General features: G+C 64.5%; 49 protein-coding genes and 1 tRNA gene (1 of these 50 only partly in view). 24 read left to right on the plus strand and 26 right to left on the minus strand.

Going from position 1 to position 56,143, the window contains the following annotated elements; translation table 11 throughout:
* From H1B27_RS10770 to H1B27_RS10790, 5 genes are all read right to left on the minus strand, one after another.
* Window positions 1-175, minus strand: the 5' end (the start) of a protein-coding gene (locus H1B27_RS10770) for a homospermidine synthase (protein ID WP_197966035.1). 1,268 nt of this gene lie to the left of the window's left edge; 175 of the gene's 1,443 nt are visible here — the first part of the coding sequence; the start codon lies at window positions 173-175; its stop codon lies off the left edge, out of view.
* Between the two features lie 84 nt (window positions 176-259).
* The gene (locus H1B27_RS10775) at window positions 260-649 is read right to left on the minus strand and encodes a RidA family protein (protein WP_197966036.1); all 390 of its coding nucleotides are present in this window, start codon (window positions 647-649) and stop codon (window positions 260-262) included.
* Between the two features lie 142 nt (window positions 650-791).
* The gene (locus H1B27_RS10780) at window positions 792-1,379 is read right to left on the minus strand and encodes a GNAT family N-acetyltransferase (RefSeq protein WP_197966037.1); all 588 of its coding nucleotides are present in this window, start codon (window positions 1,377-1,379) and stop codon (window positions 792-794) included.
* 132 nt (window positions 1,380-1,511) lie between these two features.
* A complete protein-coding gene (locus H1B27_RS10785; RefSeq protein ID WP_061879223.1) occupies window positions 1,512-2,654 on the minus strand; it encodes a type III PLP-dependent enzyme in 1,143 nt (380 codons plus the stop codon).
* A gap of 683 nt (window positions 2,655-3,337) precedes the next feature.
* A complete protein-coding gene (locus H1B27_RS10790; protein WP_028179193.1) occupies window positions 3,338-3,592 on the minus strand; it encodes a hypothetical protein in 255 nt (84 codons plus the stop codon).
* Between the two features lie 136 nt (window positions 3,593-3,728).
* Between H1B27_RS10790 and H1B27_RS10795 the strand changes: the two genes are divergently transcribed.
* The 4 genes from H1B27_RS10795 to H1B27_RS10810 all read left to right on the plus strand — a co-directional run bounded on the left by H1B27_RS10795 (window position 3,729) and on the right by H1B27_RS10810 (window position 8,242).
* Window positions 3,729-5,810 carry a M3 family metallopeptidase gene (locus H1B27_RS10795; RefSeq protein WP_197966038.1) on the plus strand — a complete coding sequence of 694 codons (2,082 nt, stop codon included), beginning with the start codon at window positions 3,729-3,731 and terminating at the stop codon, window positions 5,808-5,810.
* Window positions 5,810-6,448, plus strand: coding sequence for a DUF1007 family protein (locus H1B27_RS10800; RefSeq protein ID WP_197966039.1), 639 nt, complete (start codon window positions 5,810-5,812; stop codon window positions 6,446-6,448). Before H1B27_RS10795 ends, H1B27_RS10800 begins: the two co-directional genes overlap by 1 nt.
* On the plus strand, window positions 6,445-7,569 hold the full coding sequence (locus tag H1B27_RS10805; RefSeq protein ID WP_197966040.1) for a nickel/cobalt transporter: 1,125 nt from the start codon (window positions 6,445-6,447) through the stop codon (window positions 7,567-7,569). The genes H1B27_RS10800 and H1B27_RS10805 overlap by 4 nt, the downstream gene beginning before the upstream one ends.
* Before the next feature lie 235 nt (window positions 7,570-7,804).
* A complete protein-coding gene (locus H1B27_RS10810; protein ID WP_197966041.1) occupies window positions 7,805-8,242 on the plus strand; it encodes an acyl-CoA thioesterase in 438 nt (145 codons plus the stop codon).
* A gap of 7 nt (window positions 8,243-8,249) precedes the next feature.
* Here the strand turns inward: H1B27_RS10810 and H1B27_RS10815 are convergent, their stop codons facing one another.
* Window positions 8,250-8,648: an MAPEG family protein gene (locus H1B27_RS10815; RefSeq protein ID WP_194391378.1), complete on the minus strand. Its 399-nt coding sequence runs from the start codon at window positions 8,646-8,648 to the stop codon at window positions 8,250-8,252.
* 83 nt (window positions 8,649-8,731) lie between these two features.
* Here H1B27_RS10815 and hemH point away from each other — a divergent pair, with 83 nt between their 5' ends.
* The 4 genes from hemH to H1B27_RS10835 all read left to right on the plus strand — a co-directional run bounded on the left by hemH (window position 8,732) and on the right by H1B27_RS10835 (window position 12,444).
* Entirely contained in the window at window positions 8,732-9,769 is a 1,038-nt protein-coding gene (gene hemH, locus H1B27_RS10820) for a ferrochelatase (RefSeq protein WP_197966042.1), read from the plus strand.
* A gap of 10 nt (window positions 9,770-9,779) precedes the next feature.
* Window positions 9,780-10,757 carry an ABC transporter substrate-binding protein gene (locus H1B27_RS10825; protein ID WP_197966043.1) on the plus strand — a complete coding sequence of 326 codons (978 nt, stop codon included), beginning with the start codon at window positions 9,780-9,782 and terminating at the stop codon, window positions 10,755-10,757.
* A gap of 228 nt (window positions 10,758-10,985) precedes the next feature.
* Window positions 10,986-11,975, plus strand: coding sequence for an SPFH domain-containing protein (locus tag H1B27_RS10830; protein ID WP_124163255.1), 990 nt, complete (start codon window positions 10,986-10,988; stop codon window positions 11,973-11,975).
* Window positions 11,976-12,000: 25 nt separating this feature from the next.
* Window positions 12,001-12,444: an NfeD family protein gene (locus H1B27_RS10835; RefSeq protein WP_197966044.1), complete on the plus strand. Its 444-nt coding sequence runs from the start codon at window positions 12,001-12,003 to the stop codon at window positions 12,442-12,444.
* 90 nt (window positions 12,445-12,534) lie between these two features.
* On the opposite strand, the gene H1B27_RS10840 is transcribed toward H1B27_RS10835, so the two are convergent.
* The gene (locus H1B27_RS10840) at window positions 12,535-12,924 is read right to left on the minus strand and encodes a winged helix-turn-helix transcriptional regulator (RefSeq protein ID WP_197966045.1); all 390 of its coding nucleotides are present in this window, start codon (window positions 12,922-12,924) and stop codon (window positions 12,535-12,537) included.
* A gap of 72 nt (window positions 12,925-12,996) precedes the next feature.
* Here H1B27_RS10840 and H1B27_RS10845 point away from each other — a divergent pair, with 72 nt between their 5' ends.
* Window positions 12,997-13,554 carry a carboxymuconolactone decarboxylase family protein gene (locus H1B27_RS10845; RefSeq protein WP_197966046.1) on the plus strand — a complete coding sequence of 186 codons (558 nt, stop codon included), beginning with the start codon at window positions 12,997-12,999 and terminating at the stop codon, window positions 13,552-13,554.
* 128 nt (window positions 13,555-13,682) lie between these two features.
* Here the strand turns inward: H1B27_RS10845 and H1B27_RS10850 are convergent, their stop codons facing one another.
* A complete protein-coding gene (locus H1B27_RS10850; RefSeq protein WP_197966047.1) occupies window positions 13,683-14,690 on the minus strand; it encodes a KpsF/GutQ family sugar-phosphate isomerase in 1,008 nt (335 codons plus the stop codon).
* A 191-nt stretch (window positions 14,691-14,881) separates the two neighbouring features.
* On the opposite strand from H1B27_RS10850, the gene H1B27_RS10855 reads away from it, so the two are divergent.
* Window positions 14,882-16,624 carry an outer membrane beta-barrel protein gene (locus tag H1B27_RS10855; protein ID WP_197966048.1) on the plus strand — a complete coding sequence of 581 codons (1,743 nt, stop codon included), beginning with the start codon at window positions 14,882-14,884 and terminating at the stop codon, window positions 16,622-16,624.
* A 205-nt stretch (window positions 16,625-16,829) separates the two neighbouring features.
* On the opposite strand, the gene H1B27_RS10860 is transcribed toward H1B27_RS10855, so the two are convergent.
* Window positions 16,830-18,281 carry a glutamate synthase subunit beta gene (locus H1B27_RS10860; protein WP_197966049.1) on the minus strand — a complete coding sequence of 484 codons (1,452 nt, stop codon included), beginning with the start codon at window positions 18,279-18,281 and terminating at the stop codon, window positions 16,830-16,832.
* Window positions 18,282-18,438: 157 nt separating this feature from the next.
* Window positions 18,439-23,172, minus strand: coding sequence for a glutamate synthase large subunit (gltB, locus tag H1B27_RS10865; protein ID WP_197966050.1), 4,734 nt, complete (start codon window positions 23,170-23,172; stop codon window positions 18,439-18,441).
* A gap of 490 nt (window positions 23,173-23,662) precedes the next feature.
* On the opposite strand from gltB, the gene H1B27_RS10870 reads away from it, so the two are divergent.
* The gene (locus tag H1B27_RS10870; protein ID WP_197966051.1) at window positions 23,663-24,418 is read left to right on the plus strand and encodes a hypothetical protein; all 756 of its coding nucleotides are present in this window, start codon (window positions 23,663-23,665) and stop codon (window positions 24,416-24,418) included.
* Window positions 24,419-24,655: 237 nt separating this feature from the next.
* On the opposite strand, the gene H1B27_RS10875 is transcribed toward H1B27_RS10870, so the two are convergent.
* A complete protein-coding gene (locus H1B27_RS10875; protein WP_197966052.1) occupies window positions 24,656-25,426 on the minus strand; it encodes an alpha/beta fold hydrolase in 771 nt (256 codons plus the stop codon).
* Window positions 25,427-25,576: 150 nt separating this feature from the next.
* Window positions 25,577-26,041, minus strand: a complete 465-nt coding sequence (locus H1B27_RS10880; protein ID WP_061879263.1) for an Hsp20 family protein — start codon at window positions 26,039-26,041, stop codon at window positions 25,577-25,579.
* 204 nt (window positions 26,042-26,245) lie between these two features.
* Here H1B27_RS10880 and H1B27_RS10885 point away from each other — a divergent pair, with 204 nt between their 5' ends.
* The gene (locus H1B27_RS10885) at window positions 26,246-27,193 is read left to right on the plus strand and encodes an alpha/beta fold hydrolase (RefSeq protein WP_061879238.1); all 948 of its coding nucleotides are present in this window, start codon (window positions 26,246-26,248) and stop codon (window positions 27,191-27,193) included.
* Window positions 27,194-27,327: 134 nt separating this feature from the next.
* Here H1B27_RS10885 and H1B27_RS10890 read toward each other — a convergent pair whose 3' ends face one another.
* Window positions 27,328-30,138: a di-heme-cytochrome C peroxidase gene (locus H1B27_RS10890; protein ID WP_197966053.1), complete on the minus strand. Its 2,811-nt coding sequence runs from the start codon at window positions 30,136-30,138 to the stop codon at window positions 27,328-27,330.
* Between the two features lie 171 nt (window positions 30,139-30,309).
* Window positions 30,310-32,106: an adenylate/guanylate cyclase domain-containing protein gene (locus H1B27_RS10895; RefSeq protein ID WP_197966054.1), complete on the minus strand. Its 1,797-nt coding sequence runs from the start codon at window positions 32,104-32,106 to the stop codon at window positions 30,310-30,312.
* A 220-nt stretch (window positions 32,107-32,326) separates the two neighbouring features.
* On the opposite strand from H1B27_RS10895, the gene H1B27_RS10900 reads away from it, so the two are divergent.
* Window positions 32,327-32,959, plus strand: a complete 633-nt coding sequence (locus tag H1B27_RS10900) for a LysE family translocator (RefSeq protein WP_197966055.1) — start codon at window positions 32,327-32,329, stop codon at window positions 32,957-32,959.
* Window positions 32,960-32,961: 2 nt separating this feature from the next.
* Here H1B27_RS10900 and H1B27_RS10905 read toward each other — a convergent pair whose 3' ends face one another.
* A complete protein-coding gene (locus tag H1B27_RS10905) occupies window positions 32,962-33,993 on the minus strand; it encodes an alpha/beta fold hydrolase (RefSeq protein ID WP_197966056.1) in 1,032 nt (343 codons plus the stop codon).
* Between the two features lie 208 nt (window positions 33,994-34,201).
* Here H1B27_RS10905 and H1B27_RS10910 point away from each other — a divergent pair, with 208 nt between their 5' ends.
* Window positions 34,202-35,089: a LysR family transcriptional regulator gene (locus H1B27_RS10910; RefSeq protein ID WP_061879243.1), complete on the plus strand. Its 888-nt coding sequence runs from the start codon at window positions 34,202-34,204 to the stop codon at window positions 35,087-35,089.
* Here H1B27_RS10910 and H1B27_RS10915 read toward each other — a convergent pair.
* On the minus strand, window positions 35,086-35,838 hold the full coding sequence (locus H1B27_RS10915) for a sulfite exporter TauE/SafE family protein (RefSeq protein ID WP_061879244.1): 753 nt from the start codon (window positions 35,836-35,838) through the stop codon (window positions 35,086-35,088). The two genes, H1B27_RS10910 and H1B27_RS10915, sit on opposite strands and share 4 nt — an antisense overlap.
* Before the next feature lie 88 nt (window positions 35,839-35,926).
* Between H1B27_RS10915 and H1B27_RS10920 the strand changes: the two genes are divergently transcribed.
* A complete protein-coding gene (locus H1B27_RS10920; protein ID WP_197966057.1) occupies window positions 35,927-36,817 on the plus strand; it encodes a LysR substrate-binding domain-containing protein in 891 nt (296 codons plus the stop codon).
* Between the two features lie 46 nt (window positions 36,818-36,863).
* Here H1B27_RS10920 and hisN read toward each other — a convergent pair whose 3' ends face one another.
* Entirely contained in the window at window positions 36,864-37,646 is a 783-nt protein-coding gene (gene hisN / locus H1B27_RS10925; protein WP_061879246.1) for a histidinol-phosphatase, read from the minus strand.
* 24 nt (window positions 37,647-37,670) lie between these two features.
* Between hisN and H1B27_RS10930 the strand changes: the two genes are divergently transcribed.
* A complete protein-coding gene (locus H1B27_RS10930) occupies window positions 37,671-37,883 on the plus strand; it encodes a hypothetical protein (protein ID WP_156505001.1) in 213 nt (70 codons plus the stop codon).
* A 280-nt stretch (window positions 37,884-38,163) separates the two neighbouring features.
* Here H1B27_RS10930 and H1B27_RS10935 read toward each other — a convergent pair whose 3' ends face one another.
* Window positions 38,164-39,054, minus strand: coding sequence for an N-formylglutamate amidohydrolase (locus H1B27_RS10935; RefSeq protein ID WP_061879247.1), 891 nt, complete (start codon window positions 39,052-39,054; stop codon window positions 38,164-38,166).
* Window positions 39,055-39,402: 348 nt separating this feature from the next.
* Between H1B27_RS10935 and cpdR the strand changes: the two genes are divergently transcribed.
* The 3 genes from cpdR (at window position 39,403) to H1B27_RS10950 (ending at window position 40,379) form a co-directional block, all read left to right on the plus strand.
* Window positions 39,403-39,762, plus strand: a complete 360-nt coding sequence (gene cpdR / locus H1B27_RS10940; RefSeq protein ID WP_028179810.1) for a cell cycle two-component system response regulator CpdR — start codon at window positions 39,403-39,405, stop codon at window positions 39,760-39,762.
* Window positions 39,763-39,834: 72 nt separating this feature from the next.
* Window positions 39,835-39,909 (plus strand) — tRNA-Val (locus tag H1B27_RS10945).
* A 230-nt stretch (window positions 39,910-40,139) separates the two neighbouring features.
* Complete coding sequence (locus H1B27_RS10950) at window positions 40,140-40,379, plus strand: L-2-amino-thiazoline-4-carboxylic acid hydrolase (RefSeq protein ID WP_197966058.1); 240 nt, start codon at window positions 40,140-40,142, stop codon at window positions 40,377-40,379.
* Between the two features lie 328 nt (window positions 40,380-40,707).
* Here the strand turns inward: H1B27_RS10950 and H1B27_RS10955 are convergent, their stop codons facing one another.
* Both H1B27_RS10955 and H1B27_RS10960 read right to left on the minus strand, forming a co-directional pair.
* Window positions 40,708-42,252 carry an ATP-binding protein gene (locus H1B27_RS10955; RefSeq protein WP_197966059.1) on the minus strand — a complete coding sequence of 515 codons (1,545 nt, stop codon included), beginning with the start codon at window positions 42,250-42,252 and terminating at the stop codon, window positions 40,708-40,710.
* Between the two features lie 8 nt (window positions 42,253-42,260).
* Window positions 42,261-42,641: a response regulator transcription factor gene (locus tag H1B27_RS10960; protein ID WP_197966096.1), complete on the minus strand. Its 381-nt coding sequence runs from the start codon at window positions 42,639-42,641 to the stop codon at window positions 42,261-42,263.
* Window positions 42,642-42,878: 237 nt separating this feature from the next.
* Between H1B27_RS10960 and H1B27_RS10965 the strand changes: the two genes are divergently transcribed.
* The 4 genes from H1B27_RS10965 to H1B27_RS10980 all read left to right on the plus strand — a co-directional run bounded on the left by H1B27_RS10965 (window position 42,879) and on the right by H1B27_RS10980 (window position 46,084).
* On the plus strand, window positions 42,879-44,324 hold the full coding sequence (locus H1B27_RS10965) for a sensor histidine kinase (protein WP_210343298.1): 1,446 nt from the start codon (window positions 42,879-42,881) through the stop codon (window positions 44,322-44,324).
* Window positions 44,321-44,971, plus strand: coding sequence for a response regulator transcription factor (locus H1B27_RS10970; protein ID WP_061879068.1), 651 nt, complete (start codon window positions 44,321-44,323; stop codon window positions 44,969-44,971). The genes H1B27_RS10965 and H1B27_RS10970 overlap by 4 nt, the downstream gene beginning before the upstream one ends.
* 388 nt (window positions 44,972-45,359) lie before the next feature.
* Window positions 45,360-45,833: an L-2-amino-thiazoline-4-carboxylic acid hydrolase gene (locus H1B27_RS10975; RefSeq protein ID WP_197966061.1), complete on the plus strand. Its 474-nt coding sequence runs from the start codon at window positions 45,360-45,362 to the stop codon at window positions 45,831-45,833.
* 8 nt (window positions 45,834-45,841) lie between these two features.
* The gene (locus H1B27_RS10980; protein ID WP_197966062.1) at window positions 45,842-46,084 is read left to right on the plus strand and encodes a hypothetical protein; all 243 of its coding nucleotides are present in this window, start codon (window positions 45,842-45,844) and stop codon (window positions 46,082-46,084) included.
* A 157-nt stretch (window positions 46,085-46,241) separates the two neighbouring features.
* Here the strand turns inward: H1B27_RS10980 and H1B27_RS10985 are convergent, their stop codons facing one another.
* Both H1B27_RS10985 and H1B27_RS10990 read right to left on the minus strand, forming a co-directional pair.
* Window positions 46,242-46,715, minus strand: coding sequence for an NUDIX hydrolase (locus H1B27_RS10985; protein ID WP_197966063.1), 474 nt, complete (start codon window positions 46,713-46,715; stop codon window positions 46,242-46,244).
* Window positions 46,716-46,806: 91 nt separating this feature from the next.
* Window positions 46,807-47,898 (minus strand): enolase C-terminal domain-like protein, encoded by a 1,092-nt coding sequence (locus H1B27_RS10990; protein WP_197966064.1) that lies wholly within the window; start codon window positions 47,896-47,898, stop codon window positions 46,807-46,809.
* 191 nt (window positions 47,899-48,089) lie between these two features.
* On the opposite strand from H1B27_RS10990, the gene H1B27_RS10995 reads away from it, so the two are divergent.
* On the plus strand, window positions 48,090-49,652 hold the full coding sequence (locus H1B27_RS10995; protein ID WP_197966065.1) for an adenylate/guanylate cyclase domain-containing protein: 1,563 nt from the start codon (window positions 48,090-48,092) through the stop codon (window positions 49,650-49,652).
* A 274-nt stretch (window positions 49,653-49,926) separates the two neighbouring features.
* On the opposite strand, the gene H1B27_RS11000 is transcribed toward H1B27_RS10995, so the two are convergent.
* The 4 genes from H1B27_RS11000 to H1B27_RS11015 all read right to left on the minus strand — a co-directional run bounded on the left by H1B27_RS11000 (window position 49,927) and on the right by H1B27_RS11015 (window position 55,886).
* Window positions 49,927-51,150, minus strand: coding sequence for an ABC transporter substrate-binding protein (locus H1B27_RS11000; protein ID WP_197966097.1), 1,224 nt, complete (start codon window positions 51,148-51,150; stop codon window positions 49,927-49,929).
* Window positions 51,151-51,315: 165 nt separating this feature from the next.
* On the minus strand, window positions 51,316-51,657 hold the full coding sequence (locus H1B27_RS11005; protein ID WP_246515349.1) for a hypothetical protein: 342 nt from the start codon (window positions 51,655-51,657) through the stop codon (window positions 51,316-51,318).
* 274 nt (window positions 51,658-51,931) lie between these two features.
* Window positions 51,932-54,736, minus strand: a complete 2,805-nt coding sequence (locus H1B27_RS11010) for an N-6 DNA methylase (protein ID WP_197966066.1) — start codon at window positions 54,734-54,736, stop codon at window positions 51,932-51,934.
* 220 nt (window positions 54,737-54,956) lie between these two features.
* Window positions 54,957-55,886, minus strand: a complete 930-nt coding sequence (locus tag H1B27_RS11015; RefSeq protein ID WP_197966067.1) for an alpha/beta hydrolase — start codon at window positions 55,884-55,886, stop codon at window positions 54,957-54,959.
* Window positions 55,887-56,143 lie beyond the last annotated feature (257 nt).

Below are 56,143 nucleotides of genomic sequence, written 5' to 3' on the forward strand. Positions count from 1 at the left end.
GCTTCTCGCAAAGCGCCTTGCGGCCCTCGTCCTTGGGATCGAGCACGGTGATGCGAGACCTGTCATAGTCGAGGTGCCGCTCGATCAGCGGCAACGTGCCTTTGCCGATGGAGCCGAAGCCGACCATGACGATGGGACCGGTGATCTTCGCGTAGATCTGCGAGGCGGGGCTCATGGGATGGTTTCTCCGGAAAGTGCTGGCAGACAAGGGTGGGGGTGGATCAGGCGCTGCGGCGCTTGTCAGATGCTGCGGCGCTTTTTAGACGCCGCGGCGCTTGGCGGTGACTTCGATCTCGACCTTCATCTCGGGCTTGGCGAGGGCGCTGACGACCAGCAAGGTCGCGGCCGGCCTGATCTCGCCGAGGACCTCGCCGCAGACGGCGAAGTGGGCATCGATGGTGCTGGCGTCGGTGACGTAGTAGGTCGCACGAACGATATCGGCCATCTCGAATCCACCCTCCTTCAGGGCGGCTTCGATGGTCTTGAAGCAGTTGCGTGACTGGCTCGTGACATCGGCCGGCATCGTCATCGTCGTGTAGTCATAGCCGGTCGTTCCCGCGACGAAGGCAAACTCGCCGTCGATCACGGCGCGGCTGTAGCCAACGGTCTTCTCGAGCGGAGAGCCGGTGGAGATCAGGCGACGGGGCATGGTGATGGGCCTCGACTGAAGGGGTGGTTTTGCGGGGTTAAAGGGCGTTTTTCGCGCCTGCGCAACCCCAAAGGAAGCCGGCGCAGGCGCGTTTGGGCGCTGCCGCTCGGTACGGTGCGCTCTTCGCTATGAAGGCGATCTCTCAGGCCGCGTGCGCCTCAGGTGCGCGAACCGCCCTCCGTTTGGGTAGGGCCGCGCCGGTCGGGACGATCATCCCTTCGGCGCCATCGAGCGCGCCATCGGTGAATTCGACCGCCAGCAGGTGGTCGCGCTCGAACGGGCCGGGCAGCGAGAGCTCGCCGGTCTTCTCCGCCGAGAACCCGAAGCGGGCGTAATAGGGCGCGTCGCCGAGCAGGATTACGGCGGCATGCCCGCGCGCCCGGGCGGCGGCCAGCGCTTGACGCATCAGCGCGGCGCCAATCCCGAGCTCGCGGCAGGCAGGGTCCACCGCCAGCGGTCCGAGGACCAGAGCGGGCCTGCCTCCGGCGCTGACATGCCACAGCCGCACGGTTCCCACGAGCTTGCCCTCGCGCACGGCGGCCAGCGCGAGGCCGGCGGCAGGTGCGCGCCCGTCGCGCAGGCGCTGGCAGGTGCGGCCGTGGCGGGTCTCGCCAAAGCAGGCATCGAGCAGCGCCTCACGCATCGCGACGTCTCCAGCACGTTCCGCACGGATCACGAACGGAGCGGCTTTCGAGGTGAGGGCGATCTGTGTCTTCCGAGGAGCAGTCATGGCACGTCAGTCCCCGCTCGAATCCGTGCGCCAGGGGCACGCGGATTCGCGCGTCGTCAGAATGGCAATGTCAGGAAAGGAGCCGGCGGACCGGCTCCCGGGTTCGTCAGGCCTCTGGAACAGAGAGGCGGATCAGATGTGATACGTCCTCAGCGGCGGGATACCGTTGAACGCCACCGACGAGTAGGTCGACGTATAGGCCCCGGTGCCTTCGATCAGCACCTTGTCGCCGATCTCGAGCGTGACGGGAAGCGGATACGGGTTCTTCTCGTACAGCACGTCGGCGCTGTCGCAGGTCGGACCTGCGAGCACGCACGGCGTCATGTCCGCGCCGTCGTGACGGGTGCGGATGGCGTAGCGGATCGACTCGTCCATGGTCTCGGCGAGACCGCCGAACTTGCCGATGTCCAGGTAGACCCAGCGGACCTCGTCCTCGTCGCTCTTCTTCGAGATGAGCACGACCTCGGATTCGATGATGCCGGCGTTGCCCACCATGCCGCGTCCCGGCTCGATGATGGTCTCCGGGATCTGGTTGCCGAAGTGCTTGCGCAGCGCGCGGAAGATCGAGCGGCCGTAGGTCACCACCGGCGGCACGTCCTTCAGGTACCTGGTCGGGAAGCCGCCGCCCATGTTGACCATGGACAGGTTGATGCCGCGCTCGGCGCAGTCGCGGAACACCTGCGAGGCCATCGCCAGCGCACGGTCCCACGCCTTCACCTTGCGCTGCTGCGAGCCGACATGGAACGAGATGCCGCACGGCTCCAGCCCCTGGCGCTTGGCGAGGTCGAGCACCTCGACAGCCATCTCCGGGTCGCAGCCGAACTTGCGCGACAGCGGCCACTCGGCGCCGGCGCAGTCATAGAGGATGCGGCAGAACACCTTCGCGCCCGGGGCGGCACGTGCGACCTTCTCGACCTCGGCGGCGCAGTCCACGGCGAACAGCCGGATGCCGAGCGCGAAGGCGCGCGCGATGTCGCGCTCCTTCTTGATCGTGTTGCCGAAGGAGATGCGGTCGGGCGTCGCACCCGCGGCCAGCGCCATCTCGATCTCGGCGACGGTCGCGGTGTCGAAGCAGGAGCCCATGGACGCGAGCAGGGCCAGCACTTCCGGCGCCGGGTTCGCCTTGACGGCGTAGAACACGCGGCTGTCGGGCAGCGCCTTGGCGAAGCTCTGGTAATTGTCGCGCACGACCTCAAGGTCGACGACGAGGCACGGCTCGGTGTCGAGGCCATCCTTGCGGCGGTTGCGCAGGAATTCCTGGATACGTTCGGTCATGGCACTCTCCAAACGGCCCAGCGACGGGCCCGTTCAAAACATGACGTCGGATAGGAGTGCTCTGGCCGGATCGCGCGATGGAGGCGCGACGAAGCCAAAAGACTCAAACCAGACTGTGCTGCCGTGGATTGGTTGGGAGTGTTCCCGCCCGCACACCTGGCAATGAAGGACAAGCCTTTTCAGTAGCCCGCGCCGGCGTTGGACTGCCGGTAGAGACCAAAAAAGCCCGATCCGTCGTTGCTTTAAGTCGCGTCCCCCGTTGAGAGCGGGGTGCGCCGGTTCGCCTCCGGCTGCCAGTCACGGTTGCAAAGAGTAAAGTCACCTTCGACATGGCACCTCTTTGAGAGAGATGCTGGGCACTCCGGGTTTGCTCCGTCGTCTGACCTCGTCTTGCGACGTTGGGTCTTTCGACTTCTGCACTTCCGAAGAGCCCCTCGGCTTCTTCACCCCTTGGCGGCTGTCCGGCCTCTTGTCCGGATACCTACCGACTGACACACGACCACAGGCACGTGCGAAATTGGGCAAATCCGCACATAAGCGTTTTGACTCTGCTTCGCAAGAATTTTTTTAGGCTGGCAACCGAATTGCCTAACATCTGCTTGCGCAGTGTTGCGCGAGCGACGCGGAAGATGAACGCGCGTTAAGCTTCTTCGGGCAGCGCGCGTGTCTGTCGCGCGTGAGCGTCAGCCGCGCTTCGTGAACGGCTCGACGCGCTGCGCTCCGCGGATGAACGCGGTCATCACCAGTACGCCGAGTGCGAACAGCACGGCCTGGAGGATGTGGGCGCCCTGGTCGCCGAGCCCGAACAGGATCGCGAGCGCCCAGCCGCCGGCAAAGGCCGCGCCGAACACCTCGGCGCCGATCAGGATGGCGGCGCTGATGACGGTGATGACGCTCGGCCAGGCGATCTGACGGGAAGATGAGGAAGGCGCGTTCATGAGCTCAGGATCCGTAGCTTCGAAGGGGCGCAATCTCCCCGAAAAGGCGGCCGGGAGCAAGGGTAAATGGCCCAAAAAAGCCCCATCGCGTGCTATAGCTGGCCGCAACAATCGAGCCACGAATTCGGGACTTGTGATGTCAGAAACCCGCCAAACTACGGACGCCGAGACCAACCCGCTGCTGAAGGCCTGGACGACGCCGTTTGCGACCCCGCCCTTCGACGAGATCAAGCCGGAGCACTTCCTCCCGGCGTTCGAGCAGGCCTTCGCCGACCACTCCGCCGAGATCGCGGCGATCATCAACGATCCGGCGGTGCCCGACTTCGCCAACACCATCACGGCGCTGGAGCGCTCGGGCAAGCTGCTGAGCAAGGTCGCGGCGGTCTTCTACGACCTCGTCTCGGCGCATTCCAACCCGGCCATCCTGGAGATCGACAAGGAGGTCTCCTTGCGGATGGCGCGGCACTGGAATCCGATCATGATGAACGCCGTGCTGTTCGGCCGCATTGCCCAGCTGCACGAGAACCGCGCCGATCTTGGGCTCACGCCCGAGCAGCTTCGCCTGCTCGAGCGCACCTACACCCGCTTCCACCGCTCCGGCGCCGGTCTCTCGGAGGAGGCCAAGGCGCGGATGGCCGAGATCAACGAGAGGCTGGCCCAGCTCGGCACCGGCTTCAGCCACCATCTGCTCGGGGACGAGCAGGAGTGGTTCATGGAGTTGGCGGAGGCCGACCGCCAGGGCCTGCCGGAGAGCTTTGTCGCCAGCGCCAAGGCTGCGGCAGAAGAGCGCGGCATGGAAGGCAAGGCCATCGTCACGCTGTCGCGCTCCTCGGTCGAGCAGTTCCTGAAGAGCTCGGCGCGGCGTGACCTCCGCGAGAAGGTCTACAAGGCCTTCATCGCGCGCGGCGACAACGGCAACGCCAACGACAACAACGCGACCATCGTCGAGATCCTGAAGCTGCGTGAGGAGAGCGCCAGGCTCCTGGGCTACCCGACCTATGCCGCCTACCGGCTCGAGGACTCCATGGCCAAGACGCCGGATGCGGTGCGGAGCCTGCTCGAGCGGGTGTGGAAGCCGGCGCGGGCCCGCGCGCTCGCGGACCGCGACGAGATGCAGGCGCTGATCACGGAAGAGGGCGGCAATTTCAAGCTCGCGCCCTGGGACTGGCGCTTCTATGCCGAGAAGCTGCGTCTTCAGCGCGCCAATTTCGACGACGCCGCGATCAAGCCTTATCTTGCGCTCGACAACATGATCGCCGCCGCATTCGACTGCGCCACGCGCCTGTTCGGCGTCACTTTCGAGGAACGCAAGGATGTTCCGGTCTGGCACCCGGACGTCCGGGTCTGGGAGATGAAGGGCAGGGACGGCAAGCACAAGGCGTTGTTCTATGGCGACTACTTCGCCCGGCCCTCGAAGCGCTCCGGCGCCTGGATGACCTCGCTGCGCGACCAGCAGAAGCTCGACGGCGATGTCGCGCCGCTCGTTCTCAACATCTGTAATTTTGCCAAGGGCGCCGGCGGCGAGCCTTCGCTGCTGTCGCCCGACGATGCCCGCACCCTGTTCCACGAGTTCGGCCACGGCCTGCACGGCATGCTCTCCAACGTGACCTACCCCTCGCTGTCGGGCACCTCCGTGTTCACCGACTTCGTCGAGCTGCCCTCCCAGCTCTACGAGCACTGGCAGGAGCGGCCCGAGGTGCTGCAGAAGTTCGCCCGCCATTACCAGACCGGCGAGCCGCTGCCGGACGAGCTGCTGCAACGGTTCCTGGCTGCGCGAAAATTCAATCAGGGCTTTGCCACGGTCGAGTTCGTTTCCTCGGCGCTGGTCGACCTCGAATTCCACACCCAGCCGGCCGCCGCCGCGCAGGATGTCCGCGCCTTCGAGCGGCGCGAGCTGGAGAAGATCGGGATGCCCGAGGAGATCGCGCTGCGGCACCGGCCGACGCAGTTCGGCCATATCTTCACCGGCGATCATTATGCCGCGGGCTATTACAGCTACATGTGGTCGGAGGTGATGGACGCCGATGCCTTCGGCGCCTTCGAGGAGGCCGGGGACATCTTTGACCCCGCCGTCGCTAAGCGCCTGCACGACGACATCTATTCGAGCGGCGGATCGGTCGATCCCGAAGCTGCCTACGAGGCCTTCCGCGGCCGCCCGCCCGAGCCCGACGCGCTGCTGCGCCGCCGCGGCCTGCTCGACGACGCCAAGGCGGCCTGATGAGCATGCGCGCCCTGTTCGGATGCCTGCTCGCCGCCGTCCTATCTCTCGCGGCAGGCACGGCGCAGGCGCATCCGCATGTCTGGATCACCGCGACCAGCGAATTGCTCTATGCTGCCGACGGTAGCATCACCGGCGTGCGCCATGCCTGGACCTTCGACGACATGTTCTCGGCCTATGCGGTGCAGGGGCTCGAGAGCAAGACCAAGGGCGCCTATACGCGCGAGGAGCTGACGCCGCTGGCGCAGACCAATGTCGAGTCGCTGAAGGAATACGCCTACTTCACCTTTGCGCGAGCCGACGGCAAGAAGGAGAGATTCCAGGAGCCGGTCGACTACTTCCTCGACTACAAGGACACAGTGCTGACCCTGCACTTCACGCTGCCGCTGAAGAACCCGGTCAAGCCGAGGCAACTGGTGCTCGAAGTATTCGACCGTTCCTTCTTCATCGACTTCCAGATGGCCAAGGACAATCCGGTCAAGCTGGTCGGCGCGCCCGCGGGCTGCCAGATGAAGCTGGAGCGACCGAACGACGGCACCGCGAGCGCGCAGAAGCTGAACGAGCAGACCTTCCTGAACGGCGAGAACTCGAATTTCGGCATGATGTTCGCCAACAAGATCACGGTGGATTGCCCTTGAAGCCGCAACTCTCTCCGCTCGCGCGCGGGCTGCTCGCCTGCACCGCCGTTCTGCTGGTCGTGGGCATGGCCGATGCCGCGCTCCATGATCTGCTCGCGCAAAATCCGTTCGGCGCGCCGCGACCGGCGCAGGCGGCCGAGCCTGAAGCCGGCGGCGTCATCGGCTGGCTGCTGGCAAAACAGTCGGAGTTCTATCGGCAGATGTCGTCGACCATCCGGGCCGCGAAGTCGGACGGATCGGCGGTATGGACGCTGCTGTTCATCTCGTTTGCCTATGGCATCTTTCACGCCGCCGGTCCCGGCCACGGCAAGGCGGTGATCGCCTCCTACCTGGTCGCCAACCGCGAGACCGCGCGGCGCGGCATTGCGCTGTCCTTCGCCTCCGCCCTGATGCAGTCGCTGGTGGCGATCCTCATCGTCGGCATTTCGGCCTGGATCCTGAATGCGACCGCAAAGACCATGTGCAAGGCGGAAGGGGTGATCGAGATCGCGAGCTACGCCCTGATCGCGCTGTTCGGCCTGCGCCTGGTGTGGGTCAAGGGCGGCACTTTCATCCGCGCGCTTCAGGCCGCCCAGCCGGTGCCGGCGATTGCGGGCGTGCCGCACCATCATGATCACGATCATCACCATCATCGTGAGGCCCATGCTCATCATGACCACGATCACGGGCATGATCACCACCATGGCCACAGCCACGCTGACCATGACTACGGCCATGGTCACGTCCACGACGAGCATTGCGGCCACTCCCACGGCCCCACCCCCGGCGAGCTCGCCGGCCCCGGCGGCTGGCGGCGCGGGTTCGCTGCGATCCTGACCGTCGGCATCCGCCCGTGCTCGGGTGCGATCCTGGTCCTGGTTTTCGCACTGGCCCAGGGCCTGTTCTGGGCCGGCGTCGCCGCAACCTTCCTGATGGGTCTCGGCACCGCGATCACGGTCGCGGCCATCGCGATCGTCGCCGTCTCCGCCAAGGATATCGCCGCCCGCCTCAGCGCCGGGCGCGACGGCGGCGGTGCGCTCTTCATGCGCGGCATCGAATTCGGCGCCGCCGGCCTCGTGCTGCTGTTCGGTGTCGGCCTGCTGTTCGGCTACATCGCCGCCGAACGGACGACGTGTTTTTGAGGACGCGCCTGCGGTTCGCGGCGCTAGCTGGACACGACAGTCGTACACCTTGCTCCGTCATTGCGAGCGTAGCGAAGCAATCCAGAGTGTCTCTGCAGCGGCAGTCTGGATTGCTTCGTCGCAAGGGCTCCTCGCAATGACGAGGATGGACCATCCTGGCCATGGCACCTTTGCGAACTCCCTCCGGTCCGCTATTCACATCATCAAACCAAACAAGAACGTCTCGGGGGATACCATGTCGCGCGAAGATTTCTGGTTCTTCCACCCATTCCGGGTGCGCTATTCCGAGATCGACGGCCAGGGTGTCGTCTTCAACGCGCATTACCTGACCTATTTCGACACCACCATTACCGAATATTTCCGCGCGCTGGGCTATGACCAATATGCTGATGCTCAGGCGAGCGGCATCGATTTTCACGTCGTCAAATCGCTGATCGAGTACAAGGCGCCGGTCCGCTTCGACTGGGAGCTCGACGTCGGCGCGCGCGTGGCGCGGATCGGCAATTCGAGCCTCGTCTTCGAACTCGCCATCTTCCGCAAGAGCGGCGCCGACGCGCTGGTGACCGGCGAGATCGTCTGGGTCTACACGGACCAAAACACCCATCGTCCGGTCACGATCCCGGCATCGATGCGGGCGCTGATCGGGACGCGCGAGCGTCATTTGGCGGTGTGACGCCGCCTCACACCGGCAGGAACCGCTTCAAGGCCGGCATGAAGAAGATCCCGAGGTTGATCGCAAAGCCGATGCTCCAGAGGATCGAGCGCAGGGTCGGGCGGTTGCCGAGATAGGTCAGCACATAGGCGAGGCGCACGATCAGGAACAGCGCCGCGAGCTCGTCGATCAGGCGCTGCGGCGAGTCCCGGTATTCGGCAAGCAGCACCGCGAAGGCGAAGAACGGAAAGGTCTCGATGCCGTTCTGATGCGCCCCGAGTGCGCGCTGCGAGAGGGCGTCCTCATAAAAGGCGGGATCGCGCGGCCGGGAATTGTCGAAGCGGCGAAACCTGATCCATTTGACCGAGGCAATCGTTGCCAGATACAGCAGCAGCGCTCCGAACACGCACCATTCCGCGAGCGTCATCTTGCCTCCCCCCGCTTGGGTGCGACCCTAGCGAACCCCGGCTCATCTTGACAAGTTCGGACCAACGCGCGACCCACAGAGCCATGACCAGTGTCGTCCCCATCGAGACCACGAGACCGGCCACCCGATCCACCTTGCCGCGCGTTGGCGTGCTCCTGGTCAATCTCGGAACGCCTGACACCGCCGATGCACCGGGCGTACGGGTCTACCTCAAGGAGTTCCTCAGTGACGCCCGCGTCATCGAGGACCAGGGCCTGATCTGGAAGCTGGTGCTGAACGGGATCATCCTGCGCAGCCGTCCCCGCACCAAGGCGTTGGACTACCAGAAGATCTGGAACACCGAGCGGAACGAGTCGCCGCTGAAAACCATCACGCGCTCGCAAAGCGACAAGCTCGCAGCAGCCTTGTCGGATCGCGGCCACGTCGTTGTCGACTGGGCGATGCGCTACGGCAATCCCTCGATCAAAGCGGGCATCGACACGCTGATCGCGAAGGGGTGCGAGCGCATTCTGGCCGTGCCGCTCTATCCGCAATATTCCGCCTCGACCTCGGCGACCGTCTGCGACGAAGTGTTCCGCGTGCTGGCCCGCTTGCGCAACCAGCCGACGCTGCGGGTGACGCCGCCCTACTATGAAGATGCGGCCTATATCGAGGCGCTCGCGACCTCGATCGAGGCGCATCTGGCGACGCTGTCCTTCAAGCCGGAGCTGATCGTGGCGTCCTTCCACGGCATGCCGAAATCCTATGTCGAGAAGGGCGATCCCTACCAGCAGCACTGCATTGCCACGACAGAGGCGCTGCGCCGCCGGCTCGGCATGGACGAGACGAAGCTGCTGCTGACCTTCCAGTCGCGCTTCGGCAATGACGAGTGGCTCCAGCCCTACACCGACAAGACCATGGAGCGGCTCGCGAAGGAAGGCGTGCGCCGCATCGCGGTGGTGACGCCGGGATTTTCCGCCGACTGCCTGGAGACGCTGGAGGAGATCGCGCAGGAGAACGCCGAGATCTTCAAGCACAATGGCGGCGAGCAGTTTTCCGCGATCCCCTGTCTCAACGATAGCGTGTCAGGCATGAACGTGATCCGCACCCTGGTGCTGCGCGAGCTTCAGGGCTGGATCTGATGGGCGCCCCATGAACCGCCGTGAGTTCCTGGCGCTTCTCGGGATGATCGTGGCGCTGCCGGCCCCGGCACTGGCGCAGCCGCCGAACGCGGCGCGGCGGCTCGGCGTGCTCTCGGTCACGGCCGCCGATGACGCGATCGGGCGGGCGCGCAGCACGATCCTGGTCGAGGCGCTCGCCGGCCTTGGCTGGAAGGAGCGCGACAACCTCAAGATCGACTGGCGCAGCGGCGGCGGCGACCGCGCGCGCATCGCGCAGCTTGCGGACGAGCTGATCGCGCTCAAGCCCGACATCCTGCTCGCGATTGGCACGCCCTCGGTGGAGGAGCTGCGCCGGCGCACAACGACGATCCCGATCGTGTTCGCCGTCGTCACCGATCCCGTCAGCCAGGGCTTTGTCGAAAATCTCGCCCATCCCGGCGGCAACATCACCGGCTTCACCGATTATGACGGTCCGCTCGCCGGCAAATGGCTGGAGATGCTGACCCAGGTCACGCCACCCGTCCGCCGCGTGCTCGTCGTCTACAATCCCGCCACCGCGCCGTTCGCGCCCCTGATGCTCCGCACCATCGAGGATGCCGCACGGACGTTGCACGTGACGGTCGAGCCCGCGCCGGTCCATGACGCCGCCTCGATCGGGGCGCTGGCTTCGCGGAAGGACGGCGCCATCCTGGTCCTGCCGGATTTCTTCACCATGGCCAACCGCGCGCAGCTGCTCTCGGTGATCGCACAGGCGCGCGTGCCTGCGGTATTCTGGAGCCGGACCTTCGTCGGCGAGGGCGGGCTGATGTCCTACAGCACCGACAGCGCCGAGCAGCTCCGGCGTGCGGCGGACTACATCGACCGCATCTTCAGGGGTGCGCAGGCGGCCGACCTCCCGGTCCAGAACCCCACCAAGTTCGAACTGGCGATCAACCTAAAGACGGCCAAAGAGCTTGGCGTGACGCTTTCCGAAGGCCTCCTGGCAATCGCGAACGACGTCATCGAATGACGCCGCCCGCTGCGGACGGCATGGCCGGATGTGTTGATATGTGTCGGTGGGTGGGCGCCGCTCGCTTTCAAGAGCCTGTCGCAAATACATATCGCGAGCATTCCCTCTCCGCGCCACTTGTGCAGAATCGCACCGATATCGACGTTACGCGCGACCGCTGAACCGGTAGGATCGTGATGCCGACCAATGACAGCGCCGGAAAGGGCTTTTTCCCGGCTTGGAGGAGATATGAGCGGTTTCGACATTTTCGCTATTGTTCTGGTGTTGCTCGTCATCGTCACGCTGGTGGCCGGCGTGAAGACGGTGCCGCAGGGCTATGACTGGACCATCGAGCGGTTCGGCAAATACACGCAGACGTTGAGCCCCGGCCTCAATCTGATCGTGCCCTATTTCGATCGCGTCGGGCGCAAGATCAACATGATGGAGCAGGTGATCGACATTCCCGAGCAGGAGGTGATCACCAAGGACAACGCCACCGTGACGGTGGACGGCGTCGCCTTCTACCAGGTGTTCGATGCCGCAAAGGCGAGCTACGAGGTCGCCAATCTCAACCAGGGGATCACGGTCCTCACCATGACCAACATCCGGTCGGTGATGGGCTCGATGGACCTCGACCAGGTGCTGTCGCATCGCGACGAGATCAACGAGCGCCTCTTGCGCGTCGTCGACGCCGCAGTCTCGCCCTGGGGCGTCAAGGTCAACCGCATCGAGATCAAGGACATCGTGCCTCCTGCTGACCTGGTCGAGGCCATGGGCCGGCAAATGAAGGCCGAGCGGGTCAAGCGCGCCGACATCCTCGCCGCCGAAGGCCAGCGCCAGTCCGAGATCCTGCGCGCCGAGGGCGCCAAGCAGGGCCAGATCCTCCAGGCGGAAGGCCGCAAGGAAGCGGCTTTCCGCGACGCCGAGGCGCGCGAGCGGTCGGCGGAGGCCGAGGCGAAGGCAACCCAGATGGTCAGCGAGGCGATTTCCAAGGGCGACGTCGCCGCATTGAACTATTTCATCGCCGACAAATATATCAAGGCGTTCGGGCAACTCGCGGACTCGCCGAACCAGAAGGTCATCATGCTTCCGGTCGAAGCGATGAGCATGCTGGGCTCGCTCGCCGGCATCGGCGAGATCGCCAAGGCGACGTTCGGCGAAGGCGCGGTGTCCGCGGCCGCCCGCCGTGGCTCGGTGCCGTCGTCCCGTCCGACGCCGCCGACCGTGCCGCCGCAGTGACGGGATCACCCACAGAGGCCGTATCATGACCGACATGTTCGTATCGCTCGGCACCTGGAACTGGCTGATCTTCGGCTTCGTCCTGATGGCGCTGGAGGTGCTGGCGCCGGGCATCTTCCTGTTCTGGCTCGGACTGGCTGCGCTGCTGGTTGGGCTGATCTCGTTCGCGGTCGGCATCTCCTGGCAGATTCAGCTCGTGATGTTTGCGATCTTCGCCGCCGCCGCGGTGCCGGTGTGGCGCCGCCTTGCCAGGCCGAAGCCGGATGCGAGCGCGAGCCCCTTCCTCAACAAGCGCAGCGAAGCGCTGCTCGGGCGCGAGTTCACGCTGGAGAAGCCGATCGTCGACGGCAGCGGCACCATGCGTATCGGTGACACGGTGTGGCGCGTTGCCGGTCCGGATACGCCGGCCGGAACGCGGGTCAAGGTGGTGCAGGTCGACGGTGCGAACCTGACGGTGGCCGCGGCGTGAGGATTCTTCGCCTCTCCCCGCGCGCGGGGAGAGGCCGGATTGCATCGCAGATGCAATCCGGGTGAGGGGGACTCTCCGCGAGTCCATCTTTCACCGTCTGCGCGGAGGCTCCCCCTCACCCCGACCCTCTCCCCGCAAGCGGGGAGAGGGGGAAGAGTTCTTCCACCGCTCCGCAAACCTGTGCAGCGGCATGAATGTCTCGCACAAGTCCCGCCCCAGCGGCGTCAGCCCGTAACCGCCGCCGTCACCCAGCTCCACGAACCCAGCCTCGCGCAGCTCCGTCAGCCGCGCTTGCAGCACCGTCGGCGAAGCCTCGTCGCAGGCGCTGCGCAGCGCGCGCGAGCTGAGGGGCTGTTCCCGCAACTCCCACAATATCCGCAAGGTCCAGCGCCGGCCGAGCAGGTCGAGCAGCGCCATGATCGGCCGCCCGGTGCGCGAGCCGCGGACGCTGCGGGTCTTCGAGCCAGCCTGTTTCGCCATCGTCGCCTCTTGCGTCGTGCTACAAATAATGTAGCGTATTGCTACGATAAATGTAGCACAGGAACCGGGCCCATGTCAGAAGCCGCACCGCGCGTCGCCCCGCTCGCGCCACCTTATCCCCCGGAGATCCAGGCGCAGTTCGACCACATCATGCGCGGCGCGCCGCCGCTGGTGCTGTTCCGGGTGATGGCGGGTCACAGCCGCGCCTGGGACAAGTTTCGCGCCGGCGGCCTGCTTGATCCCGGCCCGCTGTCCTTGCGCCAACGCGAGATCGTCATCGACCGCACCTGCGCGCTGAACGGATGCGAATACGAATGGGGCGTGCATGTCGCGATCTTTGCCGGGTCGGCAAGGCTCACCGCCGATGAAGTGCGTGCGACGGTGCAGGGCGATGCGACGTCGTCGTGCTGGTCGCCTGCCGAGCAGGCGCTGATCGTGGCCGTGGACGCGCTGCATCACCGCGCGACGTTGAGTGACGCCGAGTTCACCGCGCTGTCGGTGCACTACGACGAGGCGCAGATCCTGGAGATCATGCTCCTGTGCGGCTTCTATCGCACCGTGTCGTATCTGGCGAACGGGCTGCGACTGCCCCTGGAGGAGAACGCGGCGCGGTTTCCCGCTGCGCTCTAACCGTCGTCATTGCGAGCCACATCCTCGCTGTCATTCCGGGGCGCGCGAAGCGTGAACCCGGAATCTCGAGATTCCGGGTTCGATGCTTTGCATCGCCCCGGAATGACTCCGTGGAGAGTGCGCGCGCCTTAAGCCACCCCCGCGCGCAGCAGGTCGTGCAGATGCACGATGCCGACCACCTTGCCCGCCTCCGTCACCAGCAGCGTCGTGATCTTGCGGGTGTTCAGCACCTCGATCATCTCGGTTGCGAGCATCGAGGGCGGCACGGATTTGGGCTGCTTCGTCATGATCTCATCGACCGTCACCGTCAAAAGGTCGGGCCGCATGTGGCGGCGCAGATCGCCGTCGGTGATGATGCCGACGGCCTCGCCCGCAGCGTTGACGATGCAGACGCAACCGAGCCCCTTGGCCGACATCTCGACCACAGCCTCCGACATCTTGGTGCCTTCGGGCTTGACCGGAATCTCCGCGCCGGTGCGCATGTAGTCGCGAACGAATTTCAGCATCGCGCCCAGCTTGCCGCCGGGGTGGAAATGCGCGAATTCCAGCGCGGTGAAGCCGCGGCCTTCGAGCAGCGCAATCGCGATCGCGTCGCCGATCGCGGCCTGCATCAGCGTCGAAGTGGTCGGCGCCAGATTGTGCGGGCAGGCCTCGCGCGCCTTCGGCAGCTCGATCACGAGATCGGCAGCCTGGCCGAGCGACGACGACGCGTTCGACGTCACCGCGATCATGGGAATCGCAAAGCGCGCCGAATAGTTCACGAGGTTCTTCATCTCCGGCTGCTCGCCGGACCAGGACAGCGCCATGATGACGTCGTCGGTGGTGATCATGCCGAGGTCGCCATGGCCGGCTTCGGCGGCGTGCACGAAGAAGGCGGGCGTGCCGGTCGAGGCCAGCGTCGCCGCGATCTTGCGGCCCATGTGTCCGGACTTGCCGAGCCCGGTGACGATGACGCGGCCCTTGGCGTTGCGGATCAGGTCGACGACCTTCGCGAAGGTCGCGCCCAGTGGGCCGCGCAGGGCTGCGGCGAGCGCGTTGATGCCGCCGCTCTCGGTCTCCAGCGTGCGGAGCGCGGATTCGACGCTGTCGGGGATGGGGCCGGATGATGCGGTCATCAGCGGTTTCGAACTCGGCATAGTCTGGTCCAGGGAGGAGGGGCGTTCGCCCGTGGGCGCCTGCTTAGCACGCCCCGACAAGCGAGGCGACGACCGCTCCGACACCCTCAACGGGTCATTAACCATAATTGTTTTAACTCCATTAACGATGGTTCCTGCCGGCCGGCCGGGGCGATCGTGGAAGTATTTGATTTCGTTGAGGTTGTTCTATCGTGGGGTCGTCTCCAGGCACTGGCCGGAGCAAACGCGCGCATTTCCTGCGCGCGACTTTGCCATGCCTTGCGCTGACGGCCCTCGGAAGCGCCCCGGCGGCCGCCCAGAGCCTCACGCCCGACCTGTTCAATCCCAACCGCGGCGGCTTTGCCTCGCCCGACACGTTGCCGACGCGCCGTACGGCGGGCGTGCCGCAGGCGCCATCGGATGCATTGCCGACGCTGCCCGATCCCAATGCCGATCCGCGCAAGGCCCGCGAGACGCCGGCGACCTCGCGTATCGGTCAGGTCCCGACCTACGGCCTGCCCGCCGCCGGCGGCGCGAGCAGCTCCGGCTACGATTCGCTGAACCGCAAGCGGCAGCAGCCAAAGCTCTATCCTGGCCAACCGAAGCCGAAGCGCCCTGTCGGTCCAGGCTCACCGGTGCCACCAGCCACGCCGGTCGCGACGTTGGGACCACCGCGTATCGCGCCGCCGCCGTCCGAGACCGCGCACAAGGTCCCGGTGCCGCCGGCGATGGCGGGCAACGTGCCCGGGCAGCCGTTGCGGCGCCGCCTCAGGGCCGATGAGGATCCGTTCGGTGCCGTCGGCGATTATGCCGGCAGTTTCCTGATCAAGGGCGGGCTCGAGCTCTCCGCCGGCTACGACACCAATCCGACGCGCCTCAACAAGCCTGTCGGTTCGCCGGCCTATGTGATCGCGCCCGATCTGCTCGTGGTGTCCGATTGGGAGCGCCATGCGCTGGTCGCCGATCTGCGCGGCTCGTTCTCGGGCTACACCAACGACATGCCGGCGACGATCAACGGCCTCGCCTCGCCGTCGCCGGTCGAGGCCAACCGTCCCGACTTCACCGGCCATGTCGATGGACGGCTCGATGTCACCCGCGACTTCAAGCTTCTCTCGCAGCTGCGCCTGCGGCTCGCCACTGACAATCCCGGCAGCCCGAACGTGCAGGCCGGCCTGCAGAAATACCCGGTCTATGCCACTTACGGCACCACCATCGGCTTCGACCAGACCTTCAATCGCTTCCAGGTCGCCGCCGGCGCCACGATCGATCGCACGGCATACACGGATTCGAAACTCACCGATGGCTCGGTCTTCCCCAACACCGACCGCGACTTCAACCAGTATGGCGGCGTCGGACGCTTCTCCTATGATCTCAAGCCCGGCCTGAAGCCGTTCGTCGAAATCGAGGGCGACACCCGCGTCCATGACCAGGCCGCCGACCGCAACGGCTACTTCCGAGACTCGAACGGCGGCTATGCCAAGGTCGGCTCGTCGTTCGAGTTCTCGCGCATCCTTACCGGCGAGATCTCGGTCGGCTATTCCGCGCGCAACTACACCGACCCGCGCCTCAGCCAGCTCGCGGGCTTCCTCACCACGGGCTCACTGATCTGGAACGCCAGCGGCCTCACCACGGTGAAATTCTTCACCGACACGCAGATCAACGAGACCACGATCCCCGGGTCCTCCGGCGTCCTGGTGCGCACCTACGCCGCCGAAGTCGACCACGACTTCCGCCGCTGGCTCACGGCGGTCGGCAAGTTCACCTACGGCACCTACGACTACCAGGGCCAGAATCGCAACGACAAGACCTACTCGCTCGAAGGCAATTTGATCTACAAGCTCAACCGCAACATCTGGATCAAGGGCACGCTGCGCCACGACATCCTGGATTCGAACCAGGCCGGGTCGAGCTCGCAGGGGACGGTGATGCTGGTCGGGGTGAGGCTGCAGAACTAGGGGCGGATCGCGTTCGAGTGGATGCGGGTTTAGTTGATGGCGCTCTCACCATCACTCCGTCGTCATGCCCGCGAAAGCGGGCATCCAGTACGCTGCAGCGGATGTGGTGAGTGTGTGCTCTCGAACGCGGGTTTGTGGAATACTGGATCGTCCGCCTTCGCGGACGATGACAGCATCGTTTGAAGCCGGCAGCCGAGCGCAGCAGCTAACGCGGCAGATCCGTCTTCCCCATCAAAAACGTATCGATCGAGCGCGCGCACAGCCGGCCCTCGCGAATCGCCCAGACGACCAGCGACTGGCCGCGCCGCATGTCGCCGGCGGTGAACACGTTCGGGCGCGAGGTCTGGTAGTCGAGCGTGTTGGCCTTGACGTTGCCGCGCGGGTCGAGGTCGACCGCGAGCAGCTTGAGCAGGCCTTCGTGCACGGGGTGGACGAAGCCCATGGCGAGCAGGACGAGATCGGCATCGAGCTCGAACTCGGTGCCGGGAAGCGGCTTGAACTTGTCGTCGACGCGCACGCAATGCAGCTTCTTGACCTGGCCGTTCTCGCCCGAGAACTTCTGGGTCAGCACGGCGTATTCGCGGATCGCACCCTCGGCCTGGCTGGAGGAGGTGCGCATCTTCAGTGGCCAGTTCGGCCAGGTCAGGCCCTTGTTCTCGCGCTCGGGCGGCGCGGGCATGATCTCAAGCTGGGTCACCGACAGCGCGCCCTGGCGCAGCGAGGTGCCGATGCAGTCGCTGCCGGTGTCGCCGCCGCCGATGACGACGACATGCTTGCCGCCGGCCAGGATCTCCTGGACGCCGCCGAGCGGCTCCTCGGAGACGCGGCGGTTCTGCTGCGGCAGGAAGTCCATGGCGTAGTGGATGCCTGACAGCTCGCGGCCGGGGATCGGCAGGTCGCGCGGGGCTTCCGCGCCGCCGGTCAGCGCCACCGCGTCGTACTCGTTGAGCATCTCGCGCGGATCGACATTGCCCTCGGCGCCGACATGGCTGTTGTAGCGGAAGGTGACGCCTTCGGCTTCCATCTGCGCCACACGGCGGTCGATGACGCTCTTCTCCATCTTGAAGTCGGGGATGCCGTAACGCAGCAGGCCGCCGGCCTTGGCGTACTTCTCGAACAGATGCACGTCATGGCCGGCGCGCGCCAGCTGCTGCGCACAGGCCATGCCGGCCGGACCCGAGCCGATCACCGCGACCTTCTTGCCGGTCTTCTCCGCGGCGACTTCAGGCTTGAGCCAGCCATTGTCCCAGGCGCGGTCGACGATCGCGCATTCGATGGTCTTGATGGTGACGGGGTTGTCGTCGATGTTGAGCGTGCAGGACGCCTCGCACGGCGCAGGACAAATGCGCCCCGTGAACTCCGGGAAATTGTTGGTGGAGTGCAGGTTGCGCGAGGCCTCTTCCCAATTGCCCTGATAGACGAGGTCGTTCCAGTCCGGGATCTGGTTGTTCACCGGGCAGCCGGGCGTGCCGGGCGCCACCGAGCCGGTGCCGTGGCAATAGGGGATGCCGCAGTTCATGCAGCGCGCGGCCTGGTCGCGCAGCTCCTTCTCGGACAGCGGAACGACGAATTCCTTGTAATGCTTCACGCGCTCGGCGACCGGAGTGTACTTGCGGTCGTGCCGTTCGATTTCCAGAAAACCCGTGATCTTGCCCATTAAACCCGAAGTCCCTGCCGCTTAAATTCGTTTGTTCTCTCATTCCTCATCCTGAGGAGCGGCGCTCTTTCGCGCCGCGTCTCGAAGGATGGAGGCCCACATGGTGACCTCATGGTGCGAGACGCAGCTATCGCGCTCCTCACCATGAGGGCTTTTGTTACGCCCCGATCGCGATTTTCGGCTCGGCGTCCGCGTTGGCGGCCATCTCGCGCAGCGCGCGCCGGTATTCGACCGGCATCACCTTGCGGAATTTGGGCAGCCATTCCTTCCAGTTGGCAAGGATGTCGGCGGCGCGCTTGGAACCGGTCGCCTTGGCATGGCGCGAGATCAGCACGTGCAGGCGCTCGACGTCGGAGGCGAGCAGGTTCCTGAACACGTCGACCCGGCCGTGCGCCTCGAGGTCACCCGCGGCGTGATAGGTGTCGGCGTTGATCATCTCCTCCGACAGCACCGGCTCGAGCTCGACCATCGCCATGTTGCACAGCTGGTCGAAGTCGCCGCTCTCGTCCAGCACGTACGCAATGCCGCCGGACATGCCGGCTGCGAAGTTGCGCCCGGTCTTGCCGAGCACGACCACGATGCCGCCGGTCATGTATTCGCAGCAATGATCGCCCGCGCCTTCGACCACCGCGACCGCGCCCGAGTTACGCACGGCAAAACGTTCGCCGGCGATGCCGCGGAAGTAGCATTCGCCCTCGATCGCGCCGTACATCACGGTGTTGCCGACGATGATGCTCTCTTCCGGCACGATCGCGGAGTTCTTCGGCGGCTTGACGATGATCTTGCCGCCCGAGAGGCCCTTGCCGACATAGTCGTTGCCTTCACCCTCGAGCTCGAAGGTGACGCCGTGGGCGAGCCACGCGCCGAAGGCCTGTCCGGCGGTGCCCTTGAGGCTGACATGGATCGTGTCGTGCGGCAGGCCGGCATGGCCGTAGATCTTGGCCACCGCGCCCGACAGCATGGCGCCGGCGGAGCGGTTGGTGCTGTTGATCGCAGCCTCGATCTTCACCGGCGCGCCGCGGTCGAGCGCGGGCTGTGCCCGCTCGATCAGCGTGCGGTCGAGCACCGCCTCCAGATGATGGTTCTGGCGCTCGGAGTGATAGATCTTCTGGCCCTTCTCTTCCTTCTGCTTGACGAAGAGCTTGGAGAAATCGAGGCCCTTGGCCTTCCAATGCGCGACCAGCTTGGTCTGGTCGAGCAGCTGCACCTGGCCGACCATCTCGTTGAAGGTGCGGAAGCCGAGGCTTGCCATGATCTCGCGGACTTCCTCGGCAACGAAGAAGAAGTAGTTGATCACGTGCTCGGGCTGGCCGGTGAAGCGCTTGCGCAGGACGGGGTCCTGCGTCGCGACGCCGACCGGGCAGGTGTTGAGATGGCACTTGCGCATCATGATGCAGCCGGCCGCGATCAAGGGCGCAGTGGCAAAGCCGAACTCGTCGGCGCCCAGCAGCGCGCCGATCACGACGTCACGGCCGGTGCGGAAGCCGCCGTCGACCTGGACCACGATGCGGCTGCGCAGCCGTTCGCGCACCAGCGTCTGATGGGTTTCGGCGAGGCCGATCTCCCACGGCGATCCGGCGTGCTTAATCGAGGTCAGCGGCGAAGCGCCGGTGCCGCCCTCGAAGCCCGCGATGGTGACATGGTCGGCGCGCGCCTTGGCAACGCCCGCGGCCACCGTTCCGACGCCGATCTCGGAGACGAGCTTGACCGAGACGTCGCCCGTCGGGTTGACGTTCTTGAGGTCGTAGATGAGCTGCGCCAGGTCCTCGATCGAGTAGATGTCGTGATGCGGCGGCGGCGAGATCAGGCCGACGCCCGGCGTCGAATGCCGGACCCTGGCGATGGTTGCGTCGACCTTGTGGCCGGGCAGCTGGCCGCCTTCGCCGGGCTTGGCGCCTTGCGCCATCTTGATCTGCATCATGTCGGAGTTGACCAGATACTCCGTGGTGACGCCGAAGCGGCCGGAGGCGACCTGCTTGATCGCCGAGCGCATGGAATCGCCGTTCGGCATCGGCTTGAAGCGGTCGGCTTCCTCGCCGCCTTCGCCGGTGTTCGACTTGCCGCCGATCCGGTTCATGGCGATGGCGAGCGTGGTGTGCGCCTCGCGCGAGATCGACCCGAAGCTCATCGCACCGGTGGCGAAACGCTTGACGATGTCCTTGGCCGGCTCGACCTGGTCGAGCGGCACCGGCTTGCGCTTCTCTTCCTCCGCGTTCTTGATCCGGAACAGGCCGCGCAGCGTCAGCAGCCGCTCCGACTGCTCGTTGAGGATCTTGGCGAAGGCGCGATAGCGCTCCTGCGAATTGCCGCGCGCGGCGTGCTGGAGCAGCGACACCGACTCGGCGGTCCAGGCATGGTCCTCGCCGCGGCTGCGATAGGCGTATTCGCCGCCGACATCGAGCGCGCTCTTGTAGACGAGCGCCTCGCCGAACGCGTCGGCATGGCGGCGCACCGCCTCTTCCGCGATTTCGGCCAGACCCACGCCCTCGACGCGGGTATGCGTGCCGGCGAAGAACTTGCCGACGAAGTCGGCCTTGAGACCGACCGCGTCGAAGATCTGCGCCCCGCAATAGGACTGGTAGGTCGAGATGCCCATCTTGGACATCACCTTGAGCAGGCCCTTGCCGATCGACTTGATGTAGCGCTTGACGATCTCATAGTCGTCGAGCGAGCCGGGCAGGCGGTCCTTCATCGCGATGATGGTCTCGAACGCGAGATAGGGATTGATCGCTTCGGCGCCGTAGCCTGCGAGGCACGCAAAGTGATGCACTTCGCGCGGCTCGCCGGATTCGACGACGAGGCCGACCGAGGTGCGCAGTCCGACGCGGATCAGGTGATGATGCACGGCGGCGCAGGCCAGCAGTGCCGGGATCGGCACCCGGTCGGTGCCGACCATGCGGTCGGACAGGATGATGATGTTCACGCCCTCGCGCACGGCGCTTTCCGCCCGTGCGCAGAGTTCGTCGAGCACCTGGTCCATGCCGGCCGCGCCGAGCCCGGCGTGGAAGGTGGTGTCCAGCGTGCGCGACTTGAAATGCGACTCGGCCACTTCCGAGATCGAGCGGATCTTTTCCAGATCCGCATCGGTCAGGATCGGCTGGCGCACTTCGAGGCGCTTGGTCGTGGCCATGCCCTGGAGGTCGAACAGGTTCGGCCGCGGTCCGATGATCGAGACGAGGCTCATCACCAGCTCCTCGCGGATCGGGTCGATCGGCGGGTTGGTGACCTGCGCGAAGTTCTGCTTGAAATAGGTGAACAGCGGCTTGGCCTTGTCCGACAGCGCCGAGATCGGCGTGTCGTTGCCCATCGAGCCCGCGGCTTCCTCGCCGGTGGCGGCCATCGGCGTCATCAGGATGGTGATGTCTTCCTGGCTGTAGCCGAACGCCTGCTGGCGATCGAGCAGGGACAGGTTGGAGCGCACGCCGGTGGTCGCAACCTTCGGCAGCTCCTCCAGCACGATCTGGGTCCGCTCAAGCCACTCCTTGTAGGGATGGCTCCTGGCGAGCTCGGCCTTGATCTCGTCGTCGGGTATGAGGCGGCCCTGTTCGAGGTCGACCAGCAGCATCTTGCCCGGCTGCAGGCGCCACTTGGTGATGATCTGGTCCTCGGGGATCGTCAGCACGCCCATCTCGGACGCCATCACGATGCGGTCGTCCTTGGTGACGAGATAGCGCGCGGGCCTCAGGCCATTGCGGTCGAGCGTGGCGCCGATCTGGCGGCCGTCGGTGAAGGCGATCGCGGCGGGGCCGTCCCACGGCTCCATCAGCGCGGCATGATATTCGTAGAAGGCGCGGCGCTTCTCATCCATGAGCGGATTGCCGGCCCACGCCTCCGGAATCATCATCATCACTGCGTGCGGCAGCGAGTAGCCGCCCTGCACCAGGAATTCGAGCGCGTTGTCGAAGCAGGCGGTGTCGGACTGGCCTTCGTAAGAGATGGGCCAGAGCCGGTTGATGTCCTTGCCGTACAGCTCGGAGCTGACCGAGGCCTGCCGCGCTGCCATCCAGTTGACGTTGCCGCGCAGCGTGTTGATCTCGCCGTTATGCGCGATCATGCGGTAGGGATGCGCCAGCGACCAGGCCGGGAAGGTGTTGGTCGAGAAGCGCTGGTGCACCAGCGCCAGCGCGCTCTCGAAATCCTGCTCGTGCAGGTCGGGATAGTACTTGCCGAGCTGGTCGGCGAGGAACATGCCCTTGTAGATCACGGTGCGGCAGGACATCGAGCAGGGATAATAGCCCGCAAGGCCGCGGTCGCGGCGCTGGTAGATTGCCTGCGAGATTGACTTGCGCAGGATGTAGAGCCGGCGCTCGAACTCGTCCTCGGTCTTGGCGGTGCCGTTGCGGCCGATGAACACCTGCATGCAGGCGGGCTCGGTCGGCTTCACGGTGACGCCGAGCGAGGAATTGTCGGTCGGCACGTCGCGCCAGCCGAGCAGGGTCAGGCCCTCTTCCCTGATCTGGTCGGCGATGATGCTCTTGATGACATTGCGCCAGGCGGTGTCGCGCGGCATGAACAGCGCGCCGATGGCATATTCGCCGGGACCCGGCAGCGCAAAGCCGAGCTCCTTGGCCTTGCGGCTGAAGAAGGCGTGCGGGATCTGCACCAGGATGCCGGCGCCGTCGCCGGCGCGCGGGTCGGCACCGACGGCGCCGCGATGCTCGAGATTGCAGAGGATGCTCAGCGCGTCCGAGACGATCTCGTGCGACTTCTTGCCCTTGATGTTGGCGATGAAGCCGACACCGCAGGAATCCTTCTCAAGGCTCGGATCGTAGAGCCCCTCGGCTTTTGGACGCGAATTGTGTTCCTGAATCGGGTCGGTCGTTTTCGAGGCGACCGTCGCCGACAGCTCTTCTGCCACGATGTTTGCGCGCTCGAATTGCGACCCGTTCATTGCTCTGTCCTCTCCATGCGGCAAGCTGCCTCACCGCCAACTTCGGCGCACCTTGGGTGTCCCGCGGCACCCGCTCCTGGGCCACCGCTCGTCCGCTGCGAGCCGCATTTTCTTAAATTCAGGCCTAGGCGCTCTTCGTCCCCGAGAACGGCTTTGCCTGGTACCTTGCCGACGCTCGAGAGCACCGGTTTTCGCTGCAATCCCTGTGCCGGAACCGCACGCAAAATTGAGACAGTCTTCCTGTCCTAAACATCACCTTGCCAAATTTTTGTCTAGCACACAAGCGCGCGAAAGTCCCGATTCCCGATATGTCAATCAATCGCTTTCCAAAAGTTGCGCGGCCCCGGTTTTGAAGCAAACGCGCCCTGATCCGGCCCCGTGCGCGCCGAAATCCCCGATGAAGCTTCGGATCAACCCTTCGGAAGGCGCGCCACACCGCGAGAAGCGAAAGAGGGCGGCCATCGGGGGGCCTGACAGGAGCGTCTCGACCATGAAGTTTTTCACAGGATGTGTGGCCGCCGCCGCGCTGGCGTTGGCTGCAAGTGCGGGCCACGCCCAGGTTCCCGCCGGCGGTATCGCGAGCGGAGCCATCGTCGCGGTGTCGGATTTCGACGGACCCTACGCGCCGGAGGCCGCCCCGCCGCCACCGCGTTACGGTTACGGCTATGGCTACGAGGAACGCGGTCCGGCGCCGGTATTGTTGCCGTCAACCGAGGTTTACGCGGTGCTGCGCGAAAACGGTTTCTTGCCGCTCGGCATCCCGCGCCTGCGCGGCAGCGTCTACACCATCGCGGTGATCGACCGCCGCGGCGACGATGGCCGGCTGGTGATCGACGCCCGCGACGGGCGGATCATCCGCTTCATGCCCGCCGCCGACGCCTACGGCATGGCGCCCGCCTATGACGAACGCGCGGTCGCGCCTTACGGACCGCAAAGCGCGCTGCCGCCGCCGACCGTGATCCGCGGCGGCCCGCCGCGGCCGCCGGCTCCGATCCCGCATGTGGCAAGCCGCGCCGTGCCGCTGCCCAAGGCCGCCCCGCGGCGCGCCGAGACGCCGGTCGCTGCCGCGAAGCCGACTGATCCGGTCGCGCAGCAGGCTCAAGCACCGCAGGCCCAGCCTCCGCAGCAAGCGGCCGCCGCGCAGGCCAAGCCCGCCGATGCAGCCGCGCCAACCGTCGGCCAGGCCAAGCCTGCCCCGACCATCCTGCCGACGCAGGAGATGCCGGCCGTGCAGGGGCTGGATTAGCGCTGCGAGCTTGGCGCGGTGGCGACAGCCACACCAATGGTGTCGTCCCTGCGAAGGCAGGGACCCATACCGCGCGATCTATCGGGGGGATGAGGTGCGAGTCCCAGACGAGCAGTCTCCGTCAAATTGCTCCCTGGGGTTATGGGTCCCTGCGTCCGCGGGGACGACAATGGAGAGAGATCCGAGCACAACAAAAGCGCCCGAACAGCCGGGCGCTTTTGCATTCACGCTATCACCTCAGCTTCGCGGATAACCCGCCGCGTCCAGGATCAGATTCGCGACCTCCTTCGGATGCGATACCAACGAGAGGTGGCCGGCATCGAGCTCGATCGTGGTCGCGTTCATGCGCTTGGCGAGGAAACGCTCGAAATCGGGATTGATGGTGTAGTCGTTCTTCGACACCGCGTACCAGCTCGGCTTGGAGTGCCACGCCGCCTCCGTGGTGCGGCCGGCGAAGATCGAGGCCGCCGTCGGCCATTGCACGGCGTAGAGTTCCCTGGCCTGCTCCGGCTTCACGCCATTGGCGAAGTATTTCAGGAAGGCCTCTTCCGAGAGCTTGGTGGTGCCGTCGCGCTCGACGATGCCGGCGCGTGCGGGCCCGGTCGGAAACTGCTTCGACAGCGCCACGAAATCCTCGTTCGCATCGGGCGCGCGGGCGGCGACGTAGACGAGCCCGGTGACCTTCGGGTCGGTGCCGATCTGGCTGATCACAGTGCCGCCCCAGGAATGCGCGACCAGCACGGTCGGCCCGTCCTGCTCGGCCAGCGCCCGCTGCGTCGCCTCGACGGAGTCCGCAAGCGACGACAGCGGATTTTGCACGGCCGTCACGTGCAGGCCTGCAGCCTGGAGGATCGGGATCACCTCCGACCAGCTCGACCCGTCGGCCCAGGCGCCGTGCACCAGCACGACGTTCTTCGCCTTGACCGTCGCAGGTGTCTGCGCATGAGCAAGGCCGAGGGGAGCCGCCAGAAGGCTCGCGGCGACGAAAAGGCTGCGCCAGAGTGACATGATCTTCTCCATCTTGTTTGAGCTCGATGCCCAAGGGACGGAGGGAGCGATGGCGGCGTTACACGGCTTCACCGCTCTGTGATGCAATGCACAACGAAAAAGCGCCCCGGGGCACCGGGGCGCTTTCGCAACGTGGAAGTCGCGTTCTGTTTAGGCGGCTTGCGCGGCCGAGTTCTCGATCACCTGCGCCTTGGCGCCGGCGTTGATCGCGATCTGGCGCGGCTTCTTCGCCTCCGGAATCTCGCGTACGAGGTCGACGTGAAGCAGCCCGTTCTCGAGCGAGGCGTCCTTCACCTGCACGAAGTCGGCAAGCTGGAAAGCGCGCTCGAAGGCACGCGCGGCGATGCCGCGGTAGAGCACTTCGGATTTCGAGTTCTCGTTCGCGACCTTCTCGCCCTTGATCGTCAGCGTGTTTTCCTTCGCGACGATGGAGAGCTCATCCTTGGCGAAGCCGGAGACCGCAACGGTGATGCGATAGGCGTTCTCGCCGGTACGCTCGATGTTGTACGGGGGGTAACCGGGGCTGCCGTCCGAACCGGCCTGGTCGAGCAGGTTGAAGAGGCGGTCGAAGCCGACGGTGGAACGATAGAACGGGGTGAGATCGTAGGTACGCATGGTCAAGTCCTCCATTGAGCGACTGTTAGGCAACCCGCCCGCCATCGGGCCGGGCTTTCGTCTGTGTGCAGCCTGATGTTCCGGTTCCGAAACACTGGTAGCGGCCTGCACGAAAATGATATGGGTGGAACGAGACGGCGTTCAAGAGGGCGGCATTTGCGCCTTTTCGGCGCTTTAGCCCCTTGATTGCAGTACTTCCCGCCTATGACGCTGGTCTCGATCCCGTCCAATCCGGTTCCCGAAAACGTCGTCAGCGGCACCATCAGGACCCCCGATGGCGCCGAGTTGCGCTTTGCGCGCTGGGCGCCGCCGGCGAACCGCAAGGGCACCGTCTGCGTCTTCACCGGGCGCAGCGAGCAGATCGAGAAATATTTCGAGACGGTGCGCGATTTGCGCGACCGCGGCTTTGCCGTGGCGATGATCGACTGGCGCGGGCAGGGCCATTCCTCGCGCCGCCTGCGCGATCCGCGCAAGGGCTATGTGCGCGACTTCTCCGATTTCGAGATCGACGTCGAGACCTTCGTGCAGCAGGTGGTGCTGCCGGATTGCCCGCCGCCGTTCTTCGCGCTCGCCCATTCCATGGGCGGCACGGTGCTGCTGCGGGTTGCGCATGCCGGCAAGCGCTGGTTCGACCGCATGGTGCTGTCGGCGCCGATGATCGACCTGCCGGGGCGTACCACCTCATTGCCCGTGCGTGCGCTGCTCAAGACGATGCGCCTGCTCGGGCAGGGCGGCCGTTACGTTCCCGGCGGCAGCGACCGCCTCACCGGGCTCGAACCCTTCATCAACAATCCCCTCACCAGCGACCCCGTGCGCTATGCGCGCAACGCCGCGATCCTGGAGGAGGATCCGACGCTCGGACTGGCGTCACCGACGGTCGCCTGGGCCGATACGGCCTTCCGCGCGATGCACACCTTCAAGCGCGTGAACTACCCCTCCCAGATCCGCCAGCCGATCCTGATGCTGGCGGCCTCCAATGACACCGTGGTCTCGACCGCGGCGATCGAGGAGTTTGCCTATCACCTGCGCGCCGGCGCCCATCTCGTGATCGCCGGCTCCAAGCACGAGATCCTGCAGGAGCAGGACCGCTACCGTTCCCAGTTCTGGGCCGCCTTCGACGCCTTCGTCCCGGGCACGCCGCTGTTCAAGTGAGCGCTTGAGCGAGGGATCGTGCCACGAACTCGTCATGCCCGGGCTCGTCCCGGGCATCCACGTTCTTGAGGCAGGGGGAAGTTCGTGGATGGCCGGGACAAGCCCGGCCATGACGACGACGAACTCTGGTCGCGTTAAAGCGTCTTCAAATACTCGATCAAATCGTAGCGCTCCTGCTCCTTGAGCGGGCGGCCGATGGTGCCGTCCTTGCCGGGGCCTGGCGTGCCGTCGAACGAATGGCCGAGATTGCTGTTGCCGAACAGGTCAGTGCCATCAGACGCTCGCGTCGAGAAGCGCGTCTGCCCGGTCTTGCAGCTCTCGCCGTCAGCGACGGCGAAGCCGACCTGCTTCGGATCATAGTCGCGGCCGCCACCCATGCAGAACGATTTGGGGCGCTCGGCCGCGGGGCTCAGCATCCAGTAGAGCGAGGGTACCGATCCGTTGTGCAGGTAAGGCGCGGTGGCCCAGACACCGTTGAGCGGGCGCGCGCGATACCAGGGCCCTGGCTCGTTCTTGTCGGCCGGCTGCGGACCGGGATTCGGGCAGTTCTTGCGCTTGCCCCACCAGGCATCCTGAACCTTCGGGTCGATCTTCGCATCGTCCATCGCCTTGCGGCTGACGATGTCGACGAGCACCATCAGGCCAAGCGAGTACGGCATGTCGGTCGACGAAATATCCGGCAGATTGCAGTTCCACCAGGCGTTGAGATTCTGCGTGGGGTCGAGCTTGAGGAAGCCCGGCACCTGAACCGTTCGCGTCGCCAGCACGCCCGCCTGAGCGGGGTCGGTGCCCATCCCTTTGACGCTCTTCTGAACCTCGTTGAGGAACTTGTCGTTGCCGATGGTCTCCCAGCGTGGCGAGGACCAGATGCTCTGGGCCGGAAACTCGGCGTCGAACGCCTTGTCGTCGACCGGACCGAGATGGCATTCGGCGCAGAGCTCCGCATAGAGCTTACGGCCGCGCTTGACGCGCTCGTCATCGATCTTCCAGGCAGCATCGCCAAAGATGTCCGACGGCCATTTCGGCGATGTCAGTCCGGATAGCTGCTTTTTTGGATAGGGCGGCGACCCCTTCAGCAGATCCTCGATCCAGATCAGATTCTTGATATCCATCGAGGAGCGAAGCAGCCTGTCCTTGGGGGTATTGTCGGACAGATTGAGCAGCGCGGTCACGCCCAGCGCTTCGCCGGCATTGCGGATCAGCGGCTGTTCGATCGAAGCGTCATATTGCGCGTATTTGAGCCAGGGCACGGTCCAGATCGGGGGGAAGCTGACCGGCGCGTCCTGGGCATGCAGGTTCTTTTCGAAGCCGCTGAGGCCGCTGATCGCCATGTCCTGGGCGAAGACCTGATTGCCGATGCGGTTGAGCGCGTCGAGACGACCATATCCCTCCTCGGTGTTCTCTTGCGGCTCTTCCCGCTTTGTCTTCGGGTTGAGCCTCGTCTTGCCGGCGATGGTTTTCGCGTAGGTCTTCTCCCAGTCGACCAGGAATGTGCTGATCGTGCGCAGCTTCTGCTTCAGTGCATCGCGATCCTCAGCGCTGGCGGAGGTGCCGAGCACACGATCGGCGAAGCGCGTGAAGCGACCTGGCACGAGCAGCGTGTAGGCGATCGACAGACCGGTCGTGACCTCGAGCTTCCTCAGGTCGGTCATGGCCGGGCCGCCGTCGAAGCGGATGGCGATGCCCTTGTATTGGATCTGGCCGGTGTGGCAGGCGGCGCAGGTCAGGCCGATCCGGTCCTCGCCGATCTGGCCGGTCGCGGGATCGGCGACGCCGGTCATGCGCGCAAAGCCGACGGGCAGGCCGTCGACGTTTTCGGCCTGGGGACCCCAGTTGACCGGCGGATCCCAGAGCCGCGCCGGCACCGGCTCCGTCTTGTCGTAGACGTTGGCATAGCCGAACCGGCGCAGCGTGGCATCGTCGGTGTTGATCGTCTGCGGGCTCGGGATGAACCCGAAGCGCTGAAGATGGTCGCTGTCATGCAGCATCCCGGGCTTTGCGAAGAAATGAAGCCGCGGCTGCTCGAGCGCCATGAACCAGCGATAGGGCACCGGGAAAGTCGCGGTGCCCTGGCTGGCGTGATGAAACCAGTGCCGGTCCTCCAGCGCCCAGTTCTGCTCGAGCCAGTACGCGGCCCGGGGTTCGACGTGCGCGGGCAAGGGCGGGGCCACGAGGTCCCCGAGGATGCCGGGCAGCATCGGCTGGAATTGATCCGGAAAGCGCAGCGCCACGATGCCGAAGATGAGGAGCGCGGCGGCAAGTCCGCCGGCAGCGCGCAAGATCAGCGAGGGTGGGGTGACCGGCTGGTTGGCGACCCGCTGGGTGATCCTGTCCGGGAATTTGCGCTCGTTGAACAATGTCCTCACCTCGGCCACGCTGAGATAGCGGTCGTCGCCCTGACCCTTGCCCATGATCTTGAGCAGGATCGGCCATTCGAACTTCATGAGGATCGGGTAGTACCAGCGCGCTTGATTGCCGGCGCGCTTGAGGTTGTCCTTCATGAAGGTCTGGATTTGCGAGGCGTTGAGCCCGGTCTCGGTGCCGCCGCCATCGGGATCGGCGTAGGTGCCGCCGAAGCCGGCAAGCCGTGCAATCTCGTCCTCGTTGACGCGACCGTCGACGCCGAGGATGCGCGAGCCGGCACCGAGCTTGTCGAGCGGGCCGCCGCGCAGCGTGTTGAGCTGCGCGCCCCAGAAGATGCTTTGCAGAATATGACAGGCGCCGTTGGCGATCAGTGCGACGCCGCGGACCTGGATGCGGGCCGAGGTCTTCTTCAGCCCGGTCTCGCCGCTTGCATTTGCGATGGTCTGCGACAGCGTCCGGAGTGGGACGGTGCCGTCATCGACGAAACCTTCGCCGACGAGACCGCGCAGGAAGGGGCAGGGATTGTTCGGCGAGACCTGGATCGAGGGATCGAAGGGCGGCTTAGAAGCGCGGTCATGCATGGCCCAAATCCTGAAAATGGCGAATCGCAAATAAGGACGCGCCGATCAAGCGCGGAAAATCCTAACAAAACGACAGCAGGATATACTACTTCAGCGTGCAACGAAGTGTGGCTGAATTCACTGTCCTGTCAATAAAAGCCGGTGCCGGACGGCACTGGCGCGGGCAGTTTCTCAGGATTCGGCGGCGCGTTTGACGCCGCTCTGAACCAGGGTCAGCTTGCCGAGCGGCACGCCGGCCTTCAGCAGCCCCTCGCGATAATGGGCGATGTCCTCGGGCCGCTTCCAGTGGAAGTTGCGCAAGTGACGATCGACATTGAGGGTCGGGTAGTTGCCCATGAGCACGACGGCGGCCTCGCTCGCCTCGTCGGTCCGGCCCAGTTGCGCCAGCGCCGCGGCGCGGATCGCCAACGCCTGCATGTGGTTCGGATTGATGTAGAGCTGCTCGCGGGCCCAGGACAGGGTCGCGTCATATTGGCGCAACAGATAATGGCTGAACGCGTTCAGCGCGGCCCATTGGTAGCGCGGGTCGCTGTTGTCGCGTTGCGCGGCCATCGAGAACAACTCGATCGCTTCGCGGTGCTCGCCGATCATGAAATGGCAGATGCCGAGCACGCCGCGCGCGCCATTGTCGTAAGGGTTGAGCGCGACCGCGCGCTTGGCGGCGTCCATTGCCGCCTCGTGATGACCCTCCAACGCGTGCGCCCAGGTCAGGATCGAGAACGCGAAGGAGGAGCGCGGATCGAGCCGGACGCTGGTTTCGGCGAGGCTCATCGCCTCGGCCCACATCTCGCGCGTGCCCTTGACCCAGCCGAACTGAATGCTCTGGATCTGGATCGTGGCGAGATAGGCATGTGCGATCGACAGCTTGGGATCGAGCCGGATGGCCTCGCGGAACAGGTCGACGGCGACTGCCAGATCCTCCTTGGTCTGCCGGTAGTAATGCGACAGCCCCTTGAGGAAGCGATCCCAGGCGCTCACGTCGGTCGAGAGCCGCGCCGGCGCCGAGGCCTCGGCACGGACGATCTCGGTGGCGATCGCAGCGGACAGGCTGGTCGTGATCTCGTCCTGCATCGCGAAGAGGTCGCCGATGTCGCGGTCGTAGCGGCCGGTCCAGAGCTGCTCGCCGGTCTCCGGCGCGATCAGCTCGGCGGTGACGCGGATCTTGGCGCCGGCGCGCCGCACCGAGCCCTGGATCAGGTAGGTGGCGTCGATCTCGCGCGCGATCAGGCGGGTGCTCGTGTTCTTGCCCTTGAAGGCGAAGGTCGAATTGCGGCTCAGCACCCGATAGAAGGATTGCAGCGACAGCGCATGGATCAGGTCCTCGGTGAGGCCGTCTGAGAAATATTCGTCCTGGGCGTCGCTGAGATTGGCGAAGGGCAGCACGCCGACGATCGCGGTGCGGTACTGCTGCGACAGCGCCGAAGCCTCCCGGAGCTCGGGGGCAAGCGCCGGCGCGCCGTCGGGCGTCCAGGTCCAGACCCCGATCGCATCCTTGATGTTCTTGAAGCGATGGTTGCCGGCATCGGTTAGCGGCACGGTGAGATGCTTGCTCGCCTCCCGGTGGGCCTTGGCCGAGATCGCGAAGCCGCCGGGGCTTGCCACCGATTCCAGGCGGACGGCGATGTTGACATCGTCGCCGAAAACCTCGTCCTCGTCGGCGATGACGTCGCCCATGTGGATGCCGAGCCGGAACTGCATGGCGCGGTCGGCCGGCAGGTGGCGGTTGCGCTCCGCCATCAGCGTCTGCATCGCGATCGCGGCTTCGGTGGCTCCGACGATCGAGGCGAACTCGAGCAGGAAGCCGTCGCCGGTGTTCTTCACGACGCGGCCGCCGTGATTGAGGATGATGGGATGGATCGCCGCGCGATGGGCTTTGAACGCGGCATGGGTGCCGGCCTCATCGCTGCCCATCATGCGCGAATAGCCGGCGACATCGGCACAGACGATGGCGGCCAGACGTCTTTCCATATCCGCGAAGCTCCAAGGGAGAGGGGACCGGCCACGGCGTGGCAGTCGCCTCGAGTCCCGCATTTCGAGAACCCTCCCTTTATAAAGCAGATGAGGCCGAGCGGAAGCCTGATCCGCATTGCAAATTCGAGGCAAATCCTAAGCGATTCCGGCGGTGGACGGGGATGGGCGAACCGACTATGCGGAACCAATACGCCCGGACGGGCGGCGGGGACCTTGCATGTTGGGCATTCACGAGATCGGCCTTTTCATCCTGTCGGGCGTGCTGCTCAACATCACGCCGGGGCCGGATTCGGTCTATGTGATCGGCCGCAGCATGCAAATGGGCTGGCGGGGCGGCGCCGCTGCCGCCTTGGGCATCAGTTGCGGCTGTTTTGTCCATGTCGCGGGCGCGGCGATTGGACTTTCGGCGCTGCTGATGGCCTCGTCGACCGCCTTCTCGATCCTGAAGCTGGTCGGCGCGGCCTATCTCGTCGTGACCGGGCTCCAGATGCTGTTGTCGCGCCCGGTGCCGGCGTCGGCGATCGACGAGCCGGTGCGGAGCTCATTGCGGCGGGTCTTCCTCCAGGGCGTCTTCACCAACGCGCTCAATCCCAAGGTCGCGCTGTTCTTCCTGGCCTTCCTGCCGCAATTCGTCGCAGCCGACGCGCAGCACAAGCCGCTCGCCTTCCTGACGCTCGGCCTCATCTTCATTTCGACGGGGACGTTGTGGTGCCTGGTGCTGGCCGCGTTCGCGGCCAAGGCCGCGCACCGGCTGCGGCAATCCGAGGGCGCCATCGCCTGGGTCAATCGCGCGCTTGGCGGCCTCTTCATCTATCTCGGCGTCCGCGTCGCCATGCTGGAGACGCGGTAAGCCTATCGGTCACCTGAGGGCACGTCCGTCCCGTCCATGAACGACACGATCTCCTCGATCAAACGGCGGCGGCCGCGTGCGGGCCGATCGTCGAATACGTAATGTGTGGCGCCGACCAGCGTGACGAATCGCTTGCGGGCTGCGCCGGTCAGCTCGCGCTCCAGCGCGGCACTGTCCGCGGGGCGTGACCAGAAATCGAGCTCGCTGCGAATGACGAGCACGGCGGCGCGCAGGTCGGCAGCGTCCCAGTACCTGCGACCATGCGCCATTTCGAAGGCTTCGCGCCGGTACGCCGTCGGAATGCGAACGCTCCGCGGCTCGCGGCTCCCGCTTGTTGGATCGCTGGCGATCGTCTCGTTGACATAGGCCTCGGCGACGGCGGGATCGCGCCATTCGGTCTTGTCCGGCGTCGGGATGCTCGTGTCCCAGCGGGCAAGCAGTCTGCTCGCATCGGCGAGCGCATAAGCTCCGCTCGCGCGGAAGCGGACGGGAAATTTGGGGTCTGCGAATACTTCGCCAAACGGCCAGGGCGCATCGACGCCATAGATGGTGTTGAGAAGGACGAGGTGACTCACCTTGTCCGGGTGTCGCGCCGCGTAGAACGCACTCCAGTGGCCGCCGCTCGCCCAGCCGAAGAGTGCAACGCGCGAAGTATGTGTCCTCATCCTGATCGCGTCCACGACTGCTGCAATGTCCGTCGCGGCAGCATCGACAGCGACGGCAGGCGGATTCGCGTCGGCAGGCTGCTGCAATTCCGCCGGGCGCGTCGACCGGCCCCAGCCGCGAACATCCATGATGTACACCGTACGGCCAGCTCCCGCTGTCGCGAGGCTCTCCGCAAAGGAATATCCCGGCACGGGAAGATCGAAGGAGCCGATGCCGCCAGGCCCGCCGCCGTGGACCAGCAGCAGTGGTGAGGCGGCGGTGCCAGGTGCCTTGGCGCGGATTTCGCGCACGAAGATGGAAATGCCTGGGGCGCTTTCGACCTGGAAGTCTTCCCGTTCGACCGTGCTGGCCGCAACTGCGCATGTCATGAGCTGGCCCCATACAAGGAAGATTGGCGCAAGGAGATGAGCTGCTCGAGCTATCACCGCATGCCCTGGACGGCTCTGCCCGACACCTCGCTTGGCAAAGATTATGGGTTTGGACACCGCTTCTCTCCGGTTCGTCACACGCCGGAAACTAGGCATCTCGTTCGACGTCGTCTAATATGAATGGCGACAATTTTCATATTGTGGTGATATGGATCTGCACCATCTCCGCCATGCGATTGCACTTGCCGACGAGCGCAATTTCAGCCGGGCGGCTGCCCGGCTTGGCATGGCGCAAGCGCCGCTGTCGCAATCAATCCAACGGCTGGAGAACTCGCTGGGCGTGAGGTTGTTCGAGCGTGGCCGCGGCGGCACACGCCTCACGGCGGCCGGCGAGGCCTTCGTCGGTGAGGCCCGGGTCGCCGTGGCAGCTGCGGACCGCGCCAAGAATCTCGCCCAGGCCGCAGCCGAACGCCGCGCGGTGGTGCGCATCGGTCTCGTCTCCCTCGCGCTGTGGGGACCGATTCCCTCACTGCTGAAGACGGCAAACGAAGCGGGCATTGCGATCCGTCTCGTTGAATTGGGCACCGACGATCAGCTGGCGCTTCTCGCCAAGGGCGAACTGGATGTCGCACTGGTCTCGCCGCCGTTTGCCGCGCCGCCGCGCCTGCGGACATTCGAGCTTGCCGCGGAAGAGCTCATGGCCGCGCTTCCCGCCAGCGATGTCGGTGACGACAAGCCGATCGGGATCGCGCAGCTTGCGCCGCGGCTGATATTGTTTCCGAGATCGCAGGGGCCCGTTCTTTACGATGCGATCCTTGCGCTGTTTCACTCCCGCGGGTTGTCACCAAGCGTCGTTCACGAGGCGTCACGGATGCCGACGATCCTGACCCTTGTTGCGGCGGGTCTGGGCGCTGCGCTTGTACCGGCCGGCGTGTCCCGTCACATGCCCGTTCCCGGCGTCGCGTTTCGTCGGCTCGCCGAGGCACGCGCGGCGCCGAATTGGCCTCTGGCGCTCGTTCACCTGCCGCTGCCGTCCAAAGGCGATGCAGCTGAATTGATACGACGCTGGCGTCGGCGCCCGCCAGGAATCGGCTAGACCAATTCCTTCGCCAGCGCGCTGCCGGCGAGATAGAGGCCGAGCAGGATCATCGCGATCAGGAACCAGCGGCGAAACGCTTCCGCGGGCATCCGCGCCCGCACCGATTGGCCGATGAACATGCCGGCAAAGGCCATGGCGAGGCCCACGGCGCCGGGCACGACATTCGCGGGCGTCAACAATCCGACGGCGGTCAGGTTGAAGGCGAGCGCCAGCGTCGCCGTCGTGAAGAACACGCCGAGCGCCTGCACCAGCTCGTCCTTTTCCATGCCGATCGCCTGCATGAATGGCATCGAGGGGATCACCTGCACGCCGGTCGAGGCCGAGATCACGCCGGTGACGATTCCGACCACGCCGCCGACCCACTTCTCGTTCCCGCGTGAAACGCGGAAGTGGAATTTGTTCAGGCCGATCACGGCGTAGATGACGAGCAGGGCGCCGAGCACGATCGTGCCGTAGCGCGCATGCGGCCCGGTCAGCGCGCCGGCATTGAGCCAGCATCCGACCACGGTGCCGATCATCAGCGGCCACAGCCGCCTCAGGATGTCGCGCAGATGGGGGCCGACGAAGGTCTGCCAGATGTTGGTGATGATGGCGGGCACGATGACGATGGCGATGGCGCGGCTCGGCGCCATGCTCACCGCCAGCAGGCCCATGGACACCGTCGGCAGGCCGAGCCCGACCACGCCCTTGACGAATCCGGCGAGCAGGAAGACGGCGGCGATCACGATGAGAAACGGGTCGATCATGTCGGCACATTGACCGAAGCCGCGATCCGGCACAATCTGGAGGTTACGGAGAGAGCCTTCGTCTGGAACGAAGGCTGGAGACACCGGCATGCGCTTCGATCTCGTCGACCTCCAGCTCTTCATCGCGGTCGCCGACCAGCGCAGCATCACGGGCGGTGCCGAGCGCTCGCACCTGGCGCTGGCCTCCGCCAGCGCGCGCATCAAGGGGCTCGAGGATGCGCTCGGCGTCGCACTGCTCAAGCGCGGACGCCGCGGCATCGAGCTGACCGCGGCCGGCGAGAGCCTGCTCGATCATGCCAGGCTGGTCATCCACCAGATCGACGCCATGCGCGGCGATCTTGCCGGCTTTGCCAGTGGTTTGCGCGCCAGCGTGCATTTCCTCGCCAACACGTCGGGCCTGTCGGAACATCTGCCGAAAGCGCTCGCCGGCTTCCTGCGCGCGCATCGCGACGTCGCCGTCGACATCGAGGAGCGCGAGAGCACCGATATCGCGGCGGCCATCACCGCAGGCGCCGCCGATCTCGGCTTCGCCGCCGAGCACGCGCTGCCCGAGCATATCGAGCGCTTCGTCTTCAGCGAGGACCGCCTGACACTGGTGACGTCGAAACGCGGCCCGTTCGCCGGCCGGCGCCAGATCGACTTTCAGGAGGCCGGGGCCTGCGACTTCGTCGGCCTGACCAGCGCCACCGCGCTGCAGGTGCACATTTCCAGGCACGCCGCGCGGCTCGGCCTGCGCCCGCATTTCCGCGCGCGCCTGCGTGATTTCGACGCGATCTGCCAGATGGTCGCCGCCGATGTCGGGGTTGCGCTCGTGCCCGAAGCGGCCGCGCGGCGCTGCGCCAGGACCATGCCGCTCGCCATGGTCCGCCTGCGCGATGCCTGGGCCAACCGCCGCCTCGTGATCTGCGCGCGCAGCTTCAAGGCGCTGCCGCGGCCGGCCAAGATGCTGGTCGAGCATTTGCGAGCAGAGGCGGCGTGAGGCAACTCAACTCCGCTGCATCCGTGGTGCGCACCTCTCCCGCTTGCTACTGGTTCAAAAGCTTCAACGCCTCCTCGTGAACCCGCGCGTCGCCGGCCGCGATGATGCGGCCGCCGCCCTGGGCCGGCTTGCCTTCCCAGGTGGTGACGACGCCGCCGGCGCCGGTCACGATCGGGATCAGCGCTGCGATGTCGTAGGGCTTCAGCTCGGTCTCGACCACGAGGTCGACGTGGCCGGCCGCCAGCATGCAGTAGGAATAGCAGTCGCCGCCATAGCGCGACAGCCGCGCGCCTTGTTCGATGCGGCCGAAGATGGCGCGGTCGCTCTCGTTCATCAGCAGGGGACTGGTGGTGTAGGTCGTGGCTTCCGACAGCGAGGCGCAGCGGCGGACCTGGAGCCGGCGCTCGCCGGAGGGCCCTTTATAATTGGCCGAACCGTTGTCGCCGGAGAAGCGCTCGCCGATGAAGGGCTGGTGCATCATGCCGTAGACCGGTGCGCCCTTGTGCAGCAGCGCGATCAGCGTACCCCAGATCGGAAAGCCGCCGATGAAGGATTTGGTGCCGTCGATGGGGTCGAGCACCCAGACATAGTCGGCATTGTCCTGCTCATTGCCGAATTCCTCGCCGACGATGCCGTGCTGAGGGAAATTGGCCCTGATCAGCCGCCGCATCACCGCCTCCGCGGCGCGGTCGGCCTCCGTCACGGGGTCGAAATCCTTGGTCTTGCTCTTGTCGTCGATCGACAAGGAGGTGCGGAAGAACGGCAGGATGGTTTCGCCGGAGGCGGTGGCGAGCCGTCCGATGAAGGCGGAAAAGTCGATCACCGTCACGGGAATCCTCGAAGCGAAGGTTGGATGAAGCTGGGCTCCTGCCTAGCTCAATTCCTCCCCCGCGTGCAGCGCTGTCTTGATTTGCTCCCTGGTATTTTGGATGCCGAGGCGCGCTGCCTCATCCCAGTCATCTGCTGGCCAAATATCGATCACGGAGTTGAAAACTTCGTTCCGAAGTTGCCTCGTTGGTATGCAAATGATTATCAACCCATTGAATTTCCTTATCAAAGAAACTGAATCTGGGTTTCTCTGGAAGCAACTGAGCCATGTGCGAATTGCATGGGAAATGGCTCAAAAGGCCTTGCACTTTGTGCGGCGCGGTCGCATATTGTTGCGGTGCGGTAGCGCTTGGCGTTACCGCTGCCCTCCTTGGGCGTTTCCTCCCTAGACTTGGGCCGCTTCTTCATCAGAAGCGGCCCTTTTTTCTGTGCGCCTCTTTTTGCTTCAAGGTGCGTAGCGAAGCGAGCGCGCTTTCGCCTCCAATCGCAGACGACATGATCGTGCGAAGAACGCCGGCCTATTCCGCCGCGGCCTGGAACGGGCCGAGATCGGCGAACGGAATCGTGCTGGCCAGCACGTCGGCGAGAACGCCGAAGTCGGAGGCCACTTGCGCAAAGCGTGCGCTCCGCTCCCGCCGCCGCTCGTCCATGTAGATCGCGCGGTTGAGCTCGAGCTGTACCGCGTGCAGGCCGCTTGCGGGATTGCCGTAATGTTCGGTGATGAAGCCGCCGGCATAGGGCTTGTTGCGGCCGATCGAATAGCCGAGGCCGGTCATCGTCTCCTCGACGCGATCTGAAAGCAGCGGCGTGCAGCTCGTGCCGTAGCGGTCGCCGATCACGACGTCGGGCCGTCGCGGCTCGTCCCTGCTGACACCGACCGAAGGCATCGAGTGGCAATCGACCAGCACCACGGTGCCGAACATCTGGTGCACCTTGTTGATCAGCCGGCGCAGCGCGCGGTGGTAGGGCTTGTACAGCGTCTCGATCCGGCCCAGCGCGTCGTCGACCAGGATACGCTCGCGGTAGATTTCCTGGCCGTCGCCGACCACGCGCGGAATGGTGCCGAGGCCGCCGGCGACGCGCATCGAGCGGGTGTTGGCAAAGCTCGGCAGCCGTCCGCTGAACATGCGGGGGTCGAGCTCATACGGCTCGCGATTGACGTCGACATAGGAGCGGGGAAAGTTGACCCTGACCGTCGGGAAGCCACGGTCGCTCAGATGGCCGATCAGCTCGTCCATGAACGAGTCTTCCGACCGCCGCAGCGTCGGCAGGTCGATCCGCGATGCCGCCAGGAATTCGTCCGGATAGGTCGAGCCCGAATGGGGCGAGTTGAAGATGACAGGCGCGCGCCATTCGGCGGGCTCGAAGATCTCAAAGGCTGGCGACATGTCGCCGTCAAACCGGGTCATCTTCTCAAGCTTCGTCCCTTACTCAGGCTTCGCCCCCTTGGCGCCGCACGATCCGGAAAAGCTCCGGTCCAATGATTCGGCCGGTCAACGGCTCTTATGTGTCGTCATTGTCCGGAATCGCAACCATTCTGCCAAGCGAAAAGATGTGATGGACGCTGGAACATGTCTTAACCGTGCGGGCATCGTGGCGGGGACCAGCCGATTCGGCTCGATTGATTCGGAGCCCGTTCCGGTTCACAAGGGCCGGCAGCGCAGCCGGCCCAAGGTAAAGATTTTCACCCCAAATTTACCCTCTGTCGGGCTTAGTGACCTCTGCTGATATCCTCTGGGGATTCGACGTTTCCTGCCATGGCAAAAATCCTGCTCGCCGAAGACGACAACGACATGCGCCGTTTCCTGGTCAAGGCGCTGGAAAACGCCGGTTTCCAGGTCTCGTCCCATGACAACGGCATGGCCGCCTATCAGCGGCTGCGGGAAGAGCCGTTCGAGATGCTGCTCACCGACATCGTGATGCCGGAGATGGACGGCATCGAGCTCGCCCGCCGCGCCTCGGAACTCGATCCCGACATCAAGATCATGTTCATCACCGGCTTTGCCGCGGTCGCCCTGAACTCGGATTCGGACGCCCCCAAGAACGCCAAGGTGCTGTCCAAGCCTGTGCACCTGCGCGAATTGGTCAGCGAAGTGAACAAGATGCTGGCGGCCTAAATCGGCGCCGTTCCGTCCTTGCGCCGGGTCCCCTGAGCCGTTATAGGGACCCCACCGATGAAATGACCTCTAGGGCACGTAGCTCAGCGGGAGAGCACTACCTTGACATGGTAGGGGTCACAGGTTCGATCCCTGTCGTGCCCACCATCCTTCGCTCGCGAAGCGAGTGAAGGATGCCGCGCCGAAGCCCAACGGGCGAAGGCGGGCTGGTCGCCGCGAGCTTCGGCTCGGCAAGCCCAAACAATTTAGCACTGCTAAGTGCCTACCCGGATCGAGCGAAACGCAATCCAGGGTGTATCCTTTCAGACGCCGTGCCGGATTACGCTTGCGCTCCAATCGGGCTACGCTCCGCATCGTCCCAGGCGCGAAGGTCGCCCATGACAGTATCCGTCATCGAACAGGCAAAGATCCAGGCGCAGGTGCTGGTGCCGCTGGTCAAGGCCTTGCAGGCCGAGATCGGCGAGGCGGAGCTCGGCTTCCTCCTGATCTGCACTGCGGACTTTGCGACCGCGGAAGGGTTTGGTCCCGACATCAAACTCACGCGCACGCAGACGATCATGCAGGGCGCCTCTCATTGCGACTTCCGCTACAAGCGCGATGCGGGCGGATCGCGATGAAGGAATGCGAGCGATGCGGGCGATCTGTGTTGCGATGGCGATGCTGGCGCTGATCGCGTCGTGCGCTGACGCCGCCGTCCACTGGCAAGCCGAACTACAGCGCTGCCGGAGCTTGCGCGAAAACGTGGTGCCGCTGCTTCAGGCCGGGGCCATGATCTCTTCTGCGTCATCCTTGCGAAATCATCGATCTCGTCCCCGACTTCGCAGCACGAAGGGATGATGACCGGAGGCATCGGCAAGCGCGCCAACGCACGACCTGCGCGCACTTTCAGCGGCGCGAACTCTATTCAAATTTCTTTGGAACGTTGGTCAACGACGAGATCGAGCGCTACTTGTTCGGCGACATGGATGCCAAGGGCGCCCAGGATGTTCGGCGCGGTTCCTTCAAGCTCACGGCTGTGTCGCGTCTTTCAAGCGCATAGCTTCGGATCGAGTTGAGCAATCGATATCGCGCGAGACCCTCGCCGGCTTCGATCAATGACTTCGTGACCAACTTGTCGATGACAAGCAGATCATCGAAGGGAGTCAGCAAGACCTGACGAGCGGCCTCGCAGGCTGCATCGAGCGTAAAGGACTCCCTGTAAGCGGACAGATGGTGCAGCACTGCCTTCTCGTCTTCGTCAAGCAGGTTGTAGCTCCAGTCGATCGATGCAGCCATCGTCTGGTGACGCGGCAACGCCGTTCGGTGACCCTGCCAGAACAGCCAGGTATTCGTCTCAAGAGAACCGACGATCTGCGAGAGGCCAAGCGTCGGCACGCGCGTTGCCGCCAGGTTGATGGCAAGTGCCAGTCCGTCCAGTCTGCGGCAAATCTTCGCGACGATCTGTGCGTCGGATTCCGTCAACTCAAATTGGTGTCCGCTCGCTGCGACCTTGTTGATGAACAGGTTGAGTGCTGGATGGGAAAAAAGCCGCTCGGCCGATTGTTCATCTTCGATCGATGGACACTCAAGACCCGAAAGCCGGTACACGTGCTCGCCGTCGGCCTGGAGTGTCTCCCTGCTCGTCGCAAGGACACGTATCTCGGGGGCTTCGCGTAGAATTTTCTCAATTAACGCTGCGGCAGCATCGATCAAATGTTCGCAGCTATCGAAGATCAGCAGCATGCGTCGATCGCGTACAAATTCGAGCATGGCTGCATTCGGATCGCTCGACGGGGCGGTTAGTCCGAAAGAAGATGCCAGCGCGACCGGCAGAAGATGCGGCTCGGTGATCTTTGCAAGATCGAGAAAATGAATGTCGCCCTGGAAGGATGCAAGCTGGTCGTGAGCGACAGCAATGGCGGCTGTTGTCTTTCCGACACCTCCCGGTCCGTGAACGGTGACGAATCGCGTCGTTCTCAGCAGGTCCGAGACCTTGCGCACGTCGTTGTCGCGGCCGACCATTCGGGCCAGCGGCATCGGAAGCCGTTGTGCCTGACCCCGCTCCGTGCCCCGCGCGAGCGCGCCAGTGGATTCGAAGTGGCCGGTGGTCGCGACAAGGCAATAACCCCGGCCGGCTACTGTCTTGATGTAGCGCGCACCGCCAATTCCGTCGCCCAGCGCCTTGCGCAGCCCGACGACCTGCACCCTTAATCCGCCTTCCTCGATGTTGATGCCGGGCCAGACGCGGGCAATGAGCTCGTTCTTGCCGACGACCTCACCCTGTCGTTCCGCCAGCAGGATCAGGATTTCGAGCGAGCGGTTGCCGATTGGGAGCGCGTTGCCGTCCTTGAGCAGGAGCCGCTGACGGGGAAAAAGCCGGTACGGACCAAAAGCGAAGAAGCCCTCTGCGGCGCTGCCTTGTGCCGGCGCATTCGCCTGGGTCGCCCGCGGCAACGTATTGGGAGGGCCTACCGCCGAAACCTCCTGGGTTATGACGGTGTCCGCGGTCATGGCATGCCCTACATGGTCTGCTTGCCGAGGGCGGATTCGATACAACCGAGCAGATCGTCTCGTCCGAATGGCTTGGACAGGAAACAAACTCCGCCGGCGCGTAGGGCTCTATCGCGAACGCGCTTGTCCGGAAAGGCCGTCACGAAAATGGTCGGAATCCTGCGGCCGGAGGCAGTCAGCTTGCCGTGCAGTTCAAGTCCGCTCATATCGGGCATCTGGACATCCAGGATCAGGCAGGAAGTATCGGGCAGCTTGTCGGATTTCAGAAAGTCGTCGGCCGATTCAAACGTGACAGGCGTGTATCCGAACGATTCAACCATGCCGCCCATGGCGACCCGCACCGATTCGTCATCGTCCACGATTGCGATCAAGGGTTCATCGTTCAAGATGCTCTCCTATCGTCCCAGATTGACGGGAAACGGAAGGGGTGACCATTGGCGGAGGCGGCACTCTAGGTGCCGAATTCGTTGCCCGAATTAACCAAGGAGTCGCGGATACTATCGTTTCGTTTAGGTGCGTTGCCGCATTTCACGGCTTTTGCTAGTAAAGTGAGGCGGGCATAGGACGCCTGAAATCGGAGAGCGCCACCTAGGCTCCGATCGCCTTCAAATGGTCAGCGCGGATCGATGAACCAGCCCGTTTCCAGACATGACCGCGTCCTCCCCACAATCGGTATCATGGCTCTCGCGGCTGGCATTTTCGCCGTCGACGTTCTTACGCCGCTCGAAGTGTCGGTCAGCATCCTCTACGTGTTTGTCGTGCTTGTCGTCTCGTCCATCTACGGCCGGACCGGCATCTTGGTCGCCGGGCTGGCTTGCGAGGCATTGACTCTGATCGCGCATCCGTTTTCGCCGGGCGATCCCTGGTCGCATTGGCCGCTGATCGACCGCGTCATCGGTGCTGTCGGCATTGCCATGTCGACCTTGCTGGTGATGCGCAACCAGTCCACGATGGACGCGCTTCAAAGGAGCGAAGCCTTCCTCGCGGAAGCGCAGCAATTGGGCCGCACAGGCAGCGTCGGCTGGCGCGATCCTCGGGGCGAACAGTACTGGTCGCGGGAGACATGGCGCATCTATCGATATGAACCGGGCCAAACGGCGCCCACTCTCGCTGCCATGCTTGCGCGCACGCATCCGGACGACCAAAGGCTGCTTGAGCAGACCATCGAAAAGGCTTTCCGGGAGCAGACAGACTTTGCACTTGAGCATCGGCTGTCGATGCCCGACGGTGAAACTCGCTATGTCCGGATTGTCACCCGCATTGCCAGGGAGTGGGCGGGCGAGGCGGGTTTCGTCGGCGCGGTCATGGATATCACCGCTGCCAGGCGCGCTGCCGACGAACTACAGCGCGCCCAGTCCGACCTCGCCCGCGTAACGCGGGCCACGACCATGGGTCAGCTCGCGGCATCGATCGCACACGAGATCAATCAGCCGCTCACCGGCGTCGTCACCAACGGGCACACCGTGTTGCACTGGCTCAATGAGAGGACGCTGAACCTGGACAAGGCCCGCACGACGGCGGAACGCGTGTTGCGGGATGGTGAGCGCGCGAGCGGTGTCATCCGGCGCATCCAGGGGCTGTTGATGAAGGCGCCGCCGCAGGCCACCGACGTCGACCTCAACGAGTTGATTGGCGGCGTCCTCGACCTGCTGCAAACCGAACTGCGGCTGCGCGATGTGGCGGTGCAGACCCAGCTTGCGCCGGCGCTACCGGCCTTTCTCGGCGATTCCGTCCAGCTTCAGCAGGTTGTCCTCAATCTCGTCATCAATGGAGCGGACGCCATGTCGGAGGTGACCGGCCGACCAAAGGTGCTGGTCGTCGGTTCGCGCGAAGGGGCCGATGGCGAGGGGGTGGTGTTCGTGCGTGACAGCGGCATTGGTCTCGACCGGGAGACGGTGGACAAGATCTTCAGTCCCTTCTTCACGACCAAGGCCAAGGGGATGGGAATGGGATTGACGATTTGCCGCTCCATCATCGAAGCGCATGGTGGACGGCTATGGGCTTCACCCGCGGAACCACACGGCGCGCTATTCCAGTTCATCCTGCCGAACAAGGCGCAGGTCGACCTATGAACGAGGAATCCCCTATCGTCGCGGTCATTGATGACGACGTGTCGGTGCGTGAGTCCATCGAGGGACTGCTGGAGACGGCTGCGCTTCGCGTCGAGCTGTACGCCTCGCCGCGCGAATATCTGCAGGCCAAGCGCAAGGACAATCCGAGCTGCATCATTCTTGACGTCCGCCTGCCCGGTTCGAGCGGATTAGATTTTCAGCGCGAGATGACCGCGGCCGGTATCCGGGCGCCGATCATCTTCGTTACGGGCTATGCCGACGTCCATATGTCCGTCCAGGCCATGAAGGCGGGCGCGGTCGAGTTTCTCACCAAACCCTATCGCGATCAGGATCTGCTGGAAGCGGTGCTGTCGGCCATCGACAAGGACCGGCAGCGTCGGGCGAACGACCGCACTCTGACCGATATCAGGCAGCGCTTCGAAGCGCTGACATCCCGAGAACGCCAGGTGATGGCGCTGACGATCTCCGGCCTGCAGACCAAGCAGATCGCTGGCGCTGCCGGCATACGCGAGGTCACGGTACGGGTGCATCGGCGCGAAATCATGCGGAAGATGAATGCGCGATCTCTGGCTGATCTTGTGAAAATGGGGGAGGCACTCCGGAGCAGGGGTGTCACGCTTGACCCTCATGCGCCGCCCGATGACTAACGCCGTCCAGCTTGTGCACGGAAGCGATCCGAGCAGCCTTGTTCTGTGGGAAGTCATATGAGAGGGCCGATGATCGAGACGGTCCCGAAATCGCGGCAATGCCGGCGACACCTTCGTTGACATGGTAGGGGCACAGGTTCGATCCCTGTCGTGCCCACCACGCTTCGCCTTCGGCTTTGCGTGGCACAGCCTGAATGATTGCGGCGAAGCGTGTCCGGCGTAGCCTAGAGAGCGAAGACGGACTGGTGCGGCCTGCTCGGTATCCATAGGAACGTCCCGTAGCCTGGATGGAGCGCAGCGCAACCCGCGGTTTGCTCCCTGCCGTTTTCCCGGTTTACGCTGTGCATTCGATCCTGGCTAAGATGCAGCCTTCCACGCGAGGCCGCCCATGACCGTGTCCGTCATCGAACAGGCTAAGATCCAGGCGCAGGTGCTGGTGCCGCTGGTCAAGGCATTGCAGGCCGAGCTCGGCGAGCTGCGCGCCAACGCGCTGGTGCGCAAGGCGCTCGGCGATCTCTATCGCCGCTTCGGCGAGGAATTCTGGAAGGCCAAGAACGAGAGCGATCTCGGCAAGGCCGTGTCGTCGGCCTTCCGCACCTATGCCCGCGACGATGCGCTCGCCTATGACGTCATCGAGCATACGCATGACGCGTTCGCTTTCGACGTGACGCGCTGCGCCTATGCCGAATTCTACAAGGCGCTGGGCGAGCCGGAGCTCGGTTTCCTCCTGATCTGCACCGCGGACTTTGCCGCCGCGGAAGGTTTTGGTCCCGACATCAAGCTCACGCGCACGCAGACGATCATGCAAGGCGCCTCCCATTGCGACTTCCGCTACAAGCGCGGCGGAGGCCGATCGCAGTGAGAGAAACGATGCGGGCGAGCTGTCTCGGCGTGGCAATGCTGACGCTGATGGCATCGCGCGCCGACGCCGCGATCGTGGACTGGCAGGCCGAGCTCCAGCGCTGCCGCAGCTTGCGCCAGAACGTGGCGCCGCTGCTTCAGGCCGGCGAGGGGATCTCCGCCATCGGCCGCTCCAAGAGATCCATCCGCCGTTGCATCTGGATCCAACGGTTGGCGGTGCGGAAGAAAATTCCCGGCGCGGAGGTGTGGTAGCCTTGCGGACCATGCTGTTGCCCCACATTCGTACGGACCGTCACCCTGAGGTGGCCGCTTCTTCAGCGGCCCTCGAAGGGCGACGGCCCGGCTGCATCCGGGCCGTTCATCCTTCGAGGCTCCCGGCGCGATGCTTTCGCATCGCGCCACTCGGGCCTCAAGATGACGGAACGTCGAGTTTGCTCCCGCGCAGCAAGTCCTTCAGCCCGGTCGGATAGAGCTCCGGTCCGCCGTCCAGGTCGAGATCGGCAAGATCGAACCAGCGCGCGACGATTTGTTCTCCGTTGTCCTCGCGGAAGTCGATGCGCTCCTGGCCGGCGAATGCGCCATCCGGAAACGCGACATCCGCGATGAACATCACCTCGTGCCCGGTCGATTCCTCGTGCACAAAGATGTTCTCCATCACCAGTGGTTCGCCCATGATGGTGACGTCGATGCGGAGCTCTTCGCTGAATTCCCGTACCAGCGCCGCCCGCCAGCTCTTGCCGAACTCGATCTCGCCGCCGAGCGGGCGCACGCCTTTCACCCGGCCGGCATCGTCGCGCACCTCGGCCGCCAGCAGCCGCCCGCCGCGCCAGTGCAGGCCGATCGCGACGACGCGGATGTGGGGGTGGGGGCGCCAAGTGGTCATAGCGGATCGTTAGTCCGTGTCGCACGCTTTCGCAACGAGGGAGGAGATCGTGTGCTTGCAATGGCGATATGAGAGACCCGGCACCTCGCGATCACCCCACCAGATATTTCTTCACCGCGGCCTCGTCCCACGCAATCCCATTCCCCGGCTCTTCGCCCGGCAGTGCGAAGCCATCCTTGATCGTCAGCCGCGTCGCCAGCACCGCGTCGGCCCAGTCGACATATTCCAGCCAGTGCGCGGTCGGCGTCACGCAGAGCAGATGCGCGCTCACTTCCGAGAACAAGTGCGTCGACATCTCGATGCCGGCGGCGTGCGCCAGCGCGGCGGCGCGGAGCCAGCCGGTGACGCCGCCGATGCGCTGCACGTCGGGCATCACGTAGTCGCAGGCTTCCGCCGAGAGCGCCGCCTGCATCGAGAAGGCGCTGTCGAAATTCTCGCCGATCTGGACCGGCGTATGCAGCGCGTCGGCAATGCGGGCGCAGCCGGGATAATCGTCGTGGCGGATCGGCTCCTCGATCCAGGTGAGGCCCTCGTCGTCGAGCATCTCGCCGCGGCGGATCGCCTCCGTCACCGTCAGCGCCTGGTTGTAGTCGCACATCAGCGTGATCTCGTCGCCGACCGCCTTGCGCACCGCGCGGACGACGGCGAGGTCCTCCCGCGCATCGGGCCGGCCGAAGCGGATCTTCGCCGCCCGAAAGCCCTCGGCCAGCAGCTTGTGGGCTTCCTCGACCGCGGCGCCGGCGGGCATGATGCCGAGCCCCTTCGAATTGTAGGCCCTGACCGGTTCAGGCGCGCCGCCGAGCAGCCGGGCCAGCGGCATGCCGCGTGTGCGGGCCAGCGCGTCCCAGGCCGCCATGTCGATGCCGGATTGGGCCAGCCGTTGCAGACCGGCGAGGCCCAGCAGCGTGAAGCGCTGGGTCAGCTTGCGCTCGATCTCGACCGGCAGCAGTTCGTCGCCGGCGAGCAGGTCTGACATTTCCGTGACCATCGCCGTCAGCGGCTTCAAGGCCGAGGGCGTGATCGAGAACAGATAGGCGTGGCCCACCGCGCCCTGGTCAGTCTCGCAGTCGATCAGCAGCAGCGGCGCCCTGGCGATTGCTCCGGTCGAGGTCTGGAGCGGCAGGTTCATCGGCACGATCACGGGGCGCGCGTGGAAGCGCTTGATGCGAATGGTCTCGGTCATGGGCTTCTCCCGGCGGGGCGGATGCAGACGCGGCCGATCTTAAGCATCCGTGATGAAACGAAAAGGGCGCCTGGCCCGACCACCATAAAATGGGGTTGCGCGGGCCCGCAATTGTTGGCTCTGTGCTGCCGCATTCTTTGCCGCAGATTCCGACGGGTTTGCGACAAAATCGCACACAGCGGAGCCACAGAGTGAAACAAGAGATCGCCGAAGATCAGCGCAAGAGCGGCATTCTCACGGGCGCCGTGATCGCCTTCCTGCTGCTCGCCCTGCCGCTCGCGGTGTGGCTGGACCTGACCGAGCTGAGCAAGGCGGCGCTGCGCCGGCAGGCCATCGATCTCAACTCGGTGATCACGAGCGTGCGCAGCTACTACGCGACCAACGTGGTCGGGCGGGTGCTGGCCAATCCCAACGGCACGACGCGGGTGGTGCACAATTACGAATCCATCCCCGGCGCGATCCCGATTCCGGCAACGCTGTCGCTCGAGCTCGGCCGGGTGATCGGCGCGCAGCAGGAGAATATCACCTACCGCTTCGTCTCCGACTTCCCGTTCCAGAACCGTGCCCCGCACCAGCTCGACAAGTTCGAGAAGGACGCGCTCGATGCGCTGCGGAAGGATCCCGAGCAGAAGATCGTCGAGACCGAGACCTCGCTGTTCAACGACAAGGTCCGCCTGGTCGCCCCCGTCACCATGGGGCCGGCCTGCGTGAGCTGCCACAACAGCCACCCCGAAAGCCCGAAGACGGACTGGAAGGTGGGCGATGTCCGCGGCATCCAGGAGGTGATCATCGCCCAGCCGATCGCCGCCAACATCTTCTCGTTCAAGTTCCTGCTGGCCTATTTCGTGATCGCCGCCGCCAGCGGCCTGTCGTTCCTCTCGCTGCAGCGCCGCCAGGCGCGCCGCATCAAGGGCATGAACAAGGAGCTCGAATCCGCCAACGACTTCCTCGCCTCGCTCTCGATGAAGATCTCGCGCTACATCCCGCCGCAGGTCTACAAGTCTATTTTCAGCGGCCAGAAGGACGTCACCATCCATACCGAGCGCAAGAAGCTCACCATCTTCTTCTCCGACATCCAGAATTTCACGGCGACCGCCGAGCGGCTGCAGCCGGAGCAACTGACGCAGCTCCTCAACGAATATTTCACGGAAATGTCGGCGATCGCCCACGAATATGGCGGCACCATCGACAAGTTCATCGGCGACGCCATGCTGATCTTCTTCGGCGATCCCGAGACCAGGGGCGACCGCGCCGATGCGCAGGCCTGCCTGCAGATGGCCTGGCGCATGCAGCAGCGCCTCGCCGAGCTCAATGCGAAATGGCGCGCCTCCGGCATCGAGCAGCCGTTCCGCTCGCGCATGGGCATCAACTCGGGCTATTGCAATGTCGGCAATTTCGGCAGCGCCGACCGCATGGACTACACCATCATCGGTGCGGAGGCGAACCTCGCCGCGCGCCTGCAATCGATCGCCGAACCCGGCGGCATCGTGCTGAGCTACGAGACCTTCGCCCTCGTCAGCGACATCGTCCGCGCGCACGCGCTGCCGGCGATCACGATGAAGGGTATCAGCCGCGAGGTCATTCCCTATTCGGTGGACGCGCTGAGCGACGCGGCGGCGGAGAACAGCGGTATCATCACCGAGCGCGCCCCGGGCCTCGAACTCTATCTCGACCCCGCCGTGGTGAAGTCAGGCGACGCGGCCCGCGTGCGCTCGCTGCTGGAAAACGCGCTGGCCTCGCTCAAGCCGGCGTGAAGGCGGCGGCGGCGCGTAACGTTCGTTTCGATCGCGAGAGTCCCCGTGCGGCACCCCTCTCCCTAACCCTCCCCCGCAAGGGGGGAGGGAACATACCTTTGTTGTGGCGCGAGCTCGTTCTCATCATTGCCATGGCGCAGCGAGGTACAGTGTAACGGCGCATCCTGTTGCGCTCCCTCCCCCCTTGCGGGGGAGGGCGGGGGAGAGGGGTGGCCCAGCAAATGGTAGGAGCCGTCGTCGCGCTGCTGTCCGCAACGGCGCGCTGACGTGAAGCTCACCTTGCCGCGCCTTCCGTGAAGGCCGTCTCGATCACCTCGCCGAACGGCTGCCACGAGCGTCCGTCGAACTGGACCAGCCGCATCTGCCTGATCGGCAGGTAGTTGTTGGGCGAAGTATTCATCCGGATGTTGGGCAGCGCCACGGACGGATGATAGTCCCTGAGCGAAGCCGCCTGACGCATGATGTTCTCGCGCGAAAAATCGTCGCCGCATTGCTTCAGCACCTGCGTCAGCGCCTCGGCCGCGGCGTAGCCATAGAGTGCGGCGCTGTTGTTGGTGCTTTCGACCCGATGGTACTTGTCCATGAAGGCGAACCAATCCTTCATGGCGGGATCGTCCTTCCAGGCGGGATCGCTCGGATCCTTCAGAAAAGCCGCCGAGATCACACCGGCCGAGTTCTCGAGGCCCGCGGGCGCCATCGCATTGGCGATCGAGGCGGAGGCATCGTTGACGATGAAGACCGGATGCCAGTTGAAGGACGCCGCCAGCTTGATCACCTTGGATGCCGTCGACGGCACGCCGAGAAAGACGAAGATGTCGGCGCCCGCGCGTTTGAGGATCGAGACGTGCCCGTCGAGATGCTCGTCGGCAATGTCGAAGGCGATGTCGACGAGGACGTGACGGTTGAGATCGCCGAGGCCTTCCTGGATGCCCTTGTAGAGCATGCGCCCGAACTGGTCGTTCTGCCAGAGCACCACGATCTTCTTCCTGGGGTAGTAGGCCTGGATGTAGTTGGCGTAGATGCGCCCCTCGGACCTGAACGACGGCTGCCAACCCATGGTCCAGGGAAACGCCTTGGCCTTGCTCAGCTCCTCGTCGCCGGAGGCGACGAAAAGCTGCGGGATCTTCCTCTCATTCAGGTACCAGCGCGTGGCGAGATTGCCGGGTGTGCCGAACGAGCCGAACATCAGGTGCACATCCTCGGTCTCGACCAGATTGCGCGTCAGCTCCAGCGCAGTCGCCGGATCGGAATTGTCGTCGCGCGTGATGAAGCGGATCCTGCGGCCGTTGATCCCGCCACGCGCGTTGATCATGTCGAAATAGGCGGCTTCCGCCTGGCCGATAGCGCCGAACTCCGAGAGCGGTCCCGAATACGGCATGACATTGCCGACGCGGATTTCCTCGTTGCTTGCCGGTTGCTCGGCACGTTGCTGGGACATCGCCCCGAGCGAGGCGAAGGCGGCGATCAACACGAGCAGCAGTCTGCCGGTGACGCGCATGTTCGACACCTTGTCGTTGGCCCACACCAAGGCCGCTCCGTCTAGGTCAAGCGTTTGTCAATCGTGTGGCTTGCCGCCCACTTCAAAGTGGCGGGGCTGACGGCCTCGACCTAAAGGGGCAGACGTGCTGACGCTCTGTTACAGCTGTGTGCCCTCAAGCCTTCGCTACGGCAGCCCGCGCGCCTCGAGCTGACGCACCAGCAGCAGCGTCGGCTCGGCGAGGCTCTCGCCGGAGCCGTCGAGGCCGAAGGCGCTCGCGATACCTTCGCGGCTGCGCAGCAGCGTGCCGCGCGGGCAGTGGCCGGCGCCGCAGAGCGTCTTCTTCAGGGTTTCGCCCTGCGCCACGAGGCCGGAGGAATCGTCCGCGGCCCAGGCCAGCACGATCGGCACATCGACATTGAGGATGCCGGGGAAGGCCGATCGGCTGTCGTACTGGGTGGGGTCGGTGCCGAGATAGGCCTTTTCGCTGTCGCTCGCCTCCTTGCCGACGCGGTAGATCCCGGACACCAGCACGACGCCGGCGACGTCGGCAAATTTCGACCATGCGGGAAGCCGGCGGCTAGATTAGCGTTGCAGTATGACGTTGGACAGACGCTATGAATCTAGGAGACGGGCCACAAGCGCTTCTAAGCGCGGGCCGACGCCAGCATTTTCGATTCCATCTCGTACGCGCTTTCGAGCCAGTTGGAACCTGGCGCCGGCCGGCAATTCAACCAATGCTGCAACTTCTTCGGCAGCTCGCCCTGCGTCCGCTAGCTCTCTATGAAGCGCAATAGTAATATCAGCGAGGTATGGGAAGATTGAATACAACTTTATCGAAGTGCCGCGCCCCCCATTGGCCGCGCGCCTGAAGATCGGCAACTCGCGAGCGGGCTGTTTCGCTGTTCAATATGGCCGCAAGGAAAAGACCTTCTCCCTCCGACGAAGCCGGCGCCCAGTAGATTCCGTGCTCTATGATGCTCGATGGATCACGCAGCAAACAAGCTGCAGGTATCGTGCCCGAAGCTGCATAGATAACTCGAAGTGGCCTTTGAGGAAACTGCGAGCTAAGTTCGTTGTGGTAATTCCATCGTTGTATGAGCGTCATCCCGCCGCTTTCAGAATTGGCATTCCACACGGCTTCCGCAGAAGACAAATATCCGTGCAATCCAGAGAAGCCCCGATTGGCTGCGGCCTGCGCATCCATAACGACACCATCATGTGTTACCGGCACAACCGCCTCAAAAGGTCGAAAAACGCGGAAGGGCAAAATGCTCTCACCGAGGAGCACTGGATGAAGGAATTCGGCTTCAACTCTGTGCTCAATTCCCGAGAGGGTTTTCCAGGGCTCTTTCTCCTGAGATGAACGGCGGCTCCTCACAAATGGAGCAGTCGGATCACCGCCAAGGCGACCTGCTGTCTGTCGCTCCACGAAACAAAGCATACGAGGAACAAGGGTAGCGCCTTGGCGAAATGATGAACGGTAAGCGGAGCCGCCAGCAAACTGGCCCTCGGAAGGTCGAGGCACAGCATCTCGTACTTCCAAGTGCTCATCTGCGACGCTTTCGGGCGCATCTCGCAATGGTAGGGTACCCTCATACGCGCGTACGGTTTCCGGCATTGACTGCGAGGTAGCTCGCCGACGTCCGAATACTACGCAAGACGGAACAGGGAATAGCGGCTGAACTCCATCATTCATCGTCCATGCTTCTTCCCAGATGATTTTTGCCGAAGTGAACGCGCCTTTTCGAAGAAGGTCGAATTGTCCGCGAGTGAGTGCGGCGAGAGGCAAGACGAACGCTATGCGGCCACCTGAACGCAAATAGAGCGCAGCGGCCCGAACGGTGAAGAGAGCCGCAAGGTCGTTCTGTGTTGCGAATTTTCCACCGACATATACTCTCTCCGCCTTCGCGAGTTCACGAAACCGCTTCTGCAAATCAGAACTCATGTGCCGGAAGGCAACCCACGGAGGATTGCCTATGACCACATTCGCCCAACCTGTCCCAAACGCCAAAGCGAGCGGTCGCGAGAGGTTTCGGGCCACGTAGGTCCATACGGAATCGCGACCTTGCCGTCGAAGATCATCAAAGGTGACATATGTAGTGACCATCTCGCTGATGGCGCTCTTCTCTTCCGCGTCGATATCGCGCTTGTAATACTGTTCGATAATGCGTGTGAATGCGGATGCGACTTGGTTGGGCTTCAAGCCTTGTTCCGAACCCTCGCGCATCTGCCCGACCAGATTATCGAACAAACCTATTTCCTTGCAGAAAATCTCGGGGAACTTGAGTTGAGCTGCTTCGGGTGGAGCTGGGACCGAGATAACTAGGTCGGTAACGCCCATGATACTTGCAGTCGATAGCTGCAATGCATCTCCGAGATATACCGGTATTGAGAGCGCTCCCGCTCGCGCAGAGATCACCGGCGCAAGACCGAGCAAATAGGTAACCCTCGCAATGATTACCGCAACAGGATGGATGTCCATTCCTGCAACATGCTTCGTTGCCTCTTCCGCTCGTCGACGGGAGTCGAGGCCTGCATCGTCGGCTTCCAAGAGAAAGTTTCTGATAGAATGAAATAGAAAGGTGCCGGAACCGCAAGCAGGGTCAAGGACCCTTTGTTCGAGCGGTCGATCTACGGCGCGGCGGGTGATTTTAGCTGCGAGCCAATCAGGGGTGTAATACTCCCCTAGTCCGTGACGCTCGTCGCGATCAATCAAGGACTCGTAAAGAATCTTGAGTACGTCAGTCTCGACTTCCTGTAAGCGAAACCGTCGTACGTGAGTAAGGATGCGGCGAACTAAGTTTTCTCCTTCGGCATCAGCGACAATCCAATCAAAAAAATCGCTTTCTGCGGCTCCGTAGACACCGGCAGCTATGAACGCGGCCCCTGATAGTACGCGTTTGGGATCGTCGTCGCGCAATCCAAGAACTGCCAGCGCGATTGCCTTGGCTACGACTACCAGAAACGTGTGCTGGAAGAACAGCGCGTCGCTCTCAACCTCACGACCATAGACGAGCTTGAGGAGTTGAGCCCATAGTTGCCGCTTCAACTTCGTGGCCGGATCATTCTTCCACCGCTCCCAAAGCGCCGATAGCTGTTCGTTCGCTCTCCGAAACGCAATCGAATCTTGTCCAAGTTCAATGCGAACCGTCACAGGATCGGGCGTGAGTGTGCTCCTCAGCGCAACCGCACCATCCAACCACGCCAAGAACCCATCTCGCTTATCAGGGTCCAGCGTGGTTTCTTTGACCTTGACCAACGCGCCACCTTGGCGCTCAAAGACCACCCATTTGAAGCCGTCAGACGCAATGCCGACATAACGCTCTCCCTCTTCTCGCTCTCTGTCAGCGAGGTAGTCGGGCATACGGCGGACTACGTCGTCCCATTCATTGTCGAGGTTGCGTTTGGCCTCGAAGACCGTCCGGCCAATGAGCGCATCGAGTCGCCCTTTGACTTCCGGTACTCTGCGCTCGAAATCGAGTGATGACAGTTCGACGCCAAACTCCTCAATAAGAAGCTGGCGGAAATCCGCTTTGACCTCGTCGTGCCCCGGCCGACTTGCCAGATGGACAAGAAGTTCGTGTGTGCGGTTGTTGCGGCTCAATTACATCCCCTGCGGCCGCGGTTTGCTTGCGATTCTCCGCTGCCTTCTCGGCTAATAGACCAAGCCGTATGGTCCGTATAGGGCCAGAAAGCTCGGGTGCTACGGTCTTAGTACCAATGAAAAGCTTGCAAGTTGGCAAAGCACCCAGCGCTCGCCCGACGTGGGGAAGGGCAGAGAGGTTGTCGCCAACGAATAGGCGCGTCGCCTCGGACCCACAGCCTTACGGCAGCCCGCGCGCCTCGAGCTGACGCACCAGCAGCAGCGTCGGCTCGGCGAGGCTCGCGCCGGAGCCGTCGAGGCCGAAGGCGCTCGCGATACCTTCGCGGCTCCGCAGCAGCGTGCTGCGCGGGCAGTGGCCGGCGCCGCAGAGCGTCTTCTTCAGGGTTTCGCCCTGCGCCACGAGGCCGGAGGAATCGTCCACGGCCCAGGCCAGCACGATCGGCACATCGACATTGAGGATGCCGGGGAAGACCGATCGGCTGTCGTACTGGGTGGGGTCGGTGCCGAGATAGGCCTTCTCGCTGTCGCTCGCCTCCTTGCCGACGCGGTAGATCCCGGACACCAGCACGACGCCGGCGACATCGGCGCCGTCGGTCTGCAGTTCGGGATGGGCCAGCAGGGTGGCGACATGGAAGGCGCCCGCGCCGTAGCCGACTGCGACGATCTCGCGGCGATCGCCGTTGAAGAGGTCGATATTGCCGTGAACCCATGATAGCGCCGCCGCCACGTCGGACGCGCCGGCCGGCCAGGTCGCCGCGGGCGCCAGGCGATAATTGACGCGGACCCCGATCATCTCGTTGCGCGCGGCAAAGCACATGGCCTGGTCCTGGATCTGCCGCGACAGCTCCGGCGCCGCGCGGTCGCCGGTAAAGGTGTCGCCCGCGACGAACAGCAGCACAGGCCGCGGCGTGTCCGCCTTGGTCGCCCTGGTCGCGACGTCGAGCACATTGGCCTCGCTCTCGCCATAGCGCAGGCCGCGCGAGAAGGTGACCTGCTCGCACAGCCGGGCGGTGCCGCCGGCGGTGGTGTCGCTGTCGGTGAGGCCTGCCTGGACGAGCCCGGTGGGCGGCGACAGCCGCGCCGGCAAAACTCCGTGTGCGGAGGCCGCGGTCATGGTCAAAAGGAGGAAAACTACCAGGTAATTCTTCATGGTGATGCCGGCCTCGCGGACCGATATTGGCTTGCCGATTGGGCCTGTCTTTTCAATTCGCCTCATTAGTTGGCTGATGTTGAGGCGAATTCACGGCACCTTCGCCCGGCAGGCGGCCGGCGTGGCGCGGGCCTCAGTCTGGCAAGCAGCCGCGGATTGGACCGCAAGTTCGCGGACCGCGCGACGATTGCGCGGCGCGGCCATTTTGTCCCGGTCCGTCAAGCCGTTACCCGGCGCCACCTGGGCCCGCAGCGGAA

The sequence above is a fragment of the Bradyrhizobium diversitatis genome (assembly GCF_016031635.1).
GTDB lineage: Bacteria > Pseudomonadota > Alphaproteobacteria > Rhizobiales > Xanthobacteraceae > Bradyrhizobium > Bradyrhizobium diversitatis.

What these genes read in the sequence shown, in the direction of transcription:
- H1B27_RS10775 (WP_197966036.1), bottom strand. Translation starts at nt 649, where the DNA reads ATGCCCCGTCGCCTGATCTCCACCGGCTCTCCGCTCGAGAAGACCGTT.
- H1B27_RS10780 (WP_197966037.1), bottom strand. Translation starts at nt 1,379, where the DNA reads ATGACTGCTCCTCGGAAGACACAGATCGCCCTCACCTCGAAAGCCGCT.
- H1B27_RS10785 (WP_061879223.1), bottom strand. Translation starts at nt 2,654, where the DNA reads ATGACCGAACGTATCCAGGAATTCCTGCGCAACCGCCGCAAGGATGGC.
- H1B27_RS10790 (WP_028179193.1), bottom strand. Translation starts at nt 3,592, where the DNA reads ATGAACGCGCCTTCCTCATCTTCCCGTCAGATCGCCTGGCCGAGCGTC.
- H1B27_RS10795 (WP_197966038.1), top strand. Translation starts at nt 3,729, where the DNA reads ATGTCAGAAACCCGCCAAACTACGGACGCCGAGACCAACCCGCTGCTG.
- H1B27_RS10800 (WP_197966039.1), top strand. Translation starts at nt 5,810, where the DNA reads ATGAGCATGCGCGCCCTGTTCGGATGCCTGCTCGCCGCCGTCCTATCT.
- H1B27_RS10810 (WP_197966041.1), top strand. Translation starts at nt 7,805, where the DNA reads ATGTCGCGCGAAGATTTCTGGTTCTTCCACCCATTCCGGGTGCGCTAT.
- H1B27_RS10815 (WP_194391378.1), bottom strand. Translation starts at nt 8,648, where the DNA reads ATGACGCTCGCGGAATGGTGCGTGTTCGGAGCGCTGCTGCTGTATCTG.
- hemH (WP_197966042.1), top strand. Translation starts at nt 8,732, where the DNA reads ATGACCAGTGTCGTCCCCATCGAGACCACGAGACCGGCCACCCGATCC.
- H1B27_RS10825 (WP_197966043.1), top strand. Translation starts at nt 9,780, where the DNA reads ATGAACCGCCGTGAGTTCCTGGCGCTTCTCGGGATGATCGTGGCGCTG.
- H1B27_RS10830 (WP_124163255.1), top strand. Translation starts at nt 10,986, where the DNA reads ATGAGCGGTTTCGACATTTTCGCTATTGTTCTGGTGTTGCTCGTCATC.
- H1B27_RS10835 (WP_197966044.1), top strand. Translation starts at nt 12,001, where the DNA reads ATGACCGACATGTTCGTATCGCTCGGCACCTGGAACTGGCTGATCTTC.
- H1B27_RS10840 (WP_197966045.1), bottom strand. Translation starts at nt 12,924, where the DNA reads ATGGCGAAACAGGCTGGCTCGAAGACCCGCAGCGTCCGCGGCTCGCGC.
- H1B27_RS10845 (WP_197966046.1), top strand. Translation starts at nt 12,997, where the DNA reads ATGTCAGAAGCCGCACCGCGCGTCGCCCCGCTCGCGCCACCTTATCCC.
- H1B27_RS10850 (WP_197966047.1), bottom strand. Translation starts at nt 14,690, where the DNA reads ATGCCGAGTTCGAAACCGCTGATGACCGCATCATCCGGCCCCATCCCC.
- H1B27_RS10860 (WP_197966049.1), bottom strand. Translation starts at nt 18,281, where the DNA reads ATGGGCAAGATCACGGGTTTTCTGGAAATCGAACGGCACGACCGCAAG.
- gltB (WP_197966050.1), bottom strand. Translation starts at nt 23,172, where the DNA reads ATGAACGGGTCGCAATTCGAGCGCGCAAACATCGTGGCAGAAGAGCTG.
- H1B27_RS10870 (WP_197966051.1), top strand. Translation starts at nt 23,663, where the DNA reads ATGAAGTTTTTCACAGGATGTGTGGCCGCCGCCGCGCTGGCGTTGGCT.
- H1B27_RS10875 (WP_197966052.1), bottom strand. Translation starts at nt 25,426, where the DNA reads ATGTCACTCTGGCGCAGCCTTTTCGTCGCCGCGAGCCTTCTGGCGGCT.
- H1B27_RS10880 (WP_061879263.1), bottom strand. Translation starts at nt 26,041, where the DNA reads ATGCGTACCTACGATCTCACCCCGTTCTATCGTTCCACCGTCGGCTTC.
- H1B27_RS10885 (WP_061879238.1), top strand. Translation starts at nt 26,246, where the DNA reads ATGACGCTGGTCTCGATCCCGTCCAATCCGGTTCCCGAAAACGTCGTC.
- H1B27_RS10890 (WP_197966053.1), bottom strand. Translation starts at nt 30,138, where the DNA reads ATGCATGACCGCGCTTCTAAGCCGCCCTTCGATCCCTCGATCCAGGTC.
- H1B27_RS10895 (WP_197966054.1), bottom strand. Translation starts at nt 32,106, where the DNA reads ATGGAAAGACGTCTGGCCGCCATCGTCTGTGCCGATGTCGCCGGCTAT.
- H1B27_RS10900 (WP_197966055.1), top strand. Translation starts at nt 32,327, where the DNA reads ATGTTGGGCATTCACGAGATCGGCCTTTTCATCCTGTCGGGCGTGCTG.
- H1B27_RS10905 (WP_197966056.1), bottom strand. Translation starts at nt 33,993, where the DNA reads ATGACATGCGCAGTTGCGGCCAGCACGGTCGAACGGGAAGACTTCCAG.
- H1B27_RS10910 (WP_061879243.1), top strand. Translation starts at nt 34,202, where the DNA reads ATGGATCTGCACCATCTCCGCCATGCGATTGCACTTGCCGACGAGCGC.
- H1B27_RS10915 (WP_061879244.1), bottom strand. Translation starts at nt 35,838, where the DNA reads ATGATCGACCCGTTTCTCATCGTGATCGCCGCCGTCTTCCTGCTCGCC.
- H1B27_RS10920 (WP_197966057.1), top strand. Translation starts at nt 35,927, where the DNA reads ATGCGCTTCGATCTCGTCGACCTCCAGCTCTTCATCGCGGTCGCCGAC.
- H1B27_RS10930 (WP_156505001.1), top strand. Translation starts at nt 37,671, where the DNA reads ATGAAGCTGGGCTCCTGCCTAGCTCAATTCCTCCCCCGCGTGCAGCGC.
- H1B27_RS10935 (WP_061879247.1), bottom strand. Translation starts at nt 39,054, where the DNA reads ATGACCCGGTTTGACGGCGACATGTCGCCAGCCTTTGAGATCTTCGAG.
- cpdR (WP_028179810.1), top strand. Translation starts at nt 39,403, where the DNA reads ATGGCAAAAATCCTGCTCGCCGAAGACGACAACGACATGCGCCGTTTC.
- H1B27_RS10950 (WP_197966058.1), top strand. Translation starts at nt 40,140, where the DNA reads ATGACAGTATCCGTCATCGAACAGGCAAAGATCCAGGCGCAGGTGCTG.
- H1B27_RS10955 (WP_197966059.1), bottom strand. Translation starts at nt 42,252, where the DNA reads ATGACCGCGGACACCGTCATAACCCAGGAGGTTTCGGCGGTAGGCCCT.
- H1B27_RS10965 (WP_210343298.1), top strand. Translation starts at nt 42,879, where the DNA reads ATGAACCAGCCCGTTTCCAGACATGACCGCGTCCTCCCCACAATCGGT.
- H1B27_RS10970 (WP_061879068.1), top strand. Translation starts at nt 44,321, where the DNA reads ATGAACGAGGAATCCCCTATCGTCGCGGTCATTGATGACGACGTGTCG.
- H1B27_RS10975 (WP_197966061.1), top strand. Translation starts at nt 45,360, where the DNA reads ATGACCGTGTCCGTCATCGAACAGGCTAAGATCCAGGCGCAGGTGCTG.
- H1B27_RS10980 (WP_197966062.1), top strand. Translation starts at nt 45,842, where the DNA reads ATGCGGGCGAGCTGTCTCGGCGTGGCAATGCTGACGCTGATGGCATCG.
- H1B27_RS10985 (WP_197966063.1), bottom strand. Translation starts at nt 46,715, where the DNA reads ATGACCACTTGGCGCCCCCACCCCCACATCCGCGTCGTCGCGATCGGC.
- H1B27_RS10990 (WP_197966064.1), bottom strand. Translation starts at nt 47,898, where the DNA reads ATGACCGAGACCATTCGCATCAAGCGCTTCCACGCGCGCCCCGTGATC.
- H1B27_RS11000 (WP_197966097.1), bottom strand. Translation starts at nt 51,150, where the DNA reads ATGCGCGTCACCGGCAGACTGCTGCTCGTGTTGATCGCCGCCTTCGCC.
- H1B27_RS11015 (WP_197966067.1), bottom strand. Translation starts at nt 55,886, where the DNA reads ATGAAGAATTACCTGGTAGTTTTCCTCCTTTTGACCATGACCGCGGCC.